General features: G+C 42.5%; 50 protein-coding genes (2 of these 50 only partly in view). 48 read left to right on the forward strand and 2 right to left on the reverse strand.

The features are described from left to right. The 16 genes from DWY31_RS01140 to DWY31_RS01215 all read left to right on the forward strand — a co-directional run. Positions 1-76, forward strand: the final stretch of a protein-coding gene (locus DWY31_RS01140; protein WP_118519319.1) for a sensor histidine kinase. It extends 1,091 nt beyond the left edge of the window; 76 of the gene's 1,167 nt are visible here — the last part of the coding sequence; its start codon lies off the left edge, out of view; the stop codon is at positions 74-76. A 30-nt stretch (positions 77-106) separates the two neighbouring features. Next, positions 107-2,755 (forward strand): FtsX-like permease family protein, encoded by a 2,649-nt coding sequence (locus DWY31_RS01145; RefSeq protein WP_117537234.1) that lies wholly within the window; start codon positions 107-109, stop codon positions 2,753-2,755. Continuing rightward, positions 2,748-3,512 (forward strand): ABC transporter ATP-binding protein, encoded by a 765-nt coding sequence (locus DWY31_RS01150; RefSeq protein ID WP_118287902.1) that lies wholly within the window; start codon positions 2,748-2,750, stop codon positions 3,510-3,512. The genes DWY31_RS01145 and DWY31_RS01150 overlap by 8 nt, the downstream gene beginning before the upstream one ends. Positions 3,513-3,523: 11 nt before the next feature. Beyond that, positions 3,524-4,279, forward strand: coding sequence for an ABC transporter ATP-binding protein (locus DWY31_RS01155; RefSeq protein ID WP_118519320.1), 756 nt, complete (start codon positions 3,524-3,526; stop codon positions 4,277-4,279). Positions 4,280-4,348: 69 nt separating this feature from the next. Continuing rightward, positions 4,349-5,287 (forward strand): MurR/RpiR family transcriptional regulator, encoded by a 939-nt coding sequence (locus tag DWY31_RS01160; RefSeq protein WP_021861127.1) that lies wholly within the window; start codon positions 4,349-4,351, stop codon positions 5,285-5,287. Further along, positions 5,280-6,518 carry an NAD(P)/FAD-dependent oxidoreductase gene (locus DWY31_RS01165; RefSeq protein WP_118519321.1) on the forward strand — a complete coding sequence of 413 codons (1,239 nt, stop codon included), beginning with the start codon at positions 5,280-5,282 and terminating at the stop codon, positions 6,516-6,518. The genes DWY31_RS01160 and DWY31_RS01165 overlap by 8 nt, the downstream gene beginning before the upstream one ends. A 133-nt stretch (positions 6,519-6,651) precedes the next feature. Continuing rightward, positions 6,652-7,308, forward strand: coding sequence for a (d)CMP kinase (cmk, locus tag DWY31_RS01170; RefSeq protein ID WP_118519322.1), 657 nt, complete (start codon positions 6,652-6,654; stop codon positions 7,306-7,308). Positions 7,309-7,317: 9 nt separating this feature from the next. Then, positions 7,318-8,175 carry a 4-hydroxy-3-methylbut-2-enyl diphosphate reductase gene (gene ispH / locus DWY31_RS01175; protein ID WP_118519323.1) on the forward strand — a complete coding sequence of 286 codons (858 nt, stop codon included), beginning with the start codon at positions 7,318-7,320 and terminating at the stop codon, positions 8,173-8,175. After that, positions 8,156-9,247, forward strand: coding sequence for a 30S ribosomal protein S1 (gene rpsA, locus DWY31_RS01180; RefSeq protein ID WP_021861123.1), 1,092 nt, complete (start codon positions 8,156-8,158; stop codon positions 9,245-9,247). Before ispH ends, rpsA begins: the two co-directional genes overlap by 20 nt. Before the next feature lie 208 nt (positions 9,248-9,455). Next, positions 9,456-10,778 carry an electron transport complex subunit RsxC gene (rsxC, locus tag DWY31_RS01185; RefSeq protein WP_118519324.1) on the forward strand — a complete coding sequence of 441 codons (1,323 nt, stop codon included), beginning with the start codon at positions 9,456-9,458 and terminating at the stop codon, positions 10,776-10,778. Positions 10,779-10,804: 26 nt separating this feature from the next. Then, positions 10,805-11,755 (forward strand): RnfABCDGE type electron transport complex subunit D, encoded by a 951-nt coding sequence (locus tag DWY31_RS01190; protein ID WP_021861121.1) that lies wholly within the window; start codon positions 10,805-10,807, stop codon positions 11,753-11,755. Continuing rightward, complete coding sequence (locus DWY31_RS01195; protein WP_021861120.1) at positions 11,755-12,339, forward strand: RnfABCDGE type electron transport complex subunit G; 585 nt, start codon at positions 11,755-11,757, stop codon at positions 12,337-12,339. Before DWY31_RS01190 ends, DWY31_RS01195 begins: the two co-directional genes overlap by 1 nt. 12 nt (positions 12,340-12,351) lie before the next feature. After that, positions 12,352-13,071, forward strand: a complete 720-nt coding sequence (rsxE, locus tag DWY31_RS01200; protein ID WP_118519325.1) for an electron transport complex subunit RsxE — start codon at positions 12,352-12,354, stop codon at positions 13,069-13,071. Positions 13,072-13,084: 13 nt separating this feature from the next. After that, positions 13,085-13,660 carry an electron transport complex subunit RsxA gene (gene rsxA, locus DWY31_RS01205; RefSeq protein WP_021861118.1) on the forward strand — a complete coding sequence of 192 codons (576 nt, stop codon included), beginning with the start codon at positions 13,085-13,087 and terminating at the stop codon, positions 13,658-13,660. 13 nt (positions 13,661-13,673) lie between these two features. Continuing rightward, positions 13,674-14,465, forward strand: coding sequence for an RnfABCDGE type electron transport complex subunit B (locus DWY31_RS01210; protein ID WP_021861117.1), 792 nt, complete (start codon positions 13,674-13,676; stop codon positions 14,463-14,465). A gap of 49 nt (positions 14,466-14,514) precedes the next feature. Further along, positions 14,515-14,991 (forward strand): DUF2752 domain-containing protein, encoded by a 477-nt coding sequence (locus DWY31_RS01215; protein ID WP_118519326.1) that lies wholly within the window; start codon positions 14,515-14,517, stop codon positions 14,989-14,991. 96 nt (positions 14,992-15,087) lie between these two features. On the opposite strand, the gene DWY31_RS01220 is transcribed toward DWY31_RS01215, so the two are convergent. Further along, positions 15,088-16,380, reverse strand: coding sequence for a nucleotidyltransferase (locus DWY31_RS01220; RefSeq protein WP_118519327.1), 1,293 nt, complete (start codon positions 16,378-16,380; stop codon positions 15,088-15,090). Positions 16,381-16,505: 125 nt separating this feature from the next. Here DWY31_RS01220 and mgtE point away from each other — a divergent pair, with 125 nt between their 5' ends. From mgtE to ppk1, 17 genes are all read left to right on the forward strand, one after another. Beyond that, positions 16,506-17,867: a magnesium transporter gene (gene mgtE / locus DWY31_RS01225; protein WP_021861115.1), complete on the forward strand. Its 1,362-nt coding sequence runs from the start codon at positions 16,506-16,508 to the stop codon at positions 17,865-17,867. 144 nt (positions 17,868-18,011) lie between these two features. Further along, entirely contained in the window at positions 18,012-19,013 is a 1,002-nt protein-coding gene (gene pta / locus DWY31_RS01230) for a phosphate acetyltransferase (RefSeq protein ID WP_021861114.1), read from the forward strand. Positions 19,014-19,033: 20 nt separating this feature from the next. Beyond that, positions 19,034-20,224, forward strand: a complete 1,191-nt coding sequence (locus DWY31_RS01235; RefSeq protein WP_021861113.1) for an acetate/propionate family kinase — start codon at positions 19,034-19,036, stop codon at positions 20,222-20,224. 291 nt (positions 20,225-20,515) lie between these two features. Beyond that, a complete protein-coding gene (locus DWY31_RS01240; protein ID WP_147364882.1) occupies positions 20,516-21,838 on the forward strand; it encodes a hypothetical protein in 1,323 nt (440 codons plus the stop codon). Between the two features lie 125 nt (positions 21,839-21,963). After that, positions 21,964-23,250 (forward strand): hypothetical protein, encoded by a 1,287-nt coding sequence (locus tag DWY31_RS01245; RefSeq protein ID WP_117537223.1) that lies wholly within the window; start codon positions 21,964-21,966, stop codon positions 23,248-23,250. Positions 23,251-23,822: 572 nt separating this feature from the next. Further along, positions 23,823-24,356, forward strand: coding sequence for a YceD family protein (locus DWY31_RS01255; protein WP_021861110.1), 534 nt, complete (start codon positions 23,823-23,825; stop codon positions 24,354-24,356). A 3-nt stretch (positions 24,357-24,359) separates the two neighbouring features. After that, entirely contained in the window at positions 24,360-24,539 is a 180-nt protein-coding gene (rpmF, locus tag DWY31_RS01260) for a 50S ribosomal protein L32 (protein WP_005332600.1), read from the forward strand. 142 nt (positions 24,540-24,681) lie between these two features. Beyond that, positions 24,682-25,689 (forward strand): phosphate acyltransferase PlsX, encoded by a 1,008-nt coding sequence (plsX, locus tag DWY31_RS01265; RefSeq protein WP_118519330.1) that lies wholly within the window; start codon positions 24,682-24,684, stop codon positions 25,687-25,689. A gap of 41 nt (positions 25,690-25,730) precedes the next feature. Then, positions 25,731-25,964, forward strand: coding sequence for an acyl carrier protein (acpP, locus tag DWY31_RS01270; protein WP_021861108.1), 234 nt, complete (start codon positions 25,731-25,733; stop codon positions 25,962-25,964). Between the two features lie 59 nt (positions 25,965-26,023). Then, positions 26,024-26,719: a ribonuclease III gene (gene rnc / locus DWY31_RS01275; RefSeq protein ID WP_118519331.1), complete on the forward strand. Its 696-nt coding sequence runs from the start codon at positions 26,024-26,026 to the stop codon at positions 26,717-26,719. Positions 26,720-26,726: 7 nt separating this feature from the next. Further along, a complete protein-coding gene (smc, locus tag DWY31_RS01280) occupies positions 26,727-30,284 on the forward strand; it encodes a chromosome segregation protein SMC (protein ID WP_118519332.1) in 3,558 nt (1,185 codons plus the stop codon). A 23-nt stretch (positions 30,285-30,307) separates the two neighbouring features. Then, positions 30,308-31,249, forward strand: coding sequence for a signal recognition particle-docking protein FtsY (ftsY, locus tag DWY31_RS01285; protein WP_021861105.1), 942 nt, complete (start codon positions 30,308-30,310; stop codon positions 31,247-31,249). A 13-nt stretch (positions 31,250-31,262) separates the two neighbouring features. Beyond that, positions 31,263-32,483 (forward strand): threonine ammonia-lyase, encoded by a 1,221-nt coding sequence (gene ilvA / locus DWY31_RS01290; protein ID WP_021861104.1) that lies wholly within the window; start codon positions 31,263-31,265, stop codon positions 32,481-32,483. 263 nt (positions 32,484-32,746) lie between these two features. Next, the gene (locus DWY31_RS01295) at positions 32,747-34,138 is read left to right on the forward strand and encodes a 2-isopropylmalate synthase (RefSeq protein WP_117537219.1); all 1,392 of its coding nucleotides are present in this window, start codon (positions 32,747-32,749) and stop codon (positions 34,136-34,138) included. Positions 34,139-34,166: 28 nt separating this feature from the next. Continuing rightward, entirely contained in the window at positions 34,167-34,820 is a 654-nt protein-coding gene (locus DWY31_RS01300; protein ID WP_117537218.1) for a GntR family transcriptional regulator, read from the forward strand. 44 nt (positions 34,821-34,864) lie between these two features. Next, positions 34,865-36,070 carry an NADP-dependent isocitrate dehydrogenase gene (locus tag DWY31_RS01305; protein WP_117537217.1) on the forward strand — a complete coding sequence of 402 codons (1,206 nt, stop codon included), beginning with the start codon at positions 34,865-34,867 and terminating at the stop codon, positions 36,068-36,070. Positions 36,071-36,159: 89 nt separating this feature from the next. Next, positions 36,160-38,244 carry a polyphosphate kinase 1 gene (gene ppk1, locus DWY31_RS01310; protein WP_118519333.1) on the forward strand — a complete coding sequence of 695 codons (2,085 nt, stop codon included), beginning with the start codon at positions 36,160-36,162 and terminating at the stop codon, positions 38,242-38,244. 157 nt (positions 38,245-38,401) lie between these two features. Here ppk1 and abc-f read toward each other — a convergent pair whose 3' ends face one another. After that, positions 38,402-40,327, reverse strand: a complete 1,926-nt coding sequence (gene abc-f, locus DWY31_RS01315; RefSeq protein ID WP_118519334.1) for a ribosomal protection-like ABC-F family protein — start codon at positions 40,325-40,327, stop codon at positions 38,402-38,404. 134 nt (positions 40,328-40,461) lie between these two features. On the opposite strand from abc-f, the gene DWY31_RS01320 reads away from it, so the two are divergent. The 15 genes from DWY31_RS01320 to DWY31_RS01390 form a co-directional block, all read left to right on the forward strand. Beyond that, entirely contained in the window at positions 40,462-41,118 is a 657-nt protein-coding gene (locus DWY31_RS01320) for a redox-sensing transcriptional repressor Rex (protein WP_118519335.1), read from the forward strand. A gap of 173 nt (positions 41,119-41,291) precedes the next feature. Further along, the gene (locus DWY31_RS01325) at positions 41,292-42,791 is read left to right on the forward strand and encodes an NAD(P)H-hydrate dehydratase (RefSeq protein WP_118519336.1); all 1,500 of its coding nucleotides are present in this window, start codon (positions 41,292-41,294) and stop codon (positions 42,789-42,791) included. 12 nt (positions 42,792-42,803) lie between these two features. Next, a complete protein-coding gene (gene alr, locus DWY31_RS01330; RefSeq protein ID WP_117537213.1) occupies positions 42,804-43,970 on the forward strand; it encodes an alanine racemase in 1,167 nt (388 codons plus the stop codon). A 76-nt stretch (positions 43,971-44,046) separates the two neighbouring features. Further along, entirely contained in the window at positions 44,047-44,394 is a 348-nt protein-coding gene (locus DWY31_RS01335; RefSeq protein ID WP_021861095.1) for a type II toxin-antitoxin system PemK/MazF family toxin, read from the forward strand. Positions 44,395-44,418: 24 nt separating this feature from the next. Further along, entirely contained in the window at positions 44,419-45,210 is a 792-nt protein-coding gene (locus DWY31_RS01340) for a hemolysin family protein (protein ID WP_021861094.1), read from the forward strand. 57 nt (positions 45,211-45,267) lie between these two features. Next, the gene (locus tag DWY31_RS01345) at positions 45,268-45,999 is read left to right on the forward strand and encodes a YebC/PmpR family DNA-binding transcriptional regulator (RefSeq protein ID WP_118519337.1); all 732 of its coding nucleotides are present in this window, start codon (positions 45,268-45,270) and stop codon (positions 45,997-45,999) included. Between the two features lie 27 nt (positions 46,000-46,026). Next, positions 46,027-46,785, forward strand: a complete 759-nt coding sequence (locus DWY31_RS01350) for a CFI-box-CTERM domain-containing protein (RefSeq protein ID WP_243060342.1) — start codon at positions 46,027-46,029, stop codon at positions 46,783-46,785. A gap of 40 nt (positions 46,786-46,825) precedes the next feature. Then, positions 46,826-48,106 (forward strand): O-acetylhomoserine aminocarboxypropyltransferase/cysteine synthase family protein, encoded by a 1,281-nt coding sequence (locus DWY31_RS01355; RefSeq protein ID WP_117537210.1) that lies wholly within the window; start codon positions 46,826-46,828, stop codon positions 48,104-48,106. Between the two features lie 71 nt (positions 48,107-48,177). Continuing rightward, the gene (locus DWY31_RS01360) at positions 48,178-48,864 is read left to right on the forward strand and encodes a ClpP family protease (RefSeq protein WP_118519339.1); all 687 of its coding nucleotides are present in this window, start codon (positions 48,178-48,180) and stop codon (positions 48,862-48,864) included. A 68-nt stretch (positions 48,865-48,932) separates the two neighbouring features. Continuing rightward, on the forward strand, positions 48,933-51,362 hold the full coding sequence (locus DWY31_RS01365; protein WP_118519340.1) for an FtsK/SpoIIIE family DNA translocase: 2,430 nt from the start codon (positions 48,933-48,935) through the stop codon (positions 51,360-51,362). Positions 51,363-51,444: 82 nt separating this feature from the next. Next, positions 51,445-52,986: a chitobiase/beta-hexosaminidase C-terminal domain-containing protein gene (locus DWY31_RS01370; protein WP_118519341.1), complete on the forward strand. Its 1,542-nt coding sequence runs from the start codon at positions 51,445-51,447 to the stop codon at positions 52,984-52,986. Positions 52,987-53,334: 348 nt separating this feature from the next. Beyond that, on the forward strand, positions 53,335-54,516 hold the full coding sequence (locus tag DWY31_RS01375; RefSeq protein WP_021861032.1) for an iron-containing alcohol dehydrogenase: 1,182 nt from the start codon (positions 53,335-53,337) through the stop codon (positions 54,514-54,516). A 282-nt stretch (positions 54,517-54,798) separates the two neighbouring features. Next, on the forward strand, positions 54,799-55,686 hold the full coding sequence (locus DWY31_RS01380; protein WP_021861031.1) for a sulfide/dihydroorotate dehydrogenase-like FAD/NAD-binding protein: 888 nt from the start codon (positions 54,799-54,801) through the stop codon (positions 55,684-55,686). Continuing rightward, the gene (gltA, locus tag DWY31_RS01385; protein WP_118287888.1) at positions 55,686-57,071 is read left to right on the forward strand and encodes an NADPH-dependent glutamate synthase; all 1,386 of its coding nucleotides are present in this window, start codon (positions 55,686-55,688) and stop codon (positions 57,069-57,071) included. Before DWY31_RS01380 ends, gltA begins: the two co-directional genes overlap by 1 nt. A 158-nt stretch (positions 57,072-57,229) precedes the next feature. Continuing rightward, positions 57,230-57,671, forward strand: the 5' portion of a protein-coding gene (locus DWY31_RS01390) for a ZIP family metal transporter (RefSeq protein WP_118519342.1). The gene runs 332 nt beyond the window's last position; only the first 442 of its 774 coding nucleotides appear in the window; the start codon lies at positions 57,230-57,232; its stop codon lies beyond the right edge, outside the window.

The raw sequence follows: 57,671 nt of genomic DNA on the forward strand, positions 1-57,671 counted from the left end.
ACATGAAGGTGATCTGCAATATATAACTACAGATACCAGTTTTCTTGTCAGTGTATCCATATATGACATGAAATAGAGAAAATCTTAGGATTGAGAGGAAAAAGAAATGCAGAAGAAAAAGAGCAGAAGAAAAGAAAAAATATGTGTCGGAGTCATCGGATACGCGATATTTCTGATCTATTCCATGTGGCCGGTTTACCGGCTCCGGGATGGGTATCATTCCTTTTATGGTGTTTTCCGATTATTGTCGCAGAAAGGAGCTGCCGCACTGACAGACAGTTGCCGGGATGTGTGGGACGGCAATATGGGAGCCATAAAGATTCAGGTTGGCCTGTTTGTAATTATGCAGATCGTGGCAGTATTGTATCTGATACTGCTGATTTTAAACAAATACCGGTATATCCAGCCGGTTGTGATCGGTATTGCGATCACAGAGATGTTTCTGAGTGATTATGCAGCTTACGGTACAGTTGCAGATAATGTGATGGCATTTATGTTTTTTATGCCTATGGTAGTAATGAGTCTTCTTGAGCTTGCCCTGCAGAAGATGATCGATGTCTATGATGAAGCACTGGCAAGATCCAGAAATTATGAAGTGCAGGAACAGGAAAAGAAAGAAGAAGCGCACAGAAGACTGGATTTTCCGGGCAAATACACGAAACTTTTCTATCATATGATCTGGAAGAATTTCCGCTCTGACTGGAAAGATTACCGGCTTTTCCTATTCTGCGGAATCATGGTCGGAACACTGGCATTTTCCGGACTGGGAGCTTATGAGATGCTGTCTTCTTCCCACCGGGCTGATTTGTCTATGTATGGTGGCGAAGGACTTGGACGAATCCTGATCAATGCGATGATCCCGCTTGCGGCATGCTGCCTTTTCCTGATGGTATTTGTGCTGATCTTTTATCTCAGAAAATGGATTCAGAACTATAGTATCTTTGTAACACTCGGAATCAGAAGAAAGGCGCTCTGGACGATCGCCGGACTGGAAATCGGACTGGGATTTGTATTTTCCTATATAGGCGGAGTAATTGTCGGAAATGGAGTCCTTCTGCTTTTCCGTAAAATTGTCGGAAACATGGTGGGCGATCAGATCAATCTGTCATATGCAAGTAAAACAACGTATCTGGTATCACTTGCTGTTCTGTTCCTTGTCTATCTTGTTTCACTGATGGCGACAAGAGACATTGTGTCGGATTTTAACCTGATCTCAGCGGCAACACGTAATGTTGCAAAAGAGAAGATGCCGCGGAGGTTTTTGAAGATCATTACTGTGATCGGAGCTGCTATCTGCGGATACAGTGCTATTTCTTACAGCAAGATTTACAATTACGAGAAGATTACACTGATGCTGGCATTGTTTGTCGGACTGTTTCTTCTCTACCGCTTTGGCGGGACATTGTTGCTGCGAAAAGACAAGGCATCAAAAGGGTATCTGGGTACGCTTCTGAAACGCAATGACCGCTATCACCGTTCAAAGACAACTGCGTGGTATCTGGCAGCGCTTACAGCTTTGCATATCTGCGGAATGTTTTATTTTGCATTCCAGTCAGTATCTGTAACGGTTGCAGAACAACCGGAAAGCCTGTTCCCATATGATTTCATGTGCATTTCTTACGATGAAGACCAGAAGACATTTGAAAATCTGGAGAAACAGTACGGAGCAAAGGTTACGACTTATCCGATGGTAAGAATCTCGAATTCGGATAAAACGGAGAAGAATGAGGGCTATTATGAAAAACGAATACAGGGACAACAGATCGGTATTTCAGAATCTACTTATCATGCACTGAAAAAAGCAATTGATCCGGATTATAAACCACACTTTCTCCATCTGGATGCAAAGGGAGAGAAAGTCTATCTTGTGCACCAGCAGGACCGCTCTGTGAAAGCACAGCCGATAGACTGGACGTTTAGTAAGAAGAAACCCAATATCCATGTTGGCATTGTATGTGAAGGATATACCCCATATGAGCATTTTTCCGAGGAGACGACATATCAGCAACGTACAATCGCAGGCGAGGAGATTGGAAGCCTGACCGGATGTTTCCGCGATGGAAAACTGGAAAATCTCGTTGTGTTTTCGGATGCATTCTTCACAAAAGCACAGAATCTCTGGAAGACAACGAATGTGCTGAATGGTTCGTTTATTAAAAAGAAAACGGATGCGATTGAAGGGCTGACTGTGAAGCAGGGACCGACAAAACTGGTGTTGATAAACAGTAAAGCGAAAGATCACAAAGCAATCAAGAGAGAACTGGAAAAATTCCAGGAAAAACATAAAGAAGATCAGGCTTACGATGCGGAAATCGCAAATTATTATGCAAAGGATGAAAGTGTAAAAGACCTGCGTACGGAACGCATGATGAAGCTGATCGTGAACCTGTTTGTCACGGCAACAATGCTTTTTATAAGCATGTTCCTTGTCTATATTAAAGTGCTTTCTGAACTGGATGAGAAGAACAAAAGAGCCGAATTTTTCACTTGTATGGGTATGAGAAAGAAAGAGAGAATCCGCATTCTTCTCGGTGAATTACATCTGATGTTCTGGCTTCCGGGAGCGTTTACCGCGCTTGTGACAGCTGTATTTACCGGAATTACATTCTATGTGCGGATGTATACAAATGCAGTTAAGCTACAGTTTATAACTCACGCAGTATGGCTCTGGGGCGGCTATATTCTTGTAGAACTTCTGTTTATGTGGCTGCTTGGAAAGTTTATGGTTCGAAAGGTGGAAAAAGACGATGAATAATCAGGAAATCATAAAAGTAGAAGATCTGACACGGAATTATCGGATGATCTACGCAGAGAATCCGGAAGACCGGGAGATCAAGGTGTTAAAAGGACTGAATTTCGCTGTGAAGACAGAAGAATTTGTCGGGATCATGGGAAAATCCGGCTGTGGAAAGACAACGCTTCTGAAAGTGCTTGGTCTGATCGATAAACCAACCGATGGTACATTGTATTTCAATGGCGTGGATTCGAGAAAACTGTGGAGCGACGAGCTTGCTGATATCCGCAGAAGAAAAATGGGATTTGTATTTCAGGATTTTTATCTGCTTGACAGTCTTTCGGTAGAAGATAATATCATGGTTCCGATGGTGCTTGATAAAGCGCCGGTGAAGGACTGCCTGGAAAAAGTAGCTTATTATATGGAGAAATTCGGTCTGATGCATCTGACAAAGAAGAAACCGAATGAACTGTCCGGCGGGGAGCGTCAGCGGGTAGCAATCTGCCGCGCGCTCATTAATGATCCCGAACTCATCCTTGCAGATGAACCGACAGGCAATCTCGATACCCAGTCAGGACAGATCGTTATTGATGCACTGACCGAGATTAACGAGAAAATGAAGAAAACAATCCTTATGGTTACGCATGATCCGAAAATGGCAAGCTATTGCAGCCGGATTATTTTGCTGAAAGACGGACAGATTCTGGAAGAACTGAAAAGAGAAAAAGACCAGGATGCGTTTTACCACAGAATTGTGGACAAGATGCAGGAACTGTAGGAGGAGTGGATATGCATATACTGGAAGTAAAAGAACTGGTGCGTGATTACAGCATTATCAGTGAAGATAAAAAAGAAAGGACGCAGATCCATGTATTGAAGGGACTGGATTTTTCCGTGGAGGCAGGAGAATTCGTCGGAGTCATGGGTAAATCCGGCTGTGGCAAGACGACGCTCTTAAAGACTCTCGGTCTGATCCACCGTCCTACGTCCGGAAGTGTCTGGCTTGAAGGAGAAGATACCGGAAAACTGCCGGAAGAAAAGAGGGCAGACATCCGCAACCGGAAGATCGGATTTATTTTTCAGGATTTTTACCTGATGAACAGTCTGTCTGTTGAAGAAAATATTATGCTTCCGATGATGATCGCAAAGAGCGAGCCGGAAGAAATGAGGAAAAGAGCTGCCGCCTATGCCACGCAGTTTGAGATTACACATCTGCTTAAGAAATATCCATACGAGCTGTCCGGCGGAGAGCGTCAGAGAGTGGCGATCTGCCGTGCACTCATGAATGAACCGGAACTGATTCTTGCAGATGAACCGACAGGAAATCTGGATTCCCGATCCGGGCAGATCGTGATTAATGCGCTTGGAAAAATCTCGAAAGAACTTGGAAAAACGATTCTTATGGTGACGCATGATCCAAAGATGGCGAGCTGTTGCGGGCGGATTCTGCTTCTGAAAGATGGAGTTATTCTCAAAGAATTGAAGGCAGGGGAAGACAAAGATGCATTTTACAGGGAAATAACCGGGCAGATGGAATGTTTATAGTCCTTGAATATTTTCTCAAATTTATATATAATGGATACGGTAAATTGAGAAGAAAAGGACAAAAACGATATGGGAAATAAAAATGAATTACTTCAGAAGATAGATGAAGGTTATTCAAAATTCAGCAAAGGTCAGAAAAAACTGGCGGATTTTATCAAAGAAGATTATGATAAAGCGGCATTTCTGACTGCTGCGAAGATGGGGGAAGAAGTCGGCGTCAGTGAGTCTACGGTTGTAAGATTTGCGATGGCGCTTGGATATGACGGCTATCCGGGATTCCAGAAAGCGCTGGGCGAGATGGTCCGTACCAAATTAAATTCCATCCAGAGAATGGAAGTCACATATGGACGCATCAGTCAGGGCGAGATACTGACATCTGTATTACAGTCAGATATTGATAAGATCAAGCTGACGATGCAGTCCATTGACCATGAATCATTTGAACTTGCAGTGGAGACGATTCTGAATGCGAAGAAGATCTATGTGATCGGTATCAGAAGCTGTGCACCGCTTGCAAGTTTTCTTGGGTTTTATCTGAACCTGATCTGTGATAATGTAGTTGCTGTGCACACAAACAGTTCAAGTGAGATTTTTGAACAGCTTATCCGGATCGATGAAGACGATGTGATTATCGGAATCAGCTTCCCGCGGTATTCCATGCGTACTTTAAAAGCACTGGAATTTGCGAGCAACCGCAAGGCAAAAGTAATCACGCTGACAGACAGCGTCCATTCGCCGATGACGTTATATTCTTCCTGCAATCTGATCGCACGAAGTGACATGGCGTCTATCGTAGATTCACTTGTAGCACCTCTGAGCGTGGTAAATGCGCTTGTGGTAGCACTCTGTATGAAGAAGCAGGATGAAGTCATCACAACACTGGAGACGCTGGAACGGATCTGGGATGAGTATCAGGTATACAGCAAAGATGAACTGAACATGGTAGATGATAAAGTAGAACTGTCTTCGTCCAAAGCACAGATAGATGGAGAAGAGACTTATGAATAAAGTATTGATTGCAGGCGGTGGCGCTGCGGGCATGATGGCGGCAGTTATGGCGGCAAGAGAAGGTTGCGCGGTTACACTGTTTGAAAAAAATGAAAAACTGGGCAAGAAGGTATTTATCACAGGAAAAGGTCGTTGCAATCTGACAAATGCCTGTGATGTAGAAGATCTGTTTCCGGCAGTGAAAACGAATGCGAAGTTTCTGTATAGTAGTTTTTACGGATTTACAAACCAGGATGTCATGGATTTCTTTGAAGAGCTTGGCATGCGGACGAAGATTGAACGAGGGGAACGGGTATTCCCGTTATCTGATCATTCTTCCGATGTGATCCGTACTTTGGAAGAAGAGATGAAGAGACTTGGTGTGAAGATCTGCCTGAATACATCTGTGAAGAAGATTGAAGCGAAGGACGGGCATTTTACAGGCGTCGTATTATCTGATGGAAAGAAAGTGTCCGGAGATGCGTGTGTCGTTGCAACCGGAGGCATCTCTTATCCGTCTACAGGTTCTACCGGGGACGGCTACCGGTTTGCAAAAGAACTGGGACTTGAAGTGACAGACTGTCTGCCGTCGCTTGTACCGATGGAGACTCAGGAAGACTGGGTGCCGGAGCTTCAGGGACTGTCTCTACGAAATGTAAATGCGGTTATCAAAGACGGTAAGAAGAAGCTGTATGAAGACTTTGGAGAGATGCTTTTCACGCACTACGGCGTCAGCGGTCCGCTTATGTTAAGTGCCAGCAGTGTAATTGGCAAGAAACTAAAAGATCATCCACTGACATTGGAAATCGACTTGAAACCGGCATTGTCTATAGAGCAGCTCGATCAGAGAGTCCTGCGTGATTTTGAAGAAAACCATAACCGACAGTTCAAGAATGCGATCCACAAGCTGTTTCCGGCGAAACTCATTCCGGTGATGATCAAACTTAGCGGAATCGATCCGGAGAAAAAGGTCAATGTAATTTCCAGAGAGGAAAGACAGCATTTTGTTTCCCTGATCAAAAAAATTCCAGTGACATTAACCGGACTGCGCGGATATAATGAGGCAATCATCACAAAAGGTGGTGTCAGCGTGAAAGAGATCGATCCGGGCACGATGGAGGCAAAGACAGTATCTGGCTTGTATTTTGCAGGAGAAGTACTGGATCTGGATGCAGTGACCGGAGGATTTAATTTACAGATTGCATGGTCTACTGCATGTGCGGCTGCAAGAGCCTGTGCATGGCAGAAATAAATGGATATGTGTATGCTTACGTGCTGTTTTGGAAAACAGACAAAGATTGTAACAGGAAGGCACGTGAGTTTGAAAAGCAAGCTATATATTATTAAATTATTAAATAAAACAGATAGAGAAAGAGGGCAGAAGAATGGGATATAATATCGCAATTGACGGACCGGCAGGAGCCGGAAAAAGCACCATTGCGAAACTGGTGGCAAAAGAAAAAGGATACATTTATGTAGATACAGGAGCGATGTACCGTGGAATGGCAATTTATTTTCTGGAAAAGAATATTTCGCCGGAAGATACAGAAGCGATCGAAGCAGACTGCAAGAATGTAAAAGTAACGATCGGCTATGAAGAAGGTGGACAGCAGGTCTACTTAAACGGTGAGAATATCACAGGGAAATTAAGAGGAGAAGCAGTAGGAAATATGGCGTCTAAGATCTCTGCGATTCCGGCAGTCAGAGAAGCACTTTTAGGACTGCAGAGAGATCTTGCAAAAACAAAAGATGTTGTCATGGACGGACGTGACATCGGTACCTGTGTATTACCAGATGCAGATGTGAAAGTATTTTTAACTGCAAGTGTACAGACAAGAGCAAAACGTCGTTTTGATGAACTGACAGAAAAGGGTGAAACTTGTGATCTTGCCGAGATTGAAAAAGACATTGAAGAGCGCGACAGAAGAGATATGACGAGAGAGATCGCACCGCTTAGACAGGCAGAAGATGCGACACTCGTAGACAGCTCAGATATGACAATCCCGGAAGTAGTCGCCGCAATTACGGCGCTCTGCCATTAGGAGGCATATATGAAAGTTGAACTTGCGAAGACAGCGGGATTTTGCTTCGGAGTAAAGCGGGCAGTGGATACTGTATACAGACAGATAGAAGCACACCCAGACAGTCCGATTTACACATACGGACCGATCATCCATAATGAAGAAGTCATCAAAGATATGAAAAAACACGGCGTGAAGGTGATTGGAAGCGCAGAAGAGCTGGAGAATCTGGACAGCGGAATCGTAATCATCCGGTCTCACGGAGTAGCAAAAGAAGTCTACGATTTGTTGACTGAAAAAGGACTGACCTGTGTGGATGCAACCTGCCCATTTGTCAAGAAAATCCATAAAATTGTCCAAGAGCAGAGCGCACAGGGTGCACACATTGTTGTGATCGGAAATTCGGAACATCCTGAAGTGCAGGGCATTAAAGGATGGAGTGGAAATGATGTGACAGTCATCCAGACTGTAGAAGAAGCGAAAAGTTTTCAATTAAAAAATAAAAAGCAAAAACTGTGTGTCGTATCTCAGACGACATTTAATTACAATAAATTCAAAGATATAGTTGAAATTATTGAAAAAAAGAGGTATGATATACTTGTTTTAAATACGATTTGCAGTGCAACAAAAGAACGCCAGGAAGAGGCTCGCGACATTGCAAAGAGGGTGGACGCTATGATTGTTATAGGAGACAAGAGAAGCTCTAATACCCGCAAACTATTTGAGATATGCAGTAATGCATGTGCGGATACGTACTATATACAGACACTTGACGATTTTGATATGAATCAATTAAGGTCCGTGGAAACAGTAGGTATTACAGCAGGGGCATCCACGCCCAAGAAAATAATTGAGGAGGTTCAAAATAATGTCAGAATTAACTTTTGAACAAATGTTGGAAGAATCATTTAAGACAATCAGAAATGGAGAAGTCGTAGATGGTACAGTCATTGATGTAAAACCGGATGAGATCATCTTGAATATCGGCTACAAAGCAGACGGTATCATTATGAGAAATGAGTATACGAACGAACCTAACGTAGATCTGACAACAGTCGTATCTGTTGGAGATCCAATGACAGTAAAAGTACTGAAAGTAAACGACGGAGAAGGTCAGGTGCTGTTGACATACAAGAGACTGGCTGCCGAGAAAGGAAATGAGAGACTGAAAGAAGCTTATGAGAACCATGAAGTTCTGAAAGCTCCGGTTGCACAGATCCTTGGCGGTGGATTGAGCGTAGTTGTTGATGAGGCAAGAGTTTTTATCCCTGCAAGTCTTGTATCTGATACCTACGAGAAAGATCTGAGCAAATATCAGGATCAGGAGATTGAATTCGTTATCAGTGAGTTTAATCCTAGAAGAAACCGCGTGATCGGTGACAGAAGACAGCTTCTTGTTGCAGAGAAAGCAGAAAAACAGAAAGAACTGTTTGCTAAATTACAGGTTGGAGATACTGTAGAAGGAACTGTTAAGAATGTTACAGACTTCGGAGCGTTTATCGACCTTGGCGGAGTAGACGGACTCCTTCACATCTCAGAGATGTCTTGGGGACGCGTTGAGAATCCGAAGAAAGTATTCAAAGTTGGCGATGAACTGAAAGTCCTGATCAAAGACATTCACGATACAAAGATCGCACTCAGCTTAAAATTCCCGGAGACTAATCCATGGGCAGATGCAGCTGAGAAGTATGCAGTAGGAACTGTAATCGAAGGAAAAGTTGCAAGAATGACAGACTTCGGAGCATTTGTTGAATTAGCTCCTGGAGTAGATGCACTTCTTCATGTATCACAGATTTCCAGAACACATGTTGATAAACCGTCTGATGTACTGTCTGTAGGACAGACAGTAACAGCTAAGATTGTTGATCTTAATGAAGCTGACAAGAAGATCAGCCTGAGCATGAAAGCTTTAGAGCCGGCTGAGTCAGAGGCTTCACAGAACGAAAGCTCTGAAGAGTAATCGTACTGTAAGAATTCAAGCGTATATATAAAAGCGAAAGAGAAAAGATAGAGGTTTCATACCTCTATCTTTTGTGTGTCTGAACATCTGTTAAAAAATGAACAAGATGTTCATTAAAATGTACAAAAAAATCACTTGACACACTGGTAAGTCTGGTGCTTTTTGGGTATAGTTAATATGAAAATTAAAAGGAAGGAAGGAAAAGGGAATGGCATTGTTAACTTTTAAGGGTGGTATTCATCCGGATGACGGTAAGCGTCTTGCAAAAGACAAGGCAATCGTTGATGTTAAACCCACAGGAGATCTGGTATATCCGGTTTCCCAGCACATCGGGGCGCCTGCCAATCCGATCGTAGCAGTTGGCGATCATGTTTTAAAAGGACAGATGATAGCAGAAGCCGGAGGATTTGTTTCTGCACCAATCTATGCTTCAGTATCAGGAACAGTTAAGGCGATCGCTCCACATTTGAACCCGACTGGAGGTACTGTCAACAGCATTGTCATTGAAAATGATGGTGAATATAAAGAAGTAGAATATCCTGCGGTAAAACCAGTTGATGAGATGACAAAGGAAGAGATCCTTAACGCAATTGGCAACGCAGGTGTTGTTGGTATGGGAGGAGCAGGTTTCCCGACCAGAGTTAAGCTTTCTCCAAAAGAACCTGACAAGATTGATTACATTATTGCAAACTGTGCAGAATGTGAACCATATATCACAGCAGACTACAGAACAATGATCGAAACACCGGAGAAACTGGTAGAAGGTATGAAGATCGTTCTGAGACTTTTCGATAACGCGAAAGGTATATTCGGTGTTGAGGATAACAAACCAGATTGTATCGCAAAATTAAAAGAACTCACAGCAGGTGACCCACGTCTGGAAGTTCTGGCACTTAAGACAAAATACCCACAGGGTGGTGAGCGTCAGCTTATTTATGCGACGACAGGTCGTGCGATTAACTCTGCTATGCTTCCGGCAGATGCAGGATGCGTTGTAGACAACGTTGCAACACTTGTAAGCATTTATCAGGCTGTGGCAGAAGGAAAACCTTCTATGGAACGTGTCGTAACAGTCAGCGGAGATGCAGTGAATGAACCAGGTAACTTCCGTGTTCCGTTTGGTATGAACCAGGCTGAGCTGGTAGACGCTGCCGGTGGATTCAAGACAGAACCGGAGAAACTGATTTCAGGTGGTCCGATGATGGGATTTGCAATGTTTTCACTAGATGTTCCGGTTACAAAGACATCATCATCCATTCTTGGATTTACAAAAGACGAAGTAGCAAAATTCGAGCCAACCGCATGTATTAACTGCGGACGATGCGTAGATGCCTGCCCAAGCCGTCTGATTCCATCTCGACTTGCAGATTATGCAGAGCATCATGACGAAGAGACCTTTACAAAACATAATGGTCTGGAATGTATGGAATGTGGATCATGCAGTTTCGTCTGTCCGGCAAAACGTCAGTTGAAACAGGCAATCGGTTCTATGAGAAAAATTGCACTTGCTAATCGTAAGAAGAAAAAATAAGAGAAGAGAGGAAGAGGTGAACAAACGTGAGTGAGAACAATTATAAACTGTCATCTTCACCACATATTCGTGACAAAGTTACCTCCAGCAATATCATGCTTATGGTTGTTATTGCACTTTTGCCGGCTTCGGCATTCGGAGTTTATAACTTTGGAATACCAGCACTGATCGTACTGATCAGCACAACCGTATCAGCGGTTCTTACAGAGTACATATATGAGAAACTGATGCACAAGAAGATTACCATCAACGACTGGAGTGCAGTTGTTACCGGTCTGTTGCTTGGCCTTAACATGCCGGCTTCAGCACCATGGTGGATGGGCGCTCTTGGTAGTGTATTTGCAATTCTCGTTGTAAAACAGTTATTCGGAGGACTGGGACAGAACTTCATGAACCCGGCGCTCGGTGCAAGATGTTTCCTGCTGATTTCTTTCGCAGGACCGATGACAAAGTTTGTTTACGATGGAGTATCCGGACCGACACCGCTTGCTACTTTAAAAGACGGTGGCTCTGTTGATTCCATGAAGATGCTTATCGGAACAATTCCGGGAACAATCGGTGAGACATCTGTGATCGCAATCATTATCGGAGCAGTATTTCTTATTATGCTTGGTATTATTGATTTGCGTATTCCGGGAACATACATTGTATCCTTTGTTATTTTCGTCGGAATTTTCGGACCATTTACAAAAGCACATGTAGGATTCTTTGATCCACAGTACATCACAGCACACCTTTGCGGTGGTGGTCTGATGCTCGGAGCATGGTTCATGGCAACCGATTATGTAACATCTCCGATTACGAAAAAAGGACAGTATGTATATGGTATCCTTCTTGGAGTACTGACCGGACTGTTCCGTCTGTTCGGTGGTTCCGCAGAAGGGGTATCTTATGCGATCATCATCAGTAACCTTTTAGTCCCACTGATTGAAAGAGTTACTCTTCCAAAACCATTTGGTAAAGGAGGAGAAAAATAATGAAGAAAAATCCAATTATTAAGAATGCACTTATTCTTACAATTATTACATTAATCGCAGGATTAGGTCTTGGCTTTGTATATGAGATCACCAAAAACCCGATCGCACAGGCGCAGGAAAAAGCTAAGAAAGAAGCATGGCAGGCGGTATTTACAGATGTAGATGCGAATGCTTTTGAAGCACAGGACGTAGATGCGAAGATTGCAGATAAAGCGATCAAATCAGTCGGTGCAAAAGCAACTGTCGATGAAGTCTGTAAAGCAGGTGACAAAGGATATGTAATCACAACCACAGACAAGGAAGGTTATGGTGGAGATATCCAGATTACAGTAGGTATTACTTCTGATGGTACAGTAAACGGAATTTCTATCTTATCGATCAGCGAGACAGCCGGTCTTGGTATGAAAGCAAAAGAGCCGAAGTTCTACAATCAGTACAAGGGCAAGAAAGCTGAGAAATTCGTTGTATCAAAAGATGGTGGAGACGGTGAACAGATCGATGCAATTAGTGGTGCAACAATTACATCACGTGCAGTTACAGGAGCTGTCAACGTAGCACTGGCTTATTATCAGAATGCATTTTAGGAGGTAGCAGACATGAACAGATGTACTGAAAGACTATATAATGGTTTAGTTAAAGAGAATCCTACCTTCGTGCTGATGCTTGGTATGTGTCCTACACTTGCCGTAACTACATCCGCAACCAATGGTGTTGGTATGGGTTTGTCAACAACAGTAGTATTGGTATTATCCAATATGCTGATTTCCATGTTACGTAAGATCATCCCGGATTCAGTCAGAATGCCGGCATTCATCGTAGTCGTAGCATCATTCGTAACAATTGTACAGTTTCTTCTGGAAGGTTTTGTACCGAGTCTTTATGACGCACTTGGTCTTTACATTCCACTGATCGTAGTAAACTGTATTATCTTAGGACGTGCAGAAAGCTATGCTTCCAAGAACCCGGTTCTTCCGTCAATCTTTGATGGTATCGGTATGGGACTTGGATTTACTGTAGGTCTTACATGTATTGGTATTGTACGTGAGCTGATCGGAGCAGGACAGATCTTTGGTAAACAGATTATTCCGATCGCTGACGAAGCAGCAGGAAAAGCCGGATATGTACCGGTTACAATCTTTATTCTTGCACCGGGAGCATTCCTGGTACTTGCAGGACTGGTTGCTCTTCAGAACAAGATCAAAGCCAATGCTGCCAAGAGGGGTAAAAAAGTTGTAGAAGCTAAGGGATGCGGCGAAGGCTGTGCATCATGTAATGGATGCGGCGGAAAAGTATTCCCTACAGGAAACGAAGAATAGGAGGAGTACATAGATGAAAGAATTATTACTTATCGCAATTGGATCTGCGATTGTCAACAACGTTGTACTCAGCCAGTTCCTGGGAATCTGTCCATTCCTTGGAGTATCCAAAAAGGTTGAGACTGCTTCCGGTATGGGAGGAGCTGTAATCTTCGTTATTACAATCGCATCATTCTTTACAAGTTTGATTTATAAGTTTATTTTGTTACCATTGAATATTTCTTACCTGCAGACGATCGTATTCATTCTCGTAATCGCTGCACTGGTACAGTTTGTAGAGATGTTCCTGAAGAAGAGCATGCCGTCTCTGTATAATGCACTTGGTGTGTATCTTCCTCTGATCACAACAAACTGTGCAGTACTTGGTGTAGCACTTACAAACGTTCAGAATGAGTATTCTATTCTGGAAGGTGTGATCAATGGTATCGGTACTTCTGTCGGATTTGCAATCGCAATTGTGATCATGGCAGGTATCCGTGAAAAGATCGAATACAATGATGTATCTGAGTCATTCCAGGGAACTCCTATCGTACTGCTTACAGCAGCACTGATGTCAATTGCGTTCTTTGGATTCTCAGGATTAATATAGGAGGAAACAGACTATGAGTATAACAGGTATTATTTTAGCTGCTGCAATCGTAGGCGGCACCGGATTATTCATTGGTGTGTTCCTTGGTATTGCAGGAAAGAAATTTGCAGTAGAAGTAGATGAGAGAGAAGAAGCAATCCTTGAAGTATTGCCTGGAAACAACTGTGGTGGTTGTGGATATGCAGGATGTTCCGGACTTGCAGCTGCTATTGTGAAAGGCGAAGCGGAAGTTGGAGGATGTCCGGTCGGTGGAGCTCCGGTTGCAGCAAAGATTGGTGCGATCATGGGACAGGAAGCCGGTGCACAGGTACACGAAGTAGCATTTGTAAAATGTGCAGGAACCTGTGACAAAGCAAAACAGGAATATGAATATCACGGACTGAACGACTGTGTTATGATGAACATGATGCAGGCGGGAGGACCGAAAGGATGTAATTATGGATGTCTTGGAGAAGGAACATGTGTGAAAGCCTGTCCGTTTGATGCCATTCATATTGTAAACGGAGTTGCTGTTGTAGACAAAGAAGCATGTAAAGCATGTGGTAAATGTGTGGCAGCTTGTCCGAAACACCTGATCGAGATTGTACCGTATGACCAGAAACACCTCGTACAGTGCAGCTCTAAGGACAAAGGTAAAGATGTTATGTCTGTATGTTCCGTTGGATGTATCGGATGTAAGATGTGTGAGAAGATCTGTAAATTCGACGCTGTTAAGGTTGAGAATAACATTGCACACATTGATCCGGAAAAATGTATCGGATGCGGTGCATGTGCAGCAAAATGTCCGAAGAAGATCATTCTGTAGAAGAGCGTCTTTTTCAGAGATTTATGAAATTGGGATACAGGAGAATCGTATGAAAAGATCTTTCAAAACGATAATATCCGAAGGATATGAACAATTCATAAAAGATATAAAGCAAACAAAATGGGCGATTATTGTTATAATCGCCTATTTTGTGTTTGGTAGAAAATTTATTTATAGTATTTGTCCGCTCATTATGCTTACCGGATATCCATGTCCGTCCTGCGGACTTACAAGAGCCGGTATCCGACTATTGCATTTTGATTTTGCAGGAGCATGGCATATGCATCCATTTATCTATGTGGTTGCAATTCTTGTATTTCACTATTGCTGGAACCGTTATATCAGACTTCAGTTAAGGCAGCCAAAGAGTATGAAGATACTTGCAGGAATCGCACTTGTGGCACTTGTGATTTTTTATATTTACCGCATGGTGCGTTATTTTCCGGGGGAACCACCGATGAGCTATTACTCTGGGAATCTGCTGCATACTTGCAAAAATTTCCTTGCAAATTTATTTGTCCAATGATTTTATATAATAAATTTTTAATTTGGATATCATTCCGAAACCTGTGTCAACAGAATGAATCTGTATCAAATCTGTTAATCATTCTGAATAACAGGATTATTCGGTGTCAACTCTTATGATCTGCTGTCTGTATTCATTAAAGAATGGAATCTTAAACTTATCAGTTAAAACACTCTCATATAAATTAGCAGCCTGGATATCTGTGTGGAGCATGCAAAGCCCTGTCTCTGATAAGCTGTCTGTCTGTGTTAGCTTCGTAATCAATGGGATGCGAGAAGTCTGCTTAAGTATTGTAAGGACAGAAGACTGATCCATTCGGAAACCGAGAAGGCGCGCATACTGACAATTTCCACGAGCCTGATAATCCAGCATATCTGCGGTTTTAATCTGCAAAAGAATATGAAGCAGTGACCGGCTGATTCTTGTATAGGTAAGATCTCTTGATTTCAGAAGATCACAAAACTGTTCGTAAGAGATCAGGTCATCAATGTGATTCATGATCCGGTTTGCAAGATCCTCTGTGATATCAAGATATTTCATAAGAGAATCTGAAGTTTCGTTCATAAGCCGGTATTTCAGAAGAAGTGAAAAATCATTTGCATATACCGGATACCGAATCAGGTGTGTATCCCGAAGAAGATCAATGCAAGCAGAAGGTACCTGGTCTTCCAGTCTTGTCAGTACATCAGAGAGCGGTGGTTCGTCGTAAATGCTGTCACTTCTTAAATGAATCGAACTTCCGGCCTGCGCAAGGAGTCTGCGGATCGCAGAGGCAGAACTGTAATTTCCGGACAGATCCCGATCATGATAACCGGACTCTTTACGCTGGATTGTATAGCCTTTGATCAGGCTTCCGGTCTGATATAATGCTTTGATATATTCGATGCCGAGAATGTTGTTCGGTTCATCCAGTACCTGATCCACATTTTCATCTTTTAAATAGGAGGATAATGCCTGCTGCCTTGCGCGCGGAAAAGAAAGCCCCTTGCGCAGTGCTTCTTTCAGATAGAAGGTATAATCCTCCGGTTCCTCTGTAAGAATCCCGGCGATACGTTCCAGTAGTGCATAGTTTCCACATTCACTTCCGAAACAGAGTGCATCTACACAGCCAAGATGGTTAAGCAAAGAAACAGCACCTGTGGCGAAATATTCGGCGCTTCCAGTTGCGTAGCAGACCGGAAGTTCAAAGACGGCGGCAACACCACTTTCCAGAGCTACCTGGGCGCGCAGATGCTTTGGCATGATCGCGGGTGTTCCACGCTGTACATAATTTCCACTCATAATAACAAGAACAGCGTCTGCTCCGGTGATTTCTTTTGCTTTTCTTATATGGTATAAATGCCCGTTATGAAAGGGATTGTATTCAGCAATCAGTCCGACAATTTTCATAAAAAATCTCCTTGTATATCTATTTGAAATTGATTATACTATAAAAAGGGACTTTAGGTCAAAAAAGTCATTATTTTCACGTTTAGTTTATTATAATTGTTTTCAGGAGAGAAAGGAGGATATATATGAGCCAGGAAATCGAAGATATACTGACAGAAGATGAGATTAAAGAGATGTTGGAAAATCGGCAGTACAAAGAATTAAAAGAACAACTGGAAAGTAATATGTATCCTGTTGACCTCGCTGAGATTTTAGAGGATTTTGACCAGAAGCAGCTTGTTATGATCTTCCGGCTTCTTGCTAAAGAAGAAGCGGCAGAGACGTTTACTTATATGAACAGTGACATGCGTGAGATTCTGATTAATGCACTGACTGATTCCGAGCTGGAAGAAGTCATGGAAGAGATGTATCTGGATGATACGGTCGATGTGCTGGAGGAGATGCCGGCGAATGTTGTTGACCGTCTCCTGATGGTGACAGATGAAGAGACAAGAGTGCAGATCAATCAGCTCCTGCAATATCCGGAGGACAGTGCGGGCAGCATTATGAATGTGGAGTATATTGCACTCCGTAAAGAGATGACGGTTGCAGAATCTATTTTGAAGATTCGTCAGGTCGGTTTGAACCGGGAGACAATTTATACCTGTTATGTCACGGAAAAGCGTAAGCTTATCGGTCTTGTAGATGTCAAAGAATTACTGACGACCAGTGAATCGAAGACAGTAGAAGAGATCATGGAGACAAACATGCTCTATGCACATACAACAGATGACCAGGAGGAAGTTGCACTGACGATCCGCAAATACGGTCTGATCGCACTTCCAATCGTAGACCATGAGATGTGTATGGTCGGTATCGTAACAGTAGATGACGCAATGGATGTATTGCAGGAAGAGACGACGGAAGATATCAGTATCATGGCGGGTGTCAATCCGAATGAAGAATCTTATTTTGGGACAACGGTTATGGAACATGTGAAGAGCCGAATCCCATGGCTTCTGTTTCTGATGCTATCGGCAACCGTGACACAGATGATCATGAACAGTTATGAATCAGCGCTTGCCATTATGCCGCAGCTCGCAGGATTTGTCCCGATGTTGACAGGTACCGGAGGAAACTGCGGTTCCCAGAGCTCAACACTGGTGATCCGGGGACTGGCAGTCGGCGAGATTGAATTCCGGGATCTCCTGAAAGTAATATGGAAAGAAATCCGTATCGCAGTATGTATCAGTATTGTGCTTGCTGTGGTAAATGGACTGCGAATTATGTTGATGGGGCAGGGCGATGCGCTGATGGCATTTACGATCGGTCTGACGATGGCTTGTACCGTTGTGATCGCCAAAGTTGTTGGATGTACACTTCCGCTTATCGCAAAGCGGGTAGGTCTGGACCCGGCGATCATGGCAACACCTCTGATTTCAACACTGGTAGATATCAGCACGATCAGCGTATACTTTGCAATTGTCAGTGCAGTATTTCAGTTATAGATGCGTGATATATGCATATAGACAGAAAAAATGAGATAAAGTGACAGAATGTATGAAAAAATACACATAAGAGACCTTGTTTGCAAGGTCTCTTTGTATTATAATAGTCCTATCTGAGAAAATATGGAAAGGAGTCTATTTATCATGGGATTCATAGATGAGATTAAAGCAAAAGCAAAAACAAGCAAAAAGACAATCGTTCTTCCAGAAACAGAAGACAGCAGAACTTATGAAGCAGCAGAAGCTGTATTAAAAGAAGGAACAGCTAATCTGATCCTGATCGGAAGCGAAGAAGAGATCGCAAAGAACAAAGGATCTTTTGATATCAGCGGAGCTACTATTGTAGATCCTGCAACGTCTGAAAAGACAGACGCATACATTGCAAAACTTGTTGAATTAAGACAGAAAAAAGGAATGACAGAAGAACAGGCAAGAGAGCTTCTTCTGACAAATTACTTATATTATGGTGTTATGATGGTTAAGATGAAGGATGCTGACGGTATGGTATCCGGAGCATGCCATTCTACAGCAGATACATTAAGACCATGCCTTCAGATCCTGAAGACAAAACCAGGTACAAAACTCGTATCCGCTTTCTTCGTAATCGTAGTACCGGATTGCGATATGGGAGCTGACGGAACATTTGTATTTGCAGATTCCGGTCTGGAGCAGAATCCGGATCCAGAGAAACTTGCAGCAATCGCACTTTCTTCTGCAGATTCTTTCGAACTGCTGACAGGAAAAGAGCCAATCGTTGCAATGCTTTCACACTCTACTAAGGGAAGTGCAAAACATCCTGACGTAGACAAAGTTGTAGAAGCTACACGTATTGCAAAAGAAAATGCAAAAGAAGGTTTATTATTAGATGGAGAGTTCCAGCTTGACGCAGCAATCGTTCCGGAAGTTGGAGCATCCAAAGCACCGGGCAGCCCGGTTGCAGGTAAAGCAAATGTACTCGTATTTCCAGACCTGGATGCTGGTAATATCGGATACAAACTTGCACAGAGACTTGGTAAAGCAGAAGCTTACGGTCCTTTAACACAGGGAATTGCAGCGCCGGTTAATGATCTTTCAAGAGGATGCAGCGCAAAAGACATTGAAGGTGTTGTTGCCATTACAGCTGTACAGTGTATGGCTGAAGAATAAAAAAGAGAGGAAAAAAGATTATGAACGTATTAGTAATCAACTGTGGAAGTTCTTCATTGAAGTTCCAGCTGATCAATTCTGATTCAGAGCAGGTTCTTGCAAAAGGACTTTGTGAGAGAATTGGAATTGATGGAAGCCTTACCTATCAGCCGGCAGGCGGAGAGAAAGTCAAATCTGACAAAGCTATGCCGACTCATACAGAGGCTATTCAGTTCGTTATTGACGCACTGACAGATGACAAGACAGGTGTCGTAAAAGACTTAAAGGAAATTGGGGCAGTCGGACACCGTGTTGTACATGGCGGAGAGAAGTTCGCCAAATCTGTAGTAATTACAGATGAAGTTATGAAAGCAATCGAAGAGTGTAATGACCTTGCACCTCTTCACAACCCAGCTAACCTGATTGGTATCAATGCATGCCAGGAATTAATGCCGGGTACGCCGATGGTAGCTGTATTTGATACTGCTTTCCATCAGACAATGCCAGCAAAGGCATATATGTATGGTCTGCCATATGAGTATTATGACAAATACAAAGTAAGACGTTATGGATTCCACGGAACAAGCCACAGTTTCGTATCCAAGAGAGCTGCTGAACTTGTTGGGAAACCATATGATGCAGTGAAGACAATCGTTTGTCATCTTGGTAATGGTGCAAGTATCTGTGCTGTAGAGAATGGTGAATCCGTAGATACATCTATGGGACTGACTCCACTGGAGGGTCTTGTAATGGGAACACGTTCCGGAGATATCGATCCGGCTATCTTAGAGTTCATCGCTAAGAAAGAAGACCTTGATATTGCAGGGCTTATGACAATGTTAAATAAAAAATCTGGTGTGTTTGGTCTTTCTAATAACTTATCCAGTGATTTCCGTGATCTTACAAGCGCTGCTGAGAGCGGAAATGAGATTGCTGCTACAACAGTTGATGTATTCTGCTACCGTGTAGCTAAGTACGTTGGAAGTTATGTAGCTGCCATGAATGGTGTGGATGTAATTGCATTTACAGCAGGAATTGGTGAGAATGCAAGTCTTGTACGTGAGAAAGTTATGGAATACCTTGGATACCTTGGAGTTGCAATCGATAAAGAAGCAAATGATTCACATGGTGAAGAAGTGAAAATCTCAACTCCGGATTCTAAAGTTGATGTATTTGTAATTCCTACAAATGAGGAACTTGCAATTGCAAGAGAGACTGTTGCATTAGTTTAATCAGCATAGTTGAACGATCATAGAATTGAGAGGTATATCGAAGGCTGTCGCGGAAGCGGCAGCCTTCTTTATATATAATAGGAAATTGCATTTCCTGTTATATATAAAGCTTTCGGCAAATATAAAGCCGTCGGCAGGATGCGCACTCGCGCGAAGAGGCAGAACATTATTTCTAATATTTTTCTTAAGATTCCGGGAATGACCGGAAAGAGAATTGAATTTGAGAGGAAAATCAAGTATAATGTGCTTGTTCTTAAGATAGGAGATAAAATAAAAAGGGGTAGATATAGAATGAAAAAAAGGAACATGTATGCAGCAGTTTTACTTACAGCAATTCTCAGTGTTACATCTCTGGGAAGTGCAGGTCATGTACAGGCGGCAGGAGATACATCCGGTGTCAGACTTCAGACAGTTAGTGCAGAAAAAGGAAATGCGCTGACAACAGACGTGTTGACAAAGGATACCGGGAAGAGCCAGAAGAAACTTGCAATCCAGGCAGGCGCCACAAAGCAAAAAGCAGCACTTACCGGCAAGGGCAAGAATGTCAGAGCCAAAGCAACAACAAAGAAGGATACGAGTTATATTCCGGTAGTCAAAGGTGTAACAGGTTCAGAAGAAGGCAAGCAGGGCAATGTTGCACTTGGTAATTCTGTCGGAACTACAGATGGCACGATGGGAAAGAGATACCTCTATTCACAGAAAGTTGAATTTCAGGGCAAGGGTTCTTTTTCATTTTCTGTTAAATGTATAAAAGCAAAGACGGCGGGACGTAATGTTGTCTACGGAGTATTCAAGCAGGCATCCCTGGAAGATCCGATTGATAAGTCAAGCGTTGATGTTGTAACGAAAAAAGGCGATCACAAGACAGTCGTTGTAAAGATCCCGAAAGCAGGAACCTATTATATCGGCATCTATACAATGGTCAATGCAAAAGATAAGAGCGAATCCTGGAAGTTTACGACAGGAGCGATCTACTGGAATGGTAATAACCGTACGATTACCAGTGATAAGAAGATTGCAGTCGGTCACAAAACAACGCAGACGAATTATTTTAAAATGAAAACCACAGAAAGCGGTTATATCACAGTGATTGCAAGTGATCCGAAGAATAAGATCGTTCTTTATGACAGTAAGAAGAATCGTCTTACAGAGAGTACAATTGCAAAATATGGTGTCACATATGGTGTACCAAAGGGAAGAACTTACTATATTAAAGTATGGTCTCCGGCGAGTGAAGATGGCGGTTATACGCTGGTGGCAAAAAATCGTAAGATTTCCGAAAAAAGCGGAAGCAGTAAATCCAATGCTGTGGAGATTAAGAAAAATACCACAATCAAAGGAACAATGGAAACAGGAGTGAAGAGAGCGGACTGGTATAAGATCCGTCTTACATCCAAACGGAGTGTGGAACTTTCCTGGAAAGCAAGAACGAATGAAAAGATGAAACTTGCTATTTATCAGGGAAGCAGAAAGATTGATACAAAGACGTTGACTTATGCAGATGCTTCCTACAAGCTGAAGTCCGTTGGAAAATGGCCAAAAGATACATATTATCTGAAAGTATATACAGATACAGAAAAATCTTCTGGTTGGTATATTTTAAGATGGAAATAATCAGATATTTATATTATAATGAATAAAAAGAGGGGCAGTTTTTGTCAATACCATTTTAAATAGAATGATATTACGATGATTGTCCCTGATTTTATATCACAATAGAGGAAAAGGAGAAAGAGGCTATGATGAAGAGAAAAGGCAAAGTATTGTCACTTGTATTAGCGGCTATCCTTACTGTTTCTTCAGGAAGTGTAGTACAGGCGGCAGATACATCGACAAAAGTACAGAATACACAGGCAGTGAAGGCTGAGGCGCAGAGTCTGGAAGCACAGAGCAGTATTGTAAAGGCAGTGAAGGCTGCAAAAGTGAGTCCGGTAAGCGCACAGAGCGCAACTGTGAAAGCAACGAAAACAACAGTTGTAGATGGAAGTATTCCGGTTATCATGATGAATACAGGAAACGAGAGTGTCAACAAAGTAGGTCAGATTATACTTGCGGCCCGGAATGGAACCGTAGGCAATCACTATCAGTACAGTCAGGCTGTAACATTCAAAACGAAAGGTACATTGGATTTTGCAATGAATTATTCGGCAAAATCAGACGGTGCAAAGCAGAAATCAGCTACTTACGGATTGTTTTATGATTCCGCTTTAACAAAGCCGGTAGATTCTTATCAGTTTTGTGATGAGCTGGGAGAGACAACTTCCCGCATGTTCAAAGTCCCGAAACCGGGAAAATATTATCTTGGAATCTATGTTTATGCAAACACTTATTCAGATGGAGTCTATGATGCTTGGGGATTTGTGGCTGCAGCAGGTTTCTATAACGGTGCAGACCGTACGATTTTGCATAATAAGCAGATTGCGATTGGACAAAAAGAGCCACAGACAAATTATTTTAAATTCAAAGCAACACAGACGGGATATGTCTCTGCATTTGCCAGCAAAGACAGCAAATATTCAGTAAAGGTTGCACTTTGTAACAGCAAGAAAAAAGCTTATTCCGATTATACAGCGGTTGGATACAATCCTTCTTATGGAGTAACAAAAGGAAAGACATATTATTTTAAAGTAGCGTCATCCTATAACAGCAATGGTGGATATTTCTTTAAAGTTAAGAATTACAAAGTTTCTGAAAAGAGTGGCAAGAGCAAGGGAAAAGCTGTAACAATAAAGAAAGGCAAGACTGTAAGCGGAACACTGCAGGCAGGAAGCTCACAGGCAGACTGGTACAAATTCAAACTGACCAGCAAGAAGAGTGTGAAGATTTTATGGAAAGCAAAGACCAATGATACAATGAAGATTACCGTATATCAGGGAGGAAGAACGATCGGAACTCGATCATTGATTTATTCAAATTCTTCTTATACTTTACAGTCATTAGGCAAATGGTCAAAAGGAACTTATTATATTAAAGTATACCGTGGTAATTCCAAATCTTCAGGATGGTATTCTCTGAAATGGAAATAAATTGTAAGTGCGCATCGCATACAGAATCTAAGATTGCAGGCTGTAAATACAGAGATAACAAAACAGAATCATAGAGTAAGCGGACAGCTACCGTGAATATTGCGGCTGTTCGCTTATTTTTTATTGTTGCGTGATAGGAAATTTCATTCCCTTCATATAAATAAAAATCCTTCGGCAGTATGCACATATTTTTTTATGTAGACGGGAAAATGGATCAAACGTGTTGTTGCTGAGATGGGTGGAAAGAATGCGATCATCGTTGATTCTTCAGCAAATATTAAAAAGGCAGCCCAAGGTGTTGCAAGTTCAGCCGTAAATCTACAGCAGCTGTTGTATTGCAGCATCCGTTTGGAGGATTTAATATGTCCGGAACAGATGCGAAGACAAGAACAGCAGATTATCTGACAAACTTCCTGAACCTTAAATCTGTAACAGAAGACTTGACAGATTAAGTGTTTTAGAGCAGCTTTTGAAAAAATGTGGACAAACATAGGAAAAATATCTCAAATACCAGTTGACAAAACAATTTTCCATGATATAATAATTTAGGTATGAATAGGGGTGATAGTATTATGTTATTAGACCTATCCAATGTTTTGTCTGAACAGCACAAATCTGTGGATAAGAATGTTTCGATTTCGATGGATGAATTCAGACTCAGAGGAAAGACTTATCCGGTTCTTTCAAAAGATGAGTTGCATATTCAGGTTGAATATGCAGGTGATCAGAAGCTGAGAGTATCCGGTCTGACAAATCTGACGATTGGAATTCCGTGTGATCGATGTCTTGAAGAGGTCCCGGTTGATTTCAAACTGGATTTTACAAGAGAAGTTGAGACAAAAGAAGCAGAAGTCGCTTCGGATGAAGCGGATCAATTAGACGAAAATAATTATATTGACGGATATCATCTTGACGTAGAAAAATTACTCTATAATGAGATATTGGTAGGATGGCCGATGAAAGTTCTGTGTAGCGAAGACTGTAAAGGAATTTGCAGCGTATGTGGTCAAAACCTAAATGAGGGTACCTGCAGCTGTGAAGATACAGGCCTCGATCCGAGAATGTCAGTTATCCGCGATGTTTTTAAGAATTTTAAGGAGGTGTAACCTATGTCAATTTGTCCAAAGAATAAATCTTCAAAAGCAAGAAGAGACAAAAGAAGAGCGAACTGGAAAATGAGCGCACCAAACCTGGTAAAATGCAGCAAATGCGGCGAATTAATGATGCCTCACAGAGTATGCAAAGCTTGTGGTTCGTACAACAAAAAAGAAATCATTGCTCAGGACTAATTTTGAGAATGAAGTTAAAATCAAGAGCGGCGTTTGTCGCTCTTGATTTTTTTTGACACAATCTTTTTATATCATTATAAAATGATTGATTTTTATAATGATGTCTAGTAGAATTATTCTAGTAGTTCTGGGAGGAATTAAGATGACAGATAGAACAATAGTAGCCCTGGATGCTATGGGCGGGGACAATGCCCCAAAAGAAATGATCAAGGGAGCTGTGCAGGCACTTGAGAAAACAGATGCCGTGCAGGTACTCCTTGTAGGTAAAGAAGATGTGATCCGTGCAGAACTTGCACAGTATACGTATGATAAAGCACGTATCGAGGTTGTAAATGCAACGGAAGTGATCGAGACAGCAGAACCGCCGGTGAATGCGATCCGTCGTAAGAAGGATTCTTCTATTGTGGTCGGTATGAAGCTCGTGAAGGAAGGACAGGCAGATGCCTTTGTTTCTGCCGGAAGTTCCGGGGCTGTACTAGTTGGAGGTCAGGTAATCGTTGGCAGGATCAAAGGCGTGGAGAGACCTCCTCTTGCACCGCTGATCCCGACGGAGAAAGGCGTCAGCCTTCTGGTTGACTGTGGAGCCAATGTAGATGCAAGACCGTCTCATCTTGTACAGTTTGCGAAGATGGGTTCCATTTATATGGAGCATGTTGTCGGCATTAAGAATCCGAAAGTCGGCATCGTGAATATCGGAGCAGAAGAAGAGAAAGGCAATGCGCTTGTAAAAGAGACTTTCCCATTATTAAAAGGAGAGAAGAATATCAATTTTATTGGAAGTGTGGAGGCAAGAGAGATTCCGCATGGACAGGCTGATGTCATTGTCTGTGAAGCATTTGCCGGTAATATTATTCTTAAATTATTCGAAGGTGTCGGAAGTGTGCTTATTTCCGAGATCAAGAAAGGCATGATGGGAAGCTTAAGAAGCAAGATCGGTGCGCTTCTTGTAAAACCGGCACTGAAGAAGACGTTGAAGAGTTTTGACTCGTCCGAGTACGGAGGAGCGCCACTTCTGGGACTCAACGGTCTCGTTGTCAAGACACACGGCAGCTCTACTGCGAAGGAAATCTGCAATACGATTATACAGTGTGTTACATTTAAAGAACAGAAGATCAATGAGAAGATCAAAGAAAGTATTCAGCCGGAGTAATTTCCGTTGGATAGATAGAAGAGCAGAAAGGATGAACAGATATGGAATTTGAAAAATTGAAAGCAATTATCGCAGATGTATTAAATCTTGATGAGAATGATATTCACATGGATTCTACATTTGTAGATGATCTCGGAGCAGATTCACTGGATATTTTCCAGATTATTATGGGAATCGAAGAAACTTTTGATATCGAGATTGATAATGAAGATGCGGAGAAGATTGTTACAGTCGGAGATGCTGTAGAACAGATAAAAAACGCAACAAATGACTAGGCATGAACAAGACGAGAAAGCCCACAGCGGGCTTTTTCGTTTTATGAGGTAGATAATTTATGGATAATATGTTAAAAGAGTTACAGGATCGGATTGGTTATCATTTTCATGATGATAAACTTCTGAAAAAAGCGATGGTACACAGTTCCTATGCAAATGAGAAGCATCTTCCAAAATACGAGTGCAATGAACGTCTGGAATTTTTAGGAGATGCGGTGCTGGAGCTTATTTCCAGTGAATTTTTATTTTCCCTGCACAAGACGATGCCGGAAGGGCAGCTTACAAAGACGCGCGCAAGTATGGTGTGCGAACCTGCGCTTGCTTTCTGTGCAAGAGATATTGAGCTGGGTAAATATCTGCTGCTCGGAAAAGGTGAGGATGCAACCGGCGGAAGAAAGAGAGAATCTGTCACATCAGATGCGATGGAGGCACTGATCGGTGCAATTTATTTGGACGGTGGTTTTGCTAATGCAAAAGAGTTTATTGAGAGATTTATTTTAAAAGATCTGGAAAATAAGAAGCTCTTTTATGATAGCAAGACTATCCTGCAGGAGATTGTACAGTCAAACTTTAAGGAACCTGTGTCCTATGAGCTGCTTGGAGAAAAAGGACCGGATCATAATAAAGTGTTTGAAGTGGCTGTCCGGATCGGTGACGACAGATATGGAGTCGGCTCCGGGCGCACAAAGAAAGCAGCGGAGCAGGAGGCTGCTTATCAGAGTATACTGGCACTTCGGAAAAAGAACTTTGAGTAGGTGAGGTATGTATTTAAAAAGTATTGAAGTGCATGGATTTAAATCCTTTGCGCACAAATTAAAGTTTGACTTTCATAACGGAATTACCGGAATTGTCGGACCGAACGGAAGCGGTAAGAGTAATGTTGCAGATGCTGTCCGGTGGGTACTTGGTGAACAACGAATCAAGCAACTGCGTGGAGGCACGATGCAGGATGTTATTTTCTCCGGGACAGAGAACCGTAAGCCTTTAAGTTATGCATCGGTTGCGATTACGTTGGATAATTCTGATCATCAGCTTCCGATTGATTATGAGGAAGTGACGGTAACAAGAAAGTTATACCGTTCCGGCGAAAGTGAATATCTGATCAACGGCAGTACATGCAGGCTGAAAGATGTCAATGAACTCTTTTATGATACCGGAATAGGTAAAGAAGGGTATTCGATCATCGGACAGGGTCAGATTGATAAGATCTTAAGCGGAAAGCCGGAGGAGCGAAGAGAGCTTTTTGATGAAGCGGCAGGTATCGTTAAGTTTAAGAGACGGAAGAATACTTCTGTTAAGAAGTTAGAAGAAGAGCGTCAGAACCTTCTGCGAGTCAATGATATTCTTGCTGAGTTGGAGAAACAGATCGGTCCACTGGAACGACAATCGGAAAAGGCAAGAGAATATTTGAAGAAGAAAGAAGCGCTCAAGACATACGATATTAATATGTTTCTTCTGGAGACAGAGAGACTTAAGGATCTTTCCGGTCAGGTGGAAGACAAGCTTAAGCTTACTAAAGAAGAGCTGGAGCAAGCTTCTGCAGATTATGATGGAATGAAGCAGGAATATGAAGCTGTAGAAGAGCAGATGGAGACGATTGACGAATCCATTGAACACTCCAAGAATCAGTTGAATGAGACTTCCATGCTTAAGCAGCAGCTGGAGAACCAGATCGCACTTTTGAAAGAACAGATCCACAGTGCACGTATGAACGATGAGCATTATGCCCAGCGTGCACAGAGCATTGAGATGGAACTGAGTGAACGTGAAAGCCAGCTTGCTGAACTTAAGAAAGAACAGACGGTAATTCTTGCGGAACATAAGGAAAGCCGGGATAAGGAAGATAAGGCGAAACTGACACTTGTTGAAGTACAGAGTAAGATTGCAGAACTGACAGATGCGATTGACCGCGGTAACAGCAATATCATGGATGTGCTGAATAACCGTGCATCTACGAAAGCAAAGATCCAGAAATATGACACGATGCGGGAGCAGATCCAGGTGCGTCGTTCAGAGCTTACAAAACGGATTTTAGAGGAACAGACATCCGGAAACAAACAGCAGAAAGAGAAAGAAAAATATGCTGCGGAATTAGAAGATATTTCCGCACAGATCATTGAACTTAATGAGAAGCAGAATACATATGAAGAACAGATTAAAAGTATTCAGGCAGAGATGAACCGGCTGTCGGAACAGTTCCGTATCAGCCAGACTTCTTATCACCGGGAGCAGTCCAGACTGGAGTCTCTGAAAAATATTACAGAGCGTTATGATGGATATGGAAACAGCATTCGGCGTGTCATGGACAACAAGAACCAGGAACCGGGACTTCTCGGTGTTGTTGCAGATCTCATCAAAGTAGAAAAGCAGTATGAGATTGCGATTGAGACTGCACTTGGCGGAAGTATCCAGAATATTGTTACCCGTGATGAAGATACTGCTAAGCGGATGATTCAGTTCCTTAAGAAGAATAAGTTTGGACGTGCAACATTTCTTCCGCTTACAAGTATTCGTCCGGGAAATGGAATCGGCAGACCGGAAGCGCTGAAAGAGCCGGGAGTGATCGGACCTGCGAATACACTTGTTACAGTCGATCCGAAATACAACGGTCTTGCATCGAATCTTCTGGGACGTACGCTTGTTGTTGACCACATTGATCATGGAATCCAGATTGCGGGAAAATACAAACAGTCAATCCGCATTGTTACGTTAGAAGGAGAACTAATCAATCCAGGTGGTTCTATGACTGGTGGTGCATTTAAGAATACGAGTAATCTGTTAAGCCGCAGGAGAGAGATCGAAGAATTGGAAAAAGCGGTACAGAAGTTAAAAGCACAGATGAATGATCTGGAGCAGTCTCTGAGTGAAAAGAGAACGAAGCGTACCGGATATTATGAGAAGATAGAGCTGTTAAAAGAAGAATTGCAGAAGGCATATGTCGTTCAGAATACAGCGAAGATGAACCTTGATCAGGCGGAGGCGAAGATCCATACGTCAGAGAACATGATTTCAGATATTAACAGAGAATCAGAAGAGCTGGAACATGAGATGTCAAATATTTCTGATAATCAGGAATCTATACAGGTAGAGCTGGATACATCAGAGAAGATGGAGCAGGAGTTAAATGCCAGAATTGAAGCGGATCAGGCTGTATTAGATCAGATCCGAGAGGAAGAAACTTTATGTCAGAAAGAGGTGGAGACTCTGCATCTTGCTAATGCAAGTCAGGAGCAGAAGATAACATTTATTACAGAAAATGTTACACGTATCCAGGAAGAAATTGATAAATTCACACAGGAAATGGAAGAACTTACAGCAAGCCAGGGCGGTAATTCCAAAGAAATCGAAGATAAGGAATTACAGATCCGTGAGCTGAAAGAGACGATTGCAAATTCCGGAGATTTATTTACAGAGATCCGGCAGGAGATTGAGAAATCAAGGAAAGAGCGTGAAGAACTGAACCAGAGACACAAAAGTTTCTTAGAGAAACGGGAAGAACTTTCGAGACATATGTCTAATCTGGATAAGGAAGTATTCCGTCTGGAAAGCCAGAAAGAAGGCTACGAGGAATCCACAGAAAAACAGATTAATTATATGTGGGATGAATATGAGATCACATATGGTCATGCACAGGAATTAAGGGATGCGAACCTTACAGATCTCTCCAGAATGAAAAAGTGTATCCAGGAGTTAAAAGGCGAAATCCGGCAGTTAGGTTCCGTAAACGTAAACGCAATCGAAGATTACAAGAATGTTTCCGAGCGCTATACGTTCTTAAAGAACCAGCACGATGACCTTGTGGAAGCGGAAGCGACACTGGAACAGATCATTGCGGAGCTGGATACAGCGATGCGTAAGCAGTTCAGGGAGCAGTTTGAACGGATCTGCAAGGAATTTGACACCGTATTCAAAGAACTGTTCGGTGGTGGTAAAGGAACGCTTGAGCTTATGGAAGATGAAGATATTTTGGAAGCAGGAATCCGCATTATCGCACAGCCACCGGGAAAGAAACTGCAAAATATGATGCAGTTATCCGGAGGGGAGAAAGCATTGACGGCGATTTCCCTGTTGTTTGCAATACAGAATCTCAAGCCTTCACCGTTCTGTCTCTTAGATGAGATCGAGGCGGCGCTGGACGATAATAACGTAGACCGTTTTGCAAAATATTTACACAAGCTGACAGAGAATACACAGTTTATTGTAATTACACATCGTAGAGGAACGATGATCGCTGCGGATAGATTATATGGAATCACAATGCAGGAAAAAGGTGTTTCAACCCTTGTTTCGGTAGATTTACTGGAAAATGAATTAAAATAATAGTATGATAAGAGGAGGCTGTTATGGCAGAGGAGAAAAAGGGCGGCTTTTTCAGCCGGCTCGTTTCAGGGCTTACGAAAACAAGAGATAATATTGTATCCGGAATGGACAGCATTTTTCACGGATTTACACATATTGATGATGATTTTTATGAAGAACTGGAAGAAGTTATGATCATGGGAGATCTGGGCGTTCAGGCAACCTATGATATTCTGGATGACCTAAAAGAAAAGGTAAAAGAGCGTCACATCAAGGAACCGGCAGACTGCAGAGAAATTCTTATTGAGAGTATCAAAGAACAGATGGATGTTGGTGAGACTGCTTATGAATTTGAAGACAAGACTTCTGTTGTAATGATGATCGGTGTCAATGGTGTCGGAAAGACAACGACAATCGGCAAGCTCGCAGGAAAACTGCGTGCCCAGAATAAGAAAGTCGTACTGGCTGCTGCGGACACATTTCGTGCTGCTGCCGGTGAACAGTTAAAAGAATGGGCAAACAGATCGCAGGCAGAGCTGATCGGCGGTCAGGAAGGTTCCGATCCGGCATCCGTTGTATTTGATGCAGTTGCAGCCGCAAAGGCAAGACATGCAGACGTACTTTTATGCGACACGGCAGGAAGACTGCACAACAAGAAGAACCTGATGGAAGAGCTCAGAAAGATGAATCGTATCATTGACCGGGAATTTCCGGAAGCATACAGAGAGACGCTGGTCGTGCTGGATGCGACAACGGGACAGAATGCACTGCAGCAGGCAAAGGATTTTAATGATGTTGCGGATATTACCGGAATCGTACTGACGAAGATGGATGGAACAGCCAAGGGTGGTATTGCAGTTGCAATCCAGGCAGAACTTGGTATACCGGTGAAGTACATCGGTGTCGGAGAAACAATAGATGATTTGCAGAAATTTGATGCGGATGCATTTGTAAATGCGTTATTTGCGAAGGAAGACGAGAATTAGGAGGGCAACAAAGATGGAAAGTTTAACACTGGAAAGTTTTGAACAGGCGAGTGAGATCGTGAAAAAAGTCACACTGCCTACCAAGCTGGTTTACAGCGAGTATTTAAGCAAAGAGACAGGTGGTAAGATTTATCTGAAACCGGAAAATATGCAGTATACAGGCGCTTACAAAGTACGTGGATCTTATTATAAGATCAGCAGAATGTCAGAAGAAGAGAGAGAACGTGGACTCATCACTGCTTCTGCCGGAAACCATGCACAGGGTGTTGCCTATGCAGCACAGCAGTTTGGCTGTAAAGCAACAATCGTTATGCCGACAGTTACACCACTTATCAAAGTCAACCGTACAAAGAGCTATGGAGCGGAAGTTATCCTTCATGGTGATGTTTATGACGATGCATGTGCGTATGCGCTGAAGCTTGCCGAAGAGAAAGGATACACATTTGTACATCCGTTTGATGATCTGGAAGTTGCAACCGGACAGGGAAGTATCGCAATGGAGATTGTACAGGAACTTCCTACAGTTGATTATATTCTTGCTCCGATCGGTGGTGGCGGACTGATCACAGGTGTATCAACACTTGCGAAGATGCTGAACCCAAAGATCAAAGTCATCGGTGTAGAGCCGAAAGCAGCAGCAAGTATGACTGCAGCATTTAATGCGGGTGAGCCGGTTACACTGGACAGCGCAGATACGATTGCTGATGGTACAGCTGTAAAACGTGTCGGAGAAAATATTTTCCCATATGCGAAAGAGAATATCGATGAGATTCTGCTCGTAGAGGACGATGAGTTGATCGGCGCTTTCCTTGATATGGTAGAGAACCATAAGATGGTTGTCGAAAATTCCGGACTTCTGACAGTTGCAGCGCTGAAACAGATGAACTTAAAAGGTAAGAAAGCAGTTGCAATCTTAAGCGGTGGTAATATGGACGTTATTACGATGTCATCTATTGTACAGCATGGTCTGATCCAGAGAGACCGTATCTTCTCTGTATCTGTACTCCTTCCGGATAAAGCCGGTGAGCTAGTGCGTGTTGCGAAGACGATTGCGGATGCCAAAGGTAACGTTATCAAACTGGAACACAACCAGTTTGTAAGCACGAACCGTAATGCGGCTGTGGAGCTTCGTATCACAATGGAAGCATTTGGAACAGAGCATAAGAATGAGATTCTCCAGGCACTGGAAGATGAAGGACTTCGCCCGAGAGAGATCAGTGCAAAACTGTACTAATGAAAAGAAATGCTGAAAGTATGATATAGCAAAACATGACTTTCTGCCAGGTCATCTGGTGGAAGTAATAATTGAATACAGAGATGCTACAGACATAAAAGCAGTATGGGTATAATAGGAGAGAACCTAAGATATTCATATTGCTTTTCTATTTTCCTCATAAAAATTTTAATTTCTTCTTGACATACAATGTATGATTGTATACAATCATACATAAAGATTGAAAAAGAATAGTATTTGTTACGGAAAGAGAGATGACAGCAATGGAAGATAGAAAAGTATACCTTGATAAACACAGCAATCTGTTGCAGCTGGAAGAGCATATGTATCCGCTCGTAGATGTCGATAAACCGAATGTGTTCCGGAATCTGTTCCACTATGATGAGATCCCGAAGATTGCATTCAATGACCGTATTGTACCGCACAGTATGCCGGATGAGATCTGGATCACAGATACAACCTTCCGCGATGGACAGCAGTCCAGAACTCCGTACACGACAGATCAGATCGTAACGCTTTATGATTATTTTCACAGATTGGGCGGACCGAATGGAAAGATCAGACAGTGTGAATTTTTCCTCTACAGTAAAAAAGACAGAGATGCCGTTTATAAATGTATGGAGCGAGGATATAAGTTTCCGGAGATCACAAGTTGGATCCGTGCAAGCAAGAAAGACTTTGAACTTGTGAAAGAGATCGGTATGAAAGAGACCGGTATTCTTGTAAGCTGTTCTGATTATCATATTTTTTATAAACTGAAAATGACAAGAAGAGAGGCAATGAACCATTATCTTTCTGTCGTTCGTGAATGTCTGGAGACAGGAATTTCACCTAGATGTCATCTGGAAGATATTACACGATCTGATATTTACGGATTCGTGATTCCGTTCTGTCTGGAACTTATGCATCTGATGGAAGAATATAAGATTCCGGTGAAGATCCGAGTCTGTGATACGATGGGATATGGTATCAACTATCCGGGTGCCGTGATCCCAAGATCCATTCCGGGTATTATCTATGGCCTTCGTGTACATGCCGGAGTTCCGAGCGAACTGATCGAGTTCCATGGACATAACGATTTCTACAAAGCAGTCAGCAATTCTACAACCGCATGGCTGTACGGTGCAAGCAGTGTAAACTGTTCGCTGTTTGGAATCGGTGAACGTACCGGTAATACACCGTTGGAAGCTATGGTATTTGAATATGCACAGCTTCGCGGAACACTGGATGGCATGGACACAAGAGTGATCACAGAGATTGCAGAGTATTACGAGAAAGAGATCGGCTACAGAGTCCCGTCGAGGACACCGTTTGTCGGAAAGAATTTCAATGTTACCCGTGCAGGAATCCATGCGGATGGTCTGCTGAAAAATGAAGAGATTTATAATATTTTCGATACAGATAAATTCCTGAATCGCCCGCCACTTGTTGCAATTTCAAATACATCTGGTCTTGCGGGAATCGCACACTGGATCAATACTTACTTCGGACTGAAAGAAGAGAAGCAGGTTGACAAGAACAGCAAGCTTGTTGACAAAGTAAAAGAGTGGGTAGATAAGGAATATGAAAGCGGTCGTGTCACCGTCCTGACAGATGAAGAACTGTTAGGTGTTATTGATGAGGCGTGCAAAGAGCTTGGCATCCGTCTCAGATAACAACGAACAAATTGAGAGAGGTATAAAAATGATGGAATATCAGGATCAGTCTCTGAGAGGAAGAGTTTTTCAGAGACTGCGTGAAGATATATTAAATGGTAAATACAAAGAAAATGATGAGCTTAGGGAGATTTCCATCGGGGATGAACTGGGAGTTAGCCGTACACCGGTAAGGGAAGCTCTCCGTCAGCTTGAACTGGAAGGACTGGTACGGATCGTACCGAATAAAGGCGCTTATGTGACCGGAATTACAAGAAAAGATGTAGCAGACATCTTTAAGATCCGCTCGATGTTAGAAGGTCTGTGCGCCAGATGGGCAACTGAGCATATTACGGATGAACAGATTGAAGAGCTGGAAGAGATGCTTCTTCTGTCAGAATTTCGTCTGAAAAAAGAGCAGAGTTCTATCGCAGAACAAGTATCCGAACTTGACGGAAGATTTCACAGAGTTCTTTACGAAGCATCGGACAGCCGTATATTAGAGCATGTCCTGACAGATTTTCATAAGTATGTGAAGCTGGCAAGAAAGACTTCTGTTGGCGAAGAACACCGGGCCGAAAAATCCATTCAGGAACACCGGGCGATTCTGGAAGCAATCAAACAGAAAGACGCAGACAAGGCAGAAGAACTTGCGAATCAGCATATCAAAAATGTAATGCAGAACCTGCATCTGGAAGAATAATAATCAGATAGAATATAGAAAATAACGTAGAAAGGGAGAAGAACATGGCTAAGATTAAAATGACAGTACCAATTGTGGAAATGGACGGAGACGAGATGACAAGAATCCTTTGGAAGATGATTAAGGAAAATCTTTTGGAACCTTTCATAGAGTTAAATACTGAATATTATGATCTCGGACTGGAACACAGAAACGAGACAGATGATCAGGTGACGATTGATTCGGCAAATGCGACGAAAAAATACAAAGTCGCTGTAAAATGTGCAACAATTACACCGAATGCCGCCCGCGTAAAAGAATATAACTTAAAAGAAATGTGGAAGAGCCCGAATGGAACAATCCGTGCTATCTTAGATGGAACGGTATTCCGTGCACCGATCGTTGTAAAGGGCATTGAACCTTGTGTAAAAAACTGGAAGAAGCCGATCACCATCGCAAGACATGCATATGGAGATGTGTATAAAGGTTCTGAGATGAAGATTCCGGGAGCAGGAAAGGTAGAGCTTGTTTATACTGCAGAAGATGGCAGTGAGACAAGAGAACTCGTACATAATTTTGACAGTGCCGGAGTTGTACAAGGAATGCATAATATCAATCATTCGATTGAGAGCTTTGCAAGAAGCTGTTTCAATTATGCACTGGATACAAAACAGGATCTCTGGTTTGCTACGAAAGATACAATTTCCAAAAAATATGACCATACATTCAAAGATATTTTCCAGGATATCTACGATGCAGATTATAAAGACAAATTTGAAGAAGCAGGAATCACTTATTTCTACACACTGATCGACGATGCGGTTGCCCGTGTTATGAAATCCGAGGGTGGTTATATCTGGGCATGCAAGAATTATGACGGAGATGTTATGAGTGACATGGTATCATCTGCATTTGGTTCACTTGCAATGATGACATCTGTGCTTGTGTCTCCGGAAGGATATTATGAGTACGAGGCAGCACACGGAACCGTACAGCGCCACTATTACAAACATCTGAAAGGTGAAGAGACATCCACAAACTCTGTGGCAACAATTTTTGCATGGACAGGAGCACTACGTAAACGTGGTGAGATGGATGGAAACAAAGAGCTGATGGCATTTGCAGACAAGCTGGAAAAAGCAACGATTGATACAATTGAAAGCGGCAAAATGACAAAAGACCTGGCACTTATTACAACACTTGAGAATCCGACTGTGCTGAACAGCGAAGACTTTATTAAAGCAATTGCAGAAAAATTAAAAGAGGACTAAACTTTACATAGATTTTACGGAAAACAGATATACTTCAAACAGAACTATGGTATTTTTGTAAAAGGCAAAAAAGTAAAAGGAGTACTGTTATGAAGAATATATATTGTAATCGGGAATTATCGTGGTTAAAGTTTAATGAACGTGTATTAGAAGAGGCAGAGAGTAAAGACGTTCCATTATGTGAACGTCTTACCTTTGCCTCTATTTTTCAGACAAATCTGGATGAATTTTTTATGGTCAGAGTCGGATCGCTGCAGGATCAGATGTTATTGCACAAAGAAATCCGTGACAACAAAACAAAGAAGACAGCCAAAGAACAGATCGAGGCAATTCTGGAAGAAGTAAAGCGGCTTGGCAAAAGACACGGGAAAGCTTTCGAAAATCTTTTGCAGGAACTGGAAGCGTATGGCGTACGTTTTGTAGATTTCCGGCATATCGACGAGGGAGCCAGTCAGAGACTGGAACGATATTTTAAGACAGAGATTGCCCCTCTCATTTCGCCTACGATCATCAGCAAGAGACAGCCGTTCCCATTTCTTAGGAACAAAGATATATATATTGTTGCAGTACTGGAAACGAAGAGTAAAAAAGAGCGTCTCGGTATCATTCCGTGCTCAAACAATGTGTTTAAACGTCTGATCGAACTGCCGGATCATCCGGGCACTTTTATGCTGTCAGAAGAATTTATCCTGCATTATGTGCCGGAAGTATTTAAAGGATACCGTATCAAGGCAAAATCTGTGATCCGTATTACAAGAAATGCGGATATCGATGCGGATGCATTGTATGATGAAGATCTGGATTATCGTGATTTTATGGCAGATCTTATCAAAAAGCGTAAAAAACTGACTCCGGTTCGCATAGAATTTTCAAGAGAAATGAATAAAAATGTTGTTGCAACATTGTGTAAATATCTGGAAATGGACAAGACGCATGTGTTTTTGTCGGATGCACCGCTGGATCTCTCATTTGTATTTGAAATCCAGGACCGTCTGAGAAAAAATCCGGAACTGTTTTATGAGAAAAAGGTGCCGCAGAAATCACCGATGTTTCAGGATGGTGAGAGTATTCTTACGCAGATACGCAGGGAAGATAAGTTACTTTCCTATCCATATGAGTCTATCCGCCCATTTCTTCATATGTTAAATGAGGCGGCAGAAGATCCGGATGTTATTTCAATAAAAATGACTCTGTACCGCCTTGCAAAGCAGAGCAAAGTCGTGGAAGCACTGGTAGAGGCGGCAGAGAATGGAAAAGAGGTTATTGTTCTTGTAGAGCTGCGTGCAAGATTTGATGAAGAAAATAATATTGAATGGTCCAGAAGACTGGAAGATGCCGGATGTCAGGTAATCTATGGGCTGGATGGATATAAAGTGCATTCCAAGCTGTGTTTGATTACAAGAAAAAATGATAATCATGTGGAATATTTTACACAGATCGGAACGGGAAATTATAATGAGAAAACATCCAGACTGTATACAGATTTATCCCTGATGACATCAGATCCTGCAATTGGTCTGGAAGCATCCAATGTATTCCAGGCACTTCTGAAAGGTGAAGTTGTTGAACAGTCAGAGAAACTTCTTGTTGCACCAAAATGCCTGCAGAACCGTGTGCTGGAAATGATTGATGAGGAAATTGAACACGCCAGACATGAAGAACCGGCATATGTCGGTGTGAAATTAAATTCGCTGACAGATAAGAAAATCATTGATAAACTGGCGGAAGCGTCAAAAGCAGGTGTAAAAATTGATCTTGTAATACGTGGAATCTGTTGTCTGCTGCCGGGAATTCCGGAAAAGACAGAAAATATCCGTGTGATCAGTATCGTAGGACGTTTTCTGGAACATTCCCGTATTTATATTTTCGGAACAGAAGAGCGCAGTAAAGTTTATATCGCATCGGCGGATTTTATGACAAGAAATACGGTACGCCGCGTGGAGGTAGCTGCGCCGGTGGAGGATGTAAGGTTGAAGGAATGTCTGCTTAAAGATTTCCGGATTATGTTAAATGACAATGTCCAGGCGCGGAAAATGAACCCGGATGGAAATTATACAAGAATAAGGAATGACAAAGAGCCACTTTCTGCCCAGGAATATTTTTATGAGGAGGCTTATAAAAAAGCCGGAAAAAAAGAGCAGCCACAGGTGAAAACGGAAACGGCAGAATCATAATGAGATGGACAATCGAATAAAGATGAAGTGATGATTCGGTATGATTATATAATTGGAATTGCACCGTTAAGTAAAAAAGGCTTTAACTTCTCGCAGTCAAAGCCTTTTTGTATTATTTATCTTATGCGATAAGAACAGTAGTTTTGACTAAGATAATTTAGTCTTCAGCAAGAATTTCCCAGTTTTTATAAAGAGTTTCCAACTCTTCCGCAATCTGTACTTTCTCTTTGGCGAGTTCCTGGCATTTGACAGAGTTTGTGAAAATCTCTTCTTGTACCATAAGTTCATCAATTTCCCGGTCGCGGTCTTCGAGTACGCTGATGCGTTCTTCCGTCTTTTTTAATTCATTCTGGCGTTTGCGTTCCTTAGCCTGCAGTTCTTTTTGTTCCTGCCAGCTTAATTTGGAAGCGGAGACTTCACCGGAATCGGTGGAAGAATCAGAAGTCATATCGATATTTTCTGTATATGCAGCTGTGAGTTCTTCCTTTTTCTCCAGGTAATAATCGTAATTTCCAATGTAATTGACAAACGTATGATGCGTAAGATCCAGGATTCTTGTGGCAGTCTGATTGATGAAATAACGGTCATGCGAAACATAGAGCAGTGTTCCGGTATAATTATTCAGCGCTTTTTCCAGAATTTCTTTTGAGGTAATGTCTAAATGGTTGGTCGGCTCATCGAGGATCAGGAAGTTTGCTTCAGAGAGCATAAGCTTTGCAAGAGAAACACGTCCTCTTTCACCACCGCTTAAATCGGAAATCCGTTTAAAGACATCGTCTCCGGTAAATAAGAATGCTGCAAGCATGTTCCGGATCTGCGTATTTGTAAGAGTCGGGTAATCATCCGAAATCTCTTCAAAGATTGTCTTTTCCATATGGAGCACATGGTGTTCCTGATCGTAGTAGCCAATCTGGACATTCGTACCAAGGGTGAAAGTTCCGTTGTCTGCAGGGAGAACCTGATTTAAAATCTTAAGCAGAGTCGTCTTGCCGGTTCCATTATCGCCGATGATCGCAACGTGTTCGCCACGCTTGATCTCAAAACTGATATCTGAAAATAACGTCTGTGGTGGAAAGGCTTTACTTAAATGTTCTACCGTCAGTACATCATTACCGCTGATGGTTGCAGGTTCAAGCTTTAACTGAAAGTCTTTGTTTGTTTCTATCGGTTTTTCTACCGGCTTGATCTTCTCAAGCATTTTCTCACGGCTTTCCGCCCGTTTGATTGATTTCTCGCGGTTGAAAGAGCGGAGCTTTTCAATAACAGCTTCCTGATGCTTGATCTCTTGCTGTTGGTTGAGATATTCTTTGATACGCGCTTCGCGGATCTGCTGTTTTTTCTGAGAGTAATCAGTATAATTACCAGAATAAGTCATCAGTTCACCGTTTTCTATTTCGATGACTTTCGTTACAATCCGGTTCAGAAAATAACGGTCGTGTGAGACGATCAGTACTGCACCCGGATAATTTAATATGTAAGTTTCCAGCCACGTGATTGAATTCAGATCCAGGTGGTTGGTCGGCTCGTCCAGAAGCAGAATATCCGGTTTAGTAAGCAGAAGTTTGCCGAGAGAAACACGGGTTTTCTGTCCTCCGGAGAGCGTATTCACCGGTTTGGTAAATTCTTCTTCCTGAAAACCTAGTCCCTTTAAGACGCCAGTCAGTTCGCTTTCATAAGCATATCCATTTTCGCGTTCAAATGCTGCGGTCAGCCGGTTGTAGGAGTCCATGTGGTCTTCCAGAGAGTCTCCACTTAAGTCCTTCATCTCCAGTTCCAGCTGACGGATCTTCTGTTCCATGGCAATGATATCTGCTTTTGCCGTGCGCACTTCTTCGTAGATCGAACGATCTGTATTCATGTCCTGATGCTGGGCGAGATATCCCATAGTCTTTCCTTTGGTCAGGATGACGGAACCACCATCTGACGGCAGTTCTCCGGCAATTATCTTGAAAATAGTAGATTTGCCGGCTCCGTTCGGGCCTACAAGGGCAGCTTTCTCATGATCTTCTATATGAAAAGAACCATCTTTCACAATGATTTCTTCACCAAATGTTTTGTTAATTCCATGACAGGCAAGTATCATAAAAAATTCCTCCTTATCTGTTCACATACGTTCTTATTATAACGAAAACGTAATAAAAAAACTACTAAAAAATTGACTTTATTCATACAATTTTATATAATAACAGTTAGAATACATATGGGAAGGTGAAAAAATTGGATAATCGAGGAATATCACAGGCAGTCATCCGACGTTTGCCGCGATATTATAGATATTTAGGAGAACTCCTTGAAAATGGGGTAGAACGTATTTCTTCTAACGATCTGAGCAAAAGGATGAAGGTTACTGCGTCTCAGATTCGTCAGGATCTTAACAATTTCGGAGGATTCGGACAGCAGGGATACGGCTATAATGTCAAATATCTATATACAGAGATCGGCAAAATCCTGGGACTGGAAGAAGATCATAAGATCATAATCATTGGTGCAGGTAATTTGGGACAGGCACTTGCAAATTATGCAGCGTTTGAAAAACGTGGATTTATCCTGACCGGAATTTTTGATGTAAATCCGCGTCTGGAGGGAGTTGCGATTCGTGGAGTGCCGATCCGCATGATGGACGAGTTGAAGTCCTTTGTCCAGAAGAATGATGTAGAGATTGCTGTACTTACAATTCCAAAAGAGAAGGCAATCGAAGTTGCGAATATGCTTGTGGAGAACGGCGTGCGCGCGATTTGGAACTTTGCACATACAGACCTCAATCTGCCGGATAATATCATTGTTGAGAATGTGCATTTGTCAGAGAGTCTGATGCAGTTATCTTATAACATCAGTCGTTATAATGAAGACCAGCGCAAAAAAGGAAAGAACTAGTAAAAGCAGACGTATAGAAACAGGCATGTGTATACAGGCTTGTTTTTATACGTCCTTTTTATATGATACCTGAGCAGAAAAGCCTGCATTCATGTGAGCTTGTCAGTAAGCGGATGTAAGGTTTTGTGACTCCGCAGGTGTCATAGGTACGATTATATTAGGGAGATGAGTATATGAGGTTTTTACCGGATGGAGACAGTATGAAGGCGGCAGATAAGGATACGATAGAGAATCTCGGTATCCCATCACTGGAACTGATGGAACGTGCGGCGAGGAGTTGTATTGATTCCATGAAAAAGGAAAAGCTGGATTTTACAGATGTTCTGATTGTCTGTGGATCGGGAAATAATGGCGGAGATGGTTTTGCTGTCGCGAGACTTTTAAAAGAAGAAGGATGTGCGGTTACTGTTTTTATGGCGGGGAATCCGGCACATTTAAGTGCGGAATGCCGATATCAGTGGAAGCTTTTTGAAAGCATTGGAGGATCGATCCGCGACCACTACCCGGATGGCACATACAGCCTGATCATTGATGCTATATTCGGTGTTGGTCTGAGTCGGGAAGTAACCGGGCATTACCGGGAAGTTATTGAGTGGATGAATGAAGCGTCCGGAACAAAAGTTGCAGTGGATATTCCATCGGGAATCAATGCCGGAAATGGTTGTGTGCTTGGTATTGCATTCCGCGCAGATTATACAGTGACGTTTCAGGTTGAGAAGATCGGACTTATCTTTTATCCTGGAAAAGAATATGCAGGTAAAGTCACAGTGACAGATATCGGAATATCACTCCGGACGATGGAGAAGAACAAGAACATTGCATATCTGCCGGACAGAGAGGAATATATCAGAATGCTGCCGGACAGACCGGAAGATTCCAATAAGGGTACTTATGGAAGGCTGCTTGTGATCGCCGGAAGTAAAGGGATGAGCGGAGCTGCATTTCTTAATGCAATGGCAGCTTATCGGATGGGAGCCGGACTGGTGCAGATTTATACGGAGGAATCGAACCGGATCATTTTACAGGCACTCCTGCCGGAAGCAATCATCACAACCTATACAGAATTTGACAAGGAAGAAGTGAAACGGCTTTTAAGTCACGCAGATGCGGTATGCATTGGTTCCGGACTTAGTAGATCCAAGACTGCAAAGAAGATTTTAAAAACCGTATTGTCCAATGTGGAAGTAGCATGTGTGATCGATGCAGATGGACTGAATCTGCTTGCGGAGCATTTGAAATATACAGAATATCTTACAGAAGGAAGGTTTATCCTGACTCCGCATATGAAAGAGATGTCCAGACTGACCGGACTTTCTGTTCCTGAAATCAGAGCTAACAGACAGCAGGTGCTGGAATCTCTGACGAAAGAATGGAACGTTACCTGTGTCCTGAAAGATTCAAGAACGTTGATTGGAGAAGCCGGAAAACGGACCTGTGTCAATACAAGTGGCTGTCAGGCGCTGGCAAAAGGCGGTTCCGGAGATGTGCTTTGCGGTGTGATCGCCGGACTTCTGGCACAAGGAATCAGTACATTCGAGGCGGCAACTCTCGGAACTTATATACATGGATTAAGTGGTGAAACAGCTGCGAGAAAGAAAAACAGTTACAGTATTCTGGCAAGGGATCTGCTTGAGATCCTTGCAACAACGGACATTACAAATAGTAATTTATAAGGAGGAAGAACAATGAAAAATTATACAAGAGTGTGTGCAAGAATCAATCTGGATGCAATTGAATCAAACGTAGAGAATATGAAGAATAATTTACAGGAAAATGTTCCGATGATCGTTGTTATTAAGACAGATGCGTATGGACACGGTGCTGCTCAGGTAGCACATCTTCTGGAGCCAAAATCTTATGTATGGGGATTTGCAGTTGCTACATTAGATGAAGCAGTATTACTTCGTAAAGCAGATGTGACAAAACCGATCTTGATTCTTGGATGCGTCTTCCAGGATCAGAGAGAAGATCTTATCAATAACGAGATTCGAATGACAGTATATACAGAAGAGATGGCAAAAGAACTGTCTGATCTTGCCGTGAAACTTGGCAAAAAAGCTTATGTACATATCAAACTGGATACCGGTATGGGAAGAATCGGATTCAAAATCAATGACGAAAGCGCTGATACGATTGAAAGAATCAGCAAACTTCCGGGACTTGTACTGGAAGGAATGTTTACACATTTCTCCAAAGCTGATGAGACAGATAAGACATATACAAACAGTCAGTTTGAGAAATATATGCGGATGAAACATGCACTGGATGAAAAGAAAGTATATTTTACTTATTATCACTGCTGCAACAGTGCAGGAATCATTGACTGCAAAGAAGATAATCTGAGCCTTGTTCGTGCAGGTATTTCCACTTATGGTATGTATCCGTCTGAGGAAGTTCATAAGGAAAACGTTGCGTTGATGCCGGCATTGGAACTGATCAGTCACGTTGCATATGTAAAATGGGAAGATCCGGATGAGTTGATAAGTTATGGCGGAACTTATAGGACAACAAAAAGGACAAAGATTGTTACGGTTCCGGTCGGCTACGGAGACGGTTATCCGAGAAGTCTGTCCAACAAAGGTTATGTCCTGATCCACGGAAAGAAAGCACCGATCATCGGACGTGTCTGCATGGATCAGTTTATGGTGGATGCGACAGAGATTGATGACGTGAAATTTGGTGATAAGATCACACTTGTCGGACATGACGGAGACGAATTCCTGCCGGTAGAGACATTAAGTGAGCTGTCAGGAAGATTCAACTATGAATTTGTATGTGACCTCGGAAAGCGGATTCCGAGAGAATATATCCGTGACGGAAAAGTTGTAGAGCAGGCTGATTGTTTCGCATAATATAAAAGAAAAGCATACATCCGAAAAATATGGGAATACTGAAAGTATCTTAATTTGAGCGGAGTGTGAAGAAGACGTGCAGGTAAGACGCGGTGATATATATTATGCGGATCTAAGTCCGGTTGTTGGATCAGAACAGGGAGGAATCCGGCCGGTTTTAATTATTCAGAATGATACAGGTAACAGGCACAGTCCGACTGTGATCTGTGCAGCGATCACGTCCAGGATGAATAAGGCAAAACTTCCTACGCATGTGGAGATTGATGCAAGGCAGTACCAGCTAGTGAAAAATTCAGTAATCCTTCTGGAACAGATTCGCACGATCGATAAGCAGCGGTTAAAAGATCTGGTATGCCACCTAGATAAAAATATAATGACAAAAGTTGATGAAGCACTGAAAATCAGTCTCAGTCTTCATACATAGAAAAGGAGTACAAGATAATTTACTATGGAAAAGAAAAGTTTATTTCAACGGATCAGGCAGAGTCTCAAACTCGATGACGAGATGGACGAAGCACAGATACGAAAGGCGGCAGGTCTGATCCGTAATATCTTCCGTTATATGGACAAAGATGCAAAGGATATTATGACACACCGGAAAAATATCGTTGCGATTGATGCGACAGAAACACTGGAAAATGCATTTCAGTTCATGCTGGGAGAGAGCTATTCCCGCTTCCCGATTTACGAGGAGGATATAGACCAGATCATCGGTTTTATCCATCTGCGGGAAGCGGCGACCTGTTATCTGGATGAATCGCTCAGAAAACGTCCGGTAAAAGAATTGGATACATATATAAGGTCGGTTTCCTTCATACCAGAGACGAAAAGTATTGATAAATTATTTAAAGAAATGCAGACAAAGAAAAATCACATTGTTATCGTTCTGGATGAATATGGACAGACTTCCGGTCTTGTTGCGATGGAAGATATTCTGGAAGAGATTGTTGGAAATATTCTGGACGAATACGACGAAGAAGAAGAGATGATCCATGCGCAGTTGGACGGAAGCTACCTTGTGGATGGGCTGACGGAACTGGAAGATCTGGAAGATATTCTGCAGATTTCTTTTGAGGAAGAGGAATGTGACACGTTAAATGGATTCCTGATCCGGCAACTTGAACGTATTCCCGGAGAGGATGAAAACTGCTCAGTTCTCTACAATTCCTACCGATTTACAATCTTATCCGTAGATAATAATACAATACAGAGAGTTAAGATTGAAAAAGTACTTGAATAGTGCTAGAATAAAACGATGTGAAATAATTAAGAATAGATACAAGGAGAGATAAGATTTATGTCTGGACATTCAAAATTTGCCAATATCAAACATAAGAAAGAGAAAAATGATGCAGCAAAGGGAAAGATTTTTACAAAAATCGGTAAAGAGCTTGCCGTTGCAGTAAAAGAAGGAGGAAGTTCAGATCCTGTTAACAACAGCAGACTTCGTGATGTTATTGCTAAAGCAAAAGCTAATAATATGCCGAATGATACAATCGAGAGAAATATCAAGAAAGCATCCGGAGATGCCAATGCAGCGAATTATGAGCATATTACATATGAAGGATATGGACCAAACGGAACAGCTATTATTGTAGAGACACTGACAGATAACAGAAACCGTACAGCTACGAATGTTAAGAATGCATTTACAAAAGGAAACGGTAATGTCGGAACTCCTGGATGTGTATCCTTCATGTTTGACCGCAAAGGTCAGATTATCATTGATAAAGAGGAATACGAAGGGGACGCAGATGAGCTGATGATGCAGGCACTGGATGCGGGTGCAGATGATTTTATAGAAGAGGAAGACAGCTATGAAGTTGTTACAGATCCGGATACATTCAGTGAAGTACGTCAGTCTCTTGAAGATGCAGGAATCGCTATGGCTTCCGCAGAAGTAACTATGATCCCGCAGACATATGTAGAACTGACAGATGCAAAAGATATTGCAAGCATTCAGAAGACACTGGATATGCTGGATGATGACGATGATGTACAGGATGTATATCACAACTGGGATGAATAGGATATCTGGAAACTTCGGAGGAGAAGCATGGACAATATAGAAAAGACACTGCAAGAGCTGTTTGACGAGATGTTGACACATGTCAAAGGCTTTCGCAGAAAAACATACAACGGAGTTTTTGAAAAAGGATATATGAAATACCGCCCGGTACTTGTAAGTCTTGAGCAGCTTTTAGCTGAGACAGAAGATGAGGAGAAAGATGCGCTAATAGAAAAACTTTCGCAGGTGATTCCAGCTTATGCATATGATAAGATGCAGAAAGAAGCGAAAAAAAACAGAGAGCGTCTGGGTGTAGATTATAATATGAATATGGCAGTATATGTTATTCCGTTTCTGAATTACTCCAGAAATGAAGACTGCGAGAAATTGTCCCGTCGCATTGTAGAAGTATGGAATGAGAAGAAGGTTACATCCTTAACACTTTCTCATTCTTCTTATGATGATATTGCGGAAGGATTTCGCAGCAAACTATGTTATATCACTACAGCAGTGTGTGAACATATGCAGAAAGAAGACGACTGCTATGAAATGCAAGTGATGCGCAGATTCCGAGATGAATATCTGATGCAGACGGATGAAGGACGTAGTATTATAAAGGACTACTATGAGGTCGCGCCGGGAATTGTAATGATTTTAAATATGCAGAAAGATGCAGCTGCCATCTATAAGCAACTGTATTGTAAATATTTGCTACCATGCGTGCAACTGATCGAGCAAGGGAAGAAAGCACAGTGCCAGGCATTATATATGCAGATGGTACAGAATCTTAAAATGCAGTATATCTAAATATCAGAATATTATAAGGTATTGTCAGGAGGAAAAGGAAATGAGTGATTACAAACTGGAAACCAAATGTATTCAGTCCGGTTATGAACCGGGAAATGGGGAACCGAGAGTGCTTCCGATTTATCAGAGCACAACATTTAAGTATAACAGCAGTGAGCAGATGGGCAGACTGTTTGATCTGGAGGAATCCGGATATTTTTATACACGTCTGCAGAATCCGACAAATGATGCTGTAGCAGCAAAGATCTGTGATCTGGAAGGCGGTGTTGCCGCAATGCTGACTTCATCCGGACAGGCTGCAAACTTTTACGCAATTATGAATATTGTAGAAGCAGGAGACCATATCGTATGCGCATCTGCGCTTTATGGAGGCACCTATAACCTGTATGCCCATACGATTAAGAAAATGGGTGTGGATGCAACATTTGTTGATCCGGAATGTTCCGAAGAAGAGTTAAATGCAGCATTCCAGGAGAATACAAAAGTTGTATTCGGTGAGACGATCGCCAATCCGGCGCTTGTTGTACTTGATCTGGAGAAATTCGCCAAAGCTGCACATTCACATGGAGTTCCATTTATCGTGGATAATACATTTGCAACTCCAGTCAACTGCCGCCCGTTTGAGTGGGGAGCAGATATCGTTACACATTCTACAACAAAGTACATGGATGGACATGCATCCTGCGTCGGTGGGGCAATCGTAGACAGTGGTAATTTTGACTGGGAAGCGCACAAAGACAAATTCCCGGGACTGACTGCGCCGGATGAGACGTATCATGGAATTGTCTATACAGAGAGATTTGGAAAAGGCGCCTATATTACAAAAGCAACGTCTCAGTTAATGCGTGACCTTGGTTCAATCCAGGCACCGCAGAATGCATTTCTTCTGAACATCGGACTGGAGACTTTACATCTGCGTGTACCGAGACATTGTGAGAATGCTTTAAAAGCAGCTGAATATCTGAAAAACCACGAAAAGGTTGCATGGGTTTGCTGCCCGTCCATGCCAGGTGACAAATACTACGATCTGGCATCCAAGTATATGCCGAACGGAACCTGTGGTGTAATCACATTCGGCTTAAAAGGCGGAAGAGATGCTGCTGTACGCATGATGGACAGCCTGAAGATGATCGCGATCGTGACACATGTAGCGGATGCGAGAAGTTGTGTGCTGCATCCGGCAAGCCACACACATAGACAGATGAATGATGAGGAACTGAAAGAAGCTGGCGTACAGCCGGATCTGATCCGTTTCAGCGTTGGAATCGAGAATGCAGAAGATATTATTGCTGATCTTGCACAGGCTCTTGAGCAGGCTTAATTTTCTGATTTACGAATAAAAATAACAGGACACCTTCATACTAACAATAAAGAAGTATGGAGGTGTTTTTTATGGATCAGAAGCAGTCAGAAGAGAGGGAACAGATCAAAGAAATGGGGAGCCTTGATCTGGGAACAAATAAACAGAAAGACAGGATTAAATTACTGACGATTATTGGCGAGATCGAAGGTCATGAGGCAGTATCAGGCAATACAAAGGCAACGAAATATGAGCATCTTCTCCCGGTGCTTGCGGAAATAGAAGACAGCGAAGAGATTGATGGACTGCTTGTGCTTCTGCACACACTGGGCGGTGACGTGGAAGCGGGGCTTTCTATTGCAGAGATGATCGCATCGCTCAGCAAGCCTACCGTATCGCTTGTTCTTGGAGGCAGCCATTCTATCGGCGGACCGCTTGCAGTATCAGCCAGATATTCTTTTATTGTTCCAAGCGGCACGATGGTTGTTCATCCGGTGCGTACGAACGGCATGTTTATCGGCGTGGAACAGAGCCTTCGCAATATGCTGAAAACACAGGATCGGATCACCCGATTTCTTTCAGATCATTCGAAAATGAGTCAGGAGAGAATTGAAAAATTAATGCTCAATCCTACAGAACTTGTAAAAGATGTCGGTACTTTGCTGGAAGGTGAAGATGCTGTGAGGGAAGGTCTGATCGATGCGGTTGGGGGTCTTAAGGATGCACTTGGCAAACTGCATGAAATGATCGCGCAGGAGAAGCAAAAAAGAGCAAAATAACGTAATGACATCCCTTCTTAATAATGCTATACTAATAATAGTATTGCCAAGAATAAGGGGGAATATAAATGGCTGCAAAGTCAAGGAAAAAGAGGAGTACAAGGCAGACCAAAAAGAAAAAACAGGAACAGAGTTTCCTGCGGGATGAAGTGACAATCTGGCTGACACTGGCAGTCAGCATTCTGATCATGCTCAGTAATTTCGGCCTGGGTGGCTCGGCGGGAGCAAAGGCTTCCCACGGATTATATTATGCATTTGGAGCAGTTGCCTATGTAGTTCCGTTTCTATTATTTGGAATTGTTGCATTTCTTATCTCAAACAAAGGGAATGTAAATGCATATTTAAAGACAGCGGCAGGACTTATATTTGTTGTCCTGACCTGCGCACTTCTGGAATTGGTGGACAAGATCGGAGGTATCATCGGCGAAAAGATTACGAATGTACTGGCACCGGTTATCGGAGTCGCAGGTACATATGTTGTTGTTCTTATTTTCATGATCATTTGTTTTGTCATTATGACTGGAAAGTCTTTGCTTAAGGGAGTAAAAGAAAGTGGAGACCGAGCATACGGCAAAGCAAAAGAAGATTCTGCCAGAAGAAGGAAGATTGCAAAAGAGCGCCGGGAAGAACGCAGTAAAGAGCGGGAGCGACTGCGTGAACAGAAAGCAAAAGAAGTGCTGGAACAGAAGAAATTCCAGGCAGAGAAACCACCAAAGAGTGTCGGAAAAAGTAAGCGCAGTGAGAAGCATGTGGAAGGTGTTTCGTTTGATACAACACTTGGCGGCGGACAAACACCGGCACACGAAGATATGCATGAAGTTTCAGCAGAACCACAGTTCGTGATCCACCGCGGGGATGATGCGTCTATGCCGGCTGATAAGAATGAGATGCCGTCAGTGGCAGACGCAGATGTTCAGGAAGAGAAACCGCGCAGACGCAAAACACGTGAAGCGGCTGCAGAACTGGCGAAGGAGACTGCACAGGTTGCGGCTACGGTTGCTTCAGGAGAGAGAAAATCAAAGAAAGCATATCAGTTCCCACCAATCTCACTTTTGAAACGAGGAAAGAATAAAGGTGGAGAATCTGATGCAAGCCTTAGAGAGACCGCAATGAAGTTACAGCAGACACTGCAGAATTTCGGAGTCCAGGTTACAGTGACGAATGTAAGCTGCGGCCCTGCGGTAACACGGTACGAGTTACAGCCGGAGATGGGGGTTAAAGTTAGCAAGATTGTTGGGCTTGCCGATGATATCAAACTGAATCTTGCAGCGGCAGACATTCGTATCGAGGCGCCGATTCCCGGAAAAGCGGCAGTCGGAATTGAAGTTCCGAATAAGGAAAATTCCGCAGTTATGCTCCGTGATTTGCTGGAGACAGGAGAGTTCCAGAACAGTCCGTCAAATATTTCATTTGCAGCTGGAAAAGATATCGGTGGCAAAGTTGTTGTGACGGATATTGCGAAGATGCCACATCTTCTGATCGCAGGTGCAACCGGTTCCGGTAAATCTGTCTGCATCAACACAATCATTATGAGTATTTTATATAAAGCAAGACCAGATGAAGTGAAGCTTATCATGATTGATCCGAAAGTTGTAGAGTTAAGTGTATATAACGGGATTCCGCATCTGATGATTCCGGTTGTGACCGATCCGAAGAAAGCAGCAGGTGCTCTTAACTGGGCGGTTGCAGAGATGACGCGAAGATATCAGGCATTCGCAGAATACAATGTACGTGATATGAAAGGCTACAATGCGAAAGTAGAAGCAATGCCGGAACCAGCTGAGGGTGAACCGGCAAAACCGGTTCTGATGCCACAGATTGTCATTATCGTAGATGAGCTTGCAGATCTGATGATGGTAGCGCCGGGAGATGTAGAAGAAGCAATCTGCCGTCTGGCGCAGCTTGCCCGTGCAGCCGGAATCCATCTGGTTGTTGCAACACAGCGTCCATCCGTAAATGTTATTACCGGACTGATCAAGGCAAATATGCCGTCAAGAATTGCATTTTCCGTATCATCCGGTGTTGATTCCAGAACAATCATCGATATGAACGGAGCAGAGAAACTGCTTGGAAAAGGTGATATGCTTTTCTACCCGTCCGGTTATCAGAAACCAGCCAGAGTACAGGGTGCGTTTGTAACAGATAAAGAAGTGCAGGATGTTGTGGAGTATCTGAAATCACATAATGATGATTCCGGATATGATGAAAACGTTGTAAACCATGTGAATACTTCGGAGATCGGAAGTGGAAGCATCGGAAGTGCAGATACCGGGGAGACGGATGTGCATTTTATAGAGGCCGGAAGACTGATCATTGAAAAGGACAAGGCGTCTATTGGTATGTTGCAGCGTACGTTTAAGATTGGATTTAATCGTGCAGCGCGCATTATGGATCAGCTTTGTGAAGCCGGAGTTGTAGGCGGCGAAGAAGGCACGAAACCACGAAAGATTTTGATGTCTGCGGAGGAATTTGAGCAGTATATTACAAAAAAATCATAAGTTTCCAGTTGCAAGCAGAAAAACTTTGAAGTATAATAGTGGAGTTTCGAGAAAATATACAGGGAGGAGGACATGATGAATCATGAAATGTAAATTCTGCGGACATGAGATACCGGATGGTGTGTTGTATTGTGATGCATGTGGGAATGAAGTCCGTATTGTTCCTGATTATAATCCTCTTGATGATATGTTAACCGAGCAGGTTCGGTTTTCGATAGATGAACAAAATGAAGGGAAAGAAGATCCGGATTATCTGGCATATGACCGTACCCGGGTGGATGTCCGAAGTAATACGGGTGGACGTACCAGCGGAAGATCTGGCGCAACCGGTAGAATAACAGGAGTATCTGCCCGCACGACAAGACGAACGATGAATACGCGTGTGACGGGCGATACATCTATCCGGGCAACCGGTAAAACTACGGTGCTTCGCCAGACCGGAAGAACAGGAAATACAGGCAGAACCGGACGTACCGGTCAGATCGCAGACCGTACCGGAGGCGGTAAAAGGTCTGTGAGTCGTAAGAAGAAAGAACAGAAGATGGCAAGACTTAGGAGAAAGCGCCGGATTGTCATTCTTGTTCTTATTCTTTGTATTGCTGCGATCGCTGGTATCAGTTATGCACTTTATATCAATTCCTATACGGGAATTGTAAGAAGTGGTAATAATGCACTTAAGAATCAGGAATATTCAAAAGCGGAAAGTTATTTTAAAAGAGCGATCAAAAAGAATAAGCAACGGCCGGAGGCTTATAGCGGTCTTGCAAAGACATATCTCGGTCAGGATGAAGATGACAAGGCAGAGAATGTATTCCTGGACGCGATTGATACGCAGTCAGGAAATGCGGACCTTTATGATGCCTGTTTCCAGTTTTATCTGGATACAGACCAGACACTTAAGATTCCGGAACTTTTCGATGACGCTGATGATTCTGTACAGGAACAGTTGTCAGAATATGATATTGACAGACCAACATACAGTCTGGATGATAAAAAGACATATGATGATGTACAGCAGGTGACACTTACCGCCGGTAAAGGAATGACGATTTATTATACAACCGATGGAACGGATCCGACATTTGACAGCGACAAATACAAAGAACCGATTCAGCTTGAAGAAGGGGAAAATGACGTGCGTGCAATTGCTGTCAATAAAAAAGGGATACCGAGCAGCACTGCACAGAAGGTGTATAAGATTGTGTTCCCGATTGAGGAAGCACCGGCTATTTCACCGTCTACCGGACAGTACGAAAGTAGTCAGACGATTGAAATTAAAGTACCGGATGGATATACGGCATACTATACGATGAATGGAAAGACACCGACAACATCCTCAAAGAAATATACCGGGCCGATTAAGATGCCGGAGGGCGAGACATTGTTTAAGGCGATTCTTGTAAACAGTGACGGACGTTCAAGTGGTGTTACAACACGTAATTACGTGCTGGATCTCAGCAGCTCGAAGGGCAATTCAGATACCTCATCCAATATATCCGGAAGTAACAGCGATTCTTCGGATATATCTACGTCCGACAGTAATACTGACGGATTGGGAACAGATACAACAACCGGAAGCCGTTCCAACCGTGTAATCACCGGAAAGGGAGGAGCTTCTGAGTAGGATCGATGTCAGAATAAAGCAAAAAGATAATATAAGAAATGAGCAGGGACACATGGAAAGTGAAGCTTATCATGTGTCCTTTTTTTGTGTAATAGTTTCGTTTCTACTACGTAAAAACTCTCCGGAAGGACGCGCACTCACGTGAAATGGCAGAGTGTAAAAGCAACAGCGCTCATCGTAAGAAAATGCCTTGGCACATTCTATTTTGTTATGACGATATGAAAAAAGATTGTACGAAAATAAGTGCAAAAAGTTATTAAAAAACTATTGCGTTATTTTTTTAACAGATATATAATTGCGTTAAAGAATTAACAAAATAATATATCTTAAGAAAAGGAGATGCGAACAATGGCAAGATTTACATTACCAAGAGACGTATATCACGGCAAAGGATGTTTGGAAGAACTTAAGAATTTAAAAGGTAAAAAAGCGATCCTCGTAGTAGGCGGCGGTTCTATGAAGCGACAGGGATTTCTGGACAAGGCAGTCGGTTATTTGAAAGAAGCTGGTATGGAAGTCCAGTTGTTTGAAGGTGTAGAACCTGATCCATCTGTAGAAACTGTAATGAAAGGTGCAAAAGCAATGCAGGAGTTCGAACCGGACTGGATCGTTGCTATGGGTGGAGGATCACCAATCGATGCTGCAAAAGCAATGTGGGCATTTTATGAATATCCGGACATTACATTTGAAGATCTGATCACACCGTTCAGTTTCCCGGAATTAAGACAGAAAGCAAAATTTGCAGCGATTCCGTCTACATCGGGAACGGCAACAGAGGTTACGGCATTCTCCGTTATCACAGATTATGCAAAAGGAATCAAATACCCTCTGGCAGATTTCAATATCACACCAGATGTAGCAATCGTTGATTCAGAACTGGTAGAAGGACTTCCGGCAAAACAGGTTGCATATACAGGAATGGATGCACTGACACATGCGATTGAAGCTTATGTATCTACTCTGAACTGTGTATATACAGATCCACTTGCAATCCAGGCAATTGAAATGGTATTCGATTACCTGCCGGCATCTTACAACGGAAATATGGAAGCAAGAGCACAGATGCATGACGCACAGTGTCTCGCAGGAATGGCATTTTCCAATGCATTACTTGGAATTGTCCACTCTATGGCACATAAGACGGGTGCAGTCTTCTCAACCGGTCATATCACACATGGTCTTGCGAATGCAATGTATCTGCCATATGTAATCAAATACAATGCAAAAGATCCGATCGCAGCAAAACGTTATGCGGAGATCGCACGTAAAGTAGGACTTCCGGGAGCTTCAGAAAAGGCACTGATCAATAGTTTGTGTGAGAAGATCCAGGCATTCAATGTAAAACTTAACATTCCGGCAACATTAAAAGAGTTCGGAATCAAAGAAGATGAATTCAAAGAGAAGATTGCTACAATCGCTGAAAATGCTGTTGGTGATGCCTGTACAGGATCTAACCCAAGAGCCATCGATCCGGCAACAATGGAAAAGTTATTTACATGCATTTATTACGGAACAGAAGTTGACTTTTAATTCGGCATTTTTCCAATTACCATACATAAGGAAGGAAGCGGAACCTGACTCCGCTTCCTTCTTTTATCGCCGTCAGGGCAATATAAAAAATATAACATTTATGTGTCCGTCAGGCTGCATTTGATGAATGTTAAATGTTTATCTATAAGTATATAATTATAATAAATAGTCAAAAGAAGAGAATTACTGCAAAACAATTGTACAAAAACAGGATGTATTGCTTGCTATTTTTCTAAAAATATTTTATTATGATAAAAGGATTATATTCGAGGAGGAAGAAAGATGTACAAGATATTGAAAGCTGAGAAATTGGCTGCGAACATTTATCTTATGGATGTCGAAGCTCCACGTGTTGCACGTCACTGTGAACCGGGACAGTTCGTTATCGTTAAGATGGATGAAAAAGGGGAACGTATTCCACTTACAATTTGTGATTATGACAGAGAAGCCGGAACGATTACAATTGTATTCCAGCCGGTAGGAGCATCTACAACAAAGATGACAGAGATGAAAGCCGGAGATTATTTCCGCGATTTCACAGGACCGCTTGGATGTCCATCTGAATTTATTCATGAAGATCTGGAAGAACTGAAAAAGAAGAAAATCTTATTTGTCGGTGGTGGTGTCGGAGCCGCACCGGTATACCCACAGGTAAAATGGATGAAAGAGCATGGAATCGATGTGGATGTTATCATCGGCTCCAAGACAAAAGACCTCTTAATTCTGGAAGACCAGATGGAGGCAGCTGCAGGAAATTATTATCCATGTACAGATGATGGATCTTATGGTCATGCAGGTATGGTTACAACAAAGATCGAACAGCTTGTAGAAGAAGGCAACAAATACGATGTCTGTATCGCAATCGGACCAATGATCATGATGAAATTCGTATGCCTGCTTACAAAGAAACTGGAGATCCCGACAGTTGTAAGTATGAATCCGATCATGGTAGACGGAACCGGTATGTGTGGAGCCTGTCGTCTGATTGTAGGCGGAGAAGTAAAATTCGCATGCGTAGACGGACCGGAATTTGACGGACATCTCGTTGATTTTGACAACGCTATGAAGAGACAGCAGATGTATAAGACACAGGAAGGTCGTGCGATGTTAAAATTACAGGAAGGTGACACCCATCACGGTGGATGTGGCCAGTGCGGAGGTGAGAACTAATGGCAGATGTATTAAAAAGAGTGCCTGTCAGAGAACAGGATCCAAAAGTAAGAGCTACGAATTTCGAAGAAGTTTGTTATGGATATAATCAGGAAGAGGCAATGGAAGAAGCTACACGTTGCCTGAACTGTAAGAATGCAAGATGTATCCAGGGATGTCCAGTATCGATCAACATTCCGGGATTTATCTCAAAAGTAAAAGAAGGAGATATCGAAGGCGCATATAAAGTAATCGGTGAGTCTTCTGCACTTCCTGCAATCTGCGGACGTGTATGTCCACAGGAATCACAGTGTGAGTGCAAATGTATTCGTGGAATCAAAGGCGACGCCGTATCTATAGGTAAACTGGAAAGATTCGTTGCAGATTATGCACTGGAACATGATATTAAACCTGAAAAAGCTGAGAAGACCAATGGTCATAAAGTTGCAGTGATCGGTTCCGGTCCGTCCGGACTTACCTGCGCAGGAGATCTTGCCAAATTAGGATATGAAGTAACTGTATTTGAGGCACTTCACGAACTCGGGGGTGTGCTTGTATATGGTATTCCTGAATTCCGTCTTCCAAAGCAGAAAGTTGTTAAGAAAGAGATTGAGAAAGTAAAAGAACTCGGTGTTAAGTTCGAGACAAACGTTGTAATCGGTAAATCTACAACGATTGACCAGTTAATGGAAGAAGAGAACTTCGAAGCAGTATTTATCGGATCAGGAGCCGGACTTCCAATGTTTATGGGTATTCCGGGAGAAACTGCAAATGGCGTATTCTCTGCAAATGAATATCTGACAAGAAGTAACCTGATGAAAGCATTTGATGATTCTTATGATACACCGATCGCAGCAGGCAAGAAAGTTGCAGTTGTCGGTGGTGGTAACGTAGCTATGGATGCTGCGAGAACGGCACTTCGTCTTGGCGCAGAAGTACATGTTGTATATCGTCGAAGCGAAGCAGAGCTTCCGGCAAGAGCAGAAGAAGTTCACCATGCAAAAGAAGAAGGCATCATCTTTGATCTTCTTACCAATCCGAAAGAGATTCTCGTTGATGAGAACGGTTGGGTGAAAGGTATGAAAGTTGTGAAGATGGAACTTGGTGAGCCTGATGCATCCGGAAGAAGACGTCCAGTTGAGATTCCTGGATCTGAGTATGATATTGACCTGGATACAGTGATCATGTCTCTTGGCACTTCTCCGAACCCACTGATTGCTTCTACAACAAAAGGTCTGGAGACAAACAAGAGAAAATGCATCGTTGCCGAAGAAGACAACGGACAGACTTCCAAAGCATTTGTATTTGCCGGCGGAGATGCCGTTACAGGAGCTGCTACAGTTATCCTTGCTATGGGAGCCGGTAAAGCAGGAGCAAAAGGTATCCACGAAGCATTATCCAAATAGAACATATAAAAATCTTAAAGTTTTATACAGATATTAATCATTAAGATTATGAAGACGAAAAGACAAGGACAGGTAATTCTGTGCCTTGTCTTTTTTTCTGGGTGTGGTATAATTTTGAAATATGACGTGATGGAAACAGCAAGCAGAAAGGAGTATTTATGACTGTATTTTTAGGACTTATCATTCCTTTTATCGGAACAACTCTTGGCGCAGTTTGCGTATTTTTTGTGAAAAATGAATTAAAACCGTTGATCCAGAAATCGCTGCTCGGATTCGCAGCGGGAGTAATGGTTGCAGCCTCTGTGTGGTCTCTTCTGATACCTGCAATGGAGATGAGCGGGGCAATGGGCAGGCTTGCATTTCTTCCGGCTGCGGTTGGATTCATTATCGGAATCCTGTTTTTGCTGATTCTGGACCGGGCTATTCCACATCTGCACATCGGATGCGAGGAGGCAGAAGGCCCGGCATGCAGTCTGAAAAAATCAACGATGCTGATTCTTGCTGTAACGATTCATAATATTCCGGAAGGAATATCCAGCGGTGCCATATTTGCCGGCATCGTCAGCGGCAATACCAATATAACTCTGGCGGGAGCATTTG

It is taken from the genome of Dorea sp. AF24-7LB (genome assembly GCF_003478575.1).
Lineage (GTDB): Bacteria > Bacillota > Clostridia > Lachnospirales > Lachnospiraceae > Dorea_D > Dorea_D hominis.

Bases quoted from the DNA above. Each gene is read 5' to 3' on its own strand.
- DWY31_RS01145 (WP_117537234.1), top strand. From the start codon at position 107: ATGCAGAAGAAAAAGAGCAGAAGAAAAGAAAAAATATGTGTCGGAGTC.
- DWY31_RS01150 (WP_118287902.1), top strand. From the start codon at position 2,748: ATGAATAATCAGGAAATCATAAAAGTAGAAGATCTGACACGGAATTAT.
- DWY31_RS01155 (WP_118519320.1), top strand. From the start codon at position 3,524: ATGCATATACTGGAAGTAAAAGAACTGGTGCGTGATTACAGCATTATC.
- DWY31_RS01160 (WP_021861127.1), top strand. From the start codon at position 4,349: ATGGGAAATAAAAATGAATTACTTCAGAAGATAGATGAAGGTTATTCA.
- DWY31_RS01165 (WP_118519321.1), top strand. From the start codon at position 5,280: ATGAATAAAGTATTGATTGCAGGCGGTGGCGCTGCGGGCATGATGGCG.
- cmk (WP_118519322.1), top strand. From the start codon at position 6,652: ATGGGATATAATATCGCAATTGACGGACCGGCAGGAGCCGGAAAAAGC.
- ispH (WP_118519323.1), top strand. From the start codon at position 7,318: ATGAAAGTTGAACTTGCGAAGACAGCGGGATTTTGCTTCGGAGTAAAG.
- rpsA (WP_021861123.1), top strand. From the start codon at position 8,156: ATGTCAGAATTAACTTTTGAACAAATGTTGGAAGAATCATTTAAGACA.
- rsxC (WP_118519324.1), top strand. From the start codon at position 9,456: ATGGCATTGTTAACTTTTAAGGGTGGTATTCATCCGGATGACGGTAAG.
- DWY31_RS01195 (WP_021861120.1), top strand. From the start codon at position 11,755: ATGAAGAAAAATCCAATTATTAAGAATGCACTTATTCTTACAATTATT.
- rsxE (WP_118519325.1), top strand. From the start codon at position 12,352: ATGAACAGATGTACTGAAAGACTATATAATGGTTTAGTTAAAGAGAAT.
- rsxA (WP_021861118.1), top strand. From the start codon at position 13,085: ATGAAAGAATTATTACTTATCGCAATTGGATCTGCGATTGTCAACAAC.
- DWY31_RS01210 (WP_021861117.1), top strand. From the start codon at position 13,674: ATGAGTATAACAGGTATTATTTTAGCTGCTGCAATCGTAGGCGGCACC.
- DWY31_RS01215 (WP_118519326.1), top strand. From the start codon at position 14,515: ATGAAAAGATCTTTCAAAACGATAATATCCGAAGGATATGAACAATTC.
- DWY31_RS01220 (WP_118519327.1), bottom strand. From the start codon at position 16,380: ATGAAAATTGTCGGACTGATTGCTGAATACAATCCCTTTCATAACGGG.
- mgtE (WP_021861115.1), top strand. From the start codon at position 16,506: ATGAGCCAGGAAATCGAAGATATACTGACAGAAGATGAGATTAAAGAG.
- pta (WP_021861114.1), top strand. From the start codon at position 18,012: ATGGGATTCATAGATGAGATTAAAGCAAAAGCAAAAACAAGCAAAAAG.
- DWY31_RS01235 (WP_021861113.1), top strand. From the start codon at position 19,034: ATGAACGTATTAGTAATCAACTGTGGAAGTTCTTCATTGAAGTTCCAG.
- DWY31_RS01240 (WP_147364882.1), top strand. From the start codon at position 20,516: ATGAAAAAAAGGAACATGTATGCAGCAGTTTTACTTACAGCAATTCTC.
- DWY31_RS01245 (WP_117537223.1), top strand. From the start codon at position 21,964: ATGATGAAGAGAAAAGGCAAAGTATTGTCACTTGTATTAGCGGCTATC.
- DWY31_RS01255 (WP_021861110.1), top strand. From the start codon at position 23,823: ATGTTATTAGACCTATCCAATGTTTTGTCTGAACAGCACAAATCTGTG.
- rpmF (WP_005332600.1), top strand. From the start codon at position 24,360: ATGTCAATTTGTCCAAAGAATAAATCTTCAAAAGCAAGAAGAGACAAA.
- plsX (WP_118519330.1), top strand. From the start codon at position 24,682: ATGACAGATAGAACAATAGTAGCCCTGGATGCTATGGGCGGGGACAAT.
- acpP (WP_021861108.1), top strand. From the start codon at position 25,731: ATGGAATTTGAAAAATTGAAAGCAATTATCGCAGATGTATTAAATCTT.
- rnc (WP_118519331.1), top strand. From the start codon at position 26,024: ATGGATAATATGTTAAAAGAGTTACAGGATCGGATTGGTTATCATTTT.
- smc (WP_118519332.1), top strand. From the start codon at position 26,727: ATGTATTTAAAAAGTATTGAAGTGCATGGATTTAAATCCTTTGCGCAC.
- ftsY (WP_021861105.1), top strand. From the start codon at position 30,308: ATGGCAGAGGAGAAAAAGGGCGGCTTTTTCAGCCGGCTCGTTTCAGGG.
- ilvA (WP_021861104.1), top strand. From the start codon at position 31,263: ATGGAAAGTTTAACACTGGAAAGTTTTGAACAGGCGAGTGAGATCGTG.
- DWY31_RS01295 (WP_117537219.1), top strand. From the start codon at position 32,747: ATGGAAGATAGAAAAGTATACCTTGATAAACACAGCAATCTGTTGCAG.
- DWY31_RS01300 (WP_117537218.1), top strand. From the start codon at position 34,167: ATGATGGAATATCAGGATCAGTCTCTGAGAGGAAGAGTTTTTCAGAGA.
- DWY31_RS01305 (WP_117537217.1), top strand. From the start codon at position 34,865: ATGGCTAAGATTAAAATGACAGTACCAATTGTGGAAATGGACGGAGAC.
- ppk1 (WP_118519333.1), top strand. From the start codon at position 36,160: ATGAAGAATATATATTGTAATCGGGAATTATCGTGGTTAAAGTTTAAT.
- abc-f (WP_118519334.1), bottom strand. From the start codon at position 40,327: ATGATACTTGCCTGTCATGGAATTAACAAAACATTTGGTGAAGAAATC.
- DWY31_RS01325 (WP_118519336.1), top strand. From the start codon at position 41,292: ATGAGGTTTTTACCGGATGGAGACAGTATGAAGGCGGCAGATAAGGAT.
- alr (WP_117537213.1), top strand. From the start codon at position 42,804: ATGAAAAATTATACAAGAGTGTGTGCAAGAATCAATCTGGATGCAATT.
- DWY31_RS01340 (WP_021861094.1), top strand. From the start codon at position 44,419: ATGGAAAAGAAAAGTTTATTTCAACGGATCAGGCAGAGTCTCAAACTC.
- DWY31_RS01345 (WP_118519337.1), top strand. From the start codon at position 45,268: ATGTCTGGACATTCAAAATTTGCCAATATCAAACATAAGAAAGAGAAA.
- DWY31_RS01350 (WP_243060342.1), top strand. From the start codon at position 46,027: ATGGACAATATAGAAAAGACACTGCAAGAGCTGTTTGACGAGATGTTG.
- DWY31_RS01355 (WP_117537210.1), top strand. From the start codon at position 46,826: ATGAGTGATTACAAACTGGAAACCAAATGTATTCAGTCCGGTTATGAA.
- DWY31_RS01360 (WP_118519339.1), top strand. From the start codon at position 48,178: ATGGATCAGAAGCAGTCAGAAGAGAGGGAACAGATCAAAGAAATGGGG.
- DWY31_RS01365 (WP_118519340.1), top strand. From the start codon at position 48,933: ATGGCTGCAAAGTCAAGGAAAAAGAGGAGTACAAGGCAGACCAAAAAG.
- DWY31_RS01370 (WP_118519341.1), top strand. From the start codon at position 51,445: ATGAAATGTAAATTCTGCGGACATGAGATACCGGATGGTGTGTTGTAT.
- DWY31_RS01375 (WP_021861032.1), top strand. From the start codon at position 53,335: ATGGCAAGATTTACATTACCAAGAGACGTATATCACGGCAAAGGATGT.
- DWY31_RS01380 (WP_021861031.1), top strand. From the start codon at position 54,799: ATGTACAAGATATTGAAAGCTGAGAAATTGGCTGCGAACATTTATCTT.
- gltA (WP_118287888.1), top strand. From the start codon at position 55,686: ATGGCAGATGTATTAAAAAGAGTGCCTGTCAGAGAACAGGATCCAAAA.